At 67.3% G+C, this 48,243-nt stretch carries 39 protein-coding genes and 1 pseudogene (1 of these 40 only partly in view); 22 read left to right on the forward strand and 18 right to left on the reverse strand.

Annotated elements, in window-relative coordinates:
• Together ACMTAK_RS52415 and ACMTAK_RS52420 are read left to right on the forward strand one after the other, a co-directional pair.
• Positions 1-2,827: the 3' portion of an SGNH/GDSL hydrolase family protein gene (locus tag ACMTAK_RS52415; RefSeq protein ID WP_413812735.1), read on the forward strand. Its footprint begins 1,214 nt before the window's first position; only the last 2,827 of its 4,041 coding nucleotides appear in the window; its start codon lies beyond the left edge, outside the window; its stop codon occupies positions 2,825-2,827.
• A gap of 124 nt (positions 2,828-2,951) precedes the next feature.
• Positions 2,952-3,305, forward strand: coding sequence for a hypothetical protein (locus tag ACMTAK_RS52420; RefSeq protein WP_413812736.1), 354 nt, complete (start codon positions 2,952-2,954; stop codon positions 3,303-3,305).
• A gap of 414 nt (positions 3,306-3,719) precedes the next feature.
• Here the strand turns inward: ACMTAK_RS52420 and ACMTAK_RS52425 are convergent, their stop codons facing one another.
• The 3 genes from ACMTAK_RS52425 to ACMTAK_RS52435 form a co-directional block, all read right to left on the reverse strand.
• On the reverse strand, positions 3,720-4,352 hold the full coding sequence (locus ACMTAK_RS52425; protein ID WP_413812737.1) for a DUF2461 family protein: 633 nt from the start codon (positions 4,350-4,352) through the stop codon (positions 3,720-3,722).
• A 216-nt stretch (positions 4,353-4,568) separates the two neighbouring features.
• The gene (locus tag ACMTAK_RS52430; RefSeq protein ID WP_413812738.1) at positions 4,569-5,201 is read right to left on the reverse strand and encodes a hypothetical protein; all 633 of its coding nucleotides are present in this window, start codon (positions 5,199-5,201) and stop codon (positions 4,569-4,571) included.
• Between the two features lie 78 nt (positions 5,202-5,279).
• The gene (locus ACMTAK_RS52435; RefSeq protein WP_413812739.1) at positions 5,280-5,948 is read right to left on the reverse strand and encodes an HNH endonuclease family protein; all 669 of its coding nucleotides are present in this window, start codon (positions 5,946-5,948) and stop codon (positions 5,280-5,282) included.
• Between the two features lie 638 nt (positions 5,949-6,586).
• Between ACMTAK_RS52435 and ACMTAK_RS52440 the strand changes: the two genes are divergently transcribed.
• A complete protein-coding gene (locus ACMTAK_RS52440; protein ID WP_413813259.1) occupies positions 6,587-6,952 on the forward strand; it encodes a ribonuclease FAU-1 family protein in 366 nt (121 codons plus the stop codon).
• An 83-nt stretch (positions 6,953-7,035) separates the two neighbouring features.
• Here the strand turns inward: ACMTAK_RS52440 and ACMTAK_RS52445 are convergent, their stop codons facing one another.
• The 4 genes from ACMTAK_RS52445 to ACMTAK_RS52460 all read right to left on the reverse strand — a co-directional run bounded on the left by ACMTAK_RS52445 (position 7,036) and on the right by ACMTAK_RS52460 (position 8,928).
• Complete coding sequence (locus ACMTAK_RS52445; protein WP_413812740.1) at positions 7,036-7,299, reverse strand: DUF6207 family protein; 264 nt, start codon at positions 7,297-7,299, stop codon at positions 7,036-7,038.
• Between the two features lie 187 nt (positions 7,300-7,486).
• Positions 7,487-8,164 carry a hypothetical protein gene (locus ACMTAK_RS52450; RefSeq protein ID WP_413812741.1) on the reverse strand — a complete coding sequence of 226 codons (678 nt, stop codon included), beginning with the start codon at positions 8,162-8,164 and terminating at the stop codon, positions 7,487-7,489.
• On the reverse strand, positions 8,161-8,394 hold the full coding sequence (locus tag ACMTAK_RS52455; RefSeq protein ID WP_413812742.1) for a sigma-70 RNA polymerase sigma factor region 4 domain-containing protein: 234 nt from the start codon (positions 8,392-8,394) through the stop codon (positions 8,161-8,163). The genes ACMTAK_RS52450 and ACMTAK_RS52455 overlap by 4 nt, the downstream gene beginning before the upstream one ends.
• Positions 8,395-8,784: 390 nt before the next feature.
• Positions 8,785-8,928, reverse strand: coding sequence for a hypothetical protein (locus ACMTAK_RS52460; protein ID WP_413812743.1), 144 nt, complete (start codon positions 8,926-8,928; stop codon positions 8,785-8,787).
• An 89-nt stretch (positions 8,929-9,017) separates the two neighbouring features.
• On the opposite strand from ACMTAK_RS52460, the gene ACMTAK_RS52465 reads away from it, so the two are divergent.
• Entirely contained in the window at positions 9,018-9,938 is a 921-nt protein-coding gene (locus ACMTAK_RS52465; RefSeq protein ID WP_413812744.1) for an abortive infection family protein, read from the forward strand.
• A 41-nt stretch (positions 9,939-9,979) separates the two neighbouring features.
• Positions 9,980-10,918, forward strand: a complete 939-nt coding sequence (locus ACMTAK_RS52470; protein WP_413812745.1) for an abortive infection family protein — start codon at positions 9,980-9,982, stop codon at positions 10,916-10,918.
• A gap of 18 nt (positions 10,919-10,936) precedes the next feature.
• Here the strand turns inward: ACMTAK_RS52470 and ACMTAK_RS52475 are convergent, their stop codons facing one another.
• From ACMTAK_RS52475 to ACMTAK_RS52485, 3 genes are read right to left on the reverse strand one after another with little or no spacing between them, the layout of a single operon-like run.
• On the reverse strand, positions 10,937-13,705 hold the full coding sequence (locus ACMTAK_RS52475) for an RNaseH domain-containing protein (RefSeq protein WP_413812746.1): 2,769 nt from the start codon (positions 13,703-13,705) through the stop codon (positions 10,937-10,939).
• Positions 13,702-16,980 carry a hypothetical protein gene (locus ACMTAK_RS52480; RefSeq protein WP_413812747.1) on the reverse strand — a complete coding sequence of 1,093 codons (3,279 nt, stop codon included), beginning with the start codon at positions 16,978-16,980 and terminating at the stop codon, positions 13,702-13,704. The genes ACMTAK_RS52475 and ACMTAK_RS52480 overlap by 4 nt, the downstream gene beginning before the upstream one ends.
• Before the next feature lie 17 nt (positions 16,981-16,997).
• A complete protein-coding gene (locus tag ACMTAK_RS52485; protein WP_413812748.1) occupies positions 16,998-18,179 on the reverse strand; it encodes a restriction endonuclease-related protein in 1,182 nt (393 codons plus the stop codon).
• A 50-nt stretch (positions 18,180-18,229) separates the two neighbouring features.
• Between ACMTAK_RS52485 and ACMTAK_RS52490 the strand changes: the two genes are divergently transcribed.
• Positions 18,230-18,724 carry a putative phosphothreonine lyase domain-containing protein gene (locus ACMTAK_RS52490; protein ID WP_413812749.1) on the forward strand — a complete coding sequence of 165 codons (495 nt, stop codon included), beginning with the start codon at positions 18,230-18,232 and terminating at the stop codon, positions 18,722-18,724.
• A gap of 177 nt (positions 18,725-18,901) precedes the next feature.
• Here the strand turns inward: ACMTAK_RS52490 and ACMTAK_RS52495 are convergent, their stop codons facing one another.
• Positions 18,902-19,915, reverse strand: coding sequence for a DUF3800 domain-containing protein (locus ACMTAK_RS52495; protein WP_413812750.1), 1,014 nt, complete (start codon positions 19,913-19,915; stop codon positions 18,902-18,904).
• Positions 19,916-20,646: 731 nt separating this feature from the next.
• A complete protein-coding gene (locus tag ACMTAK_RS52500; protein ID WP_413812751.1) occupies positions 20,647-23,331 on the reverse strand; it encodes a DEAD/DEAH box helicase in 2,685 nt (894 codons plus the stop codon).
• A 448-nt stretch (positions 23,332-23,779) separates the two neighbouring features.
• Between ACMTAK_RS52500 and ACMTAK_RS52505 the strand changes: the two genes are divergently transcribed.
• From ACMTAK_RS52505 to ACMTAK_RS52515, 3 genes are all read left to right on the forward strand, one after another.
• Positions 23,780-23,986, forward strand: a complete 207-nt coding sequence (locus ACMTAK_RS52505) for a hypothetical protein (protein WP_413812752.1) — start codon at positions 23,780-23,782, stop codon at positions 23,984-23,986.
• A gap of 230 nt (positions 23,987-24,216) precedes the next feature.
• A complete protein-coding gene (locus ACMTAK_RS52510) occupies positions 24,217-24,708 on the forward strand; it encodes a hypothetical protein (RefSeq protein WP_413812753.1) in 492 nt (163 codons plus the stop codon).
• A 68-nt stretch (positions 24,709-24,776) separates the two neighbouring features.
• Positions 24,777-25,106, forward strand: a complete 330-nt coding sequence (locus tag ACMTAK_RS52515) for a hypothetical protein (RefSeq protein ID WP_413812754.1) — start codon at positions 24,777-24,779, stop codon at positions 25,104-25,106.
• 39 nt (positions 25,107-25,145) lie between these two features.
• Here the strand turns inward: ACMTAK_RS52515 and ACMTAK_RS52520 are convergent, their stop codons facing one another.
• Positions 25,146-25,727 carry an N-acetyltransferase gene (locus tag ACMTAK_RS52520; protein ID WP_386944311.1) on the reverse strand — a complete coding sequence of 194 codons (582 nt, stop codon included), beginning with the start codon at positions 25,725-25,727 and terminating at the stop codon, positions 25,146-25,148.
• The gene (locus ACMTAK_RS52525) at positions 25,724-26,992 is read right to left on the reverse strand and encodes a Tat pathway signal protein (RefSeq protein ID WP_413812755.1); all 1,269 of its coding nucleotides are present in this window, start codon (positions 26,990-26,992) and stop codon (positions 25,724-25,726) included. Before ACMTAK_RS52525 ends, ACMTAK_RS52520 begins: the two co-directional genes overlap by 4 nt.
• A 217-nt stretch (positions 26,993-27,209) precedes the next feature.
• Between ACMTAK_RS52525 and ACMTAK_RS52530 the strand changes: the two genes are divergently transcribed.
• The 12 genes from ACMTAK_RS52530 to ACMTAK_RS52585 all read left to right on the forward strand — a co-directional run bounded on the left by ACMTAK_RS52530 (position 27,210) and on the right by ACMTAK_RS52585 (position 37,027).
• On the forward strand, positions 27,210-27,731 hold the full coding sequence (locus ACMTAK_RS52530; RefSeq protein WP_413812756.1) for an ATP-binding protein: 522 nt from the start codon (positions 27,210-27,212) through the stop codon (positions 27,729-27,731).
• A complete protein-coding gene (locus ACMTAK_RS52535; RefSeq protein WP_413812757.1) occupies positions 27,728-28,147 on the forward strand; it encodes a DUF6415 family natural product biosynthesis protein in 420 nt (139 codons plus the stop codon). Before ACMTAK_RS52530 ends, ACMTAK_RS52535 begins: the two co-directional genes overlap by 4 nt.
• Positions 28,148-28,979: 832 nt before the next feature.
• Positions 28,980-29,126 (forward strand): hypothetical protein, encoded by a 147-nt coding sequence (locus tag ACMTAK_RS52540; RefSeq protein WP_413812758.1) that lies wholly within the window; start codon positions 28,980-28,982, stop codon positions 29,124-29,126.
• A gap of 704 nt (positions 29,127-29,830) precedes the next feature.
• A complete protein-coding gene (locus ACMTAK_RS52545) occupies positions 29,831-30,076 on the forward strand; it encodes a helix-turn-helix domain-containing protein (protein ID WP_221890261.1) in 246 nt (81 codons plus the stop codon).
• A 105-nt stretch (positions 30,077-30,181) separates the two neighbouring features.
• Positions 30,182-30,958, forward strand: a complete 777-nt coding sequence (locus tag ACMTAK_RS52550) for a helix-turn-helix domain-containing protein (RefSeq protein WP_413812759.1) — start codon at positions 30,182-30,184, stop codon at positions 30,956-30,958.
• Between the two features lie 225 nt (positions 30,959-31,183).
• The gene (locus tag ACMTAK_RS52555) at positions 31,184-31,612 is read left to right on the forward strand and encodes a DUF6082 family protein (RefSeq protein WP_413812760.1); all 429 of its coding nucleotides are present in this window, start codon (positions 31,184-31,186) and stop codon (positions 31,610-31,612) included.
• A gap of 170 nt (positions 31,613-31,782) precedes the next feature.
• Positions 31,783-32,808: a thymidylate synthase gene (locus ACMTAK_RS52560; RefSeq protein ID WP_413804355.1), complete on the forward strand. Its 1,026-nt coding sequence runs from the start codon at positions 31,783-31,785 to the stop codon at positions 32,806-32,808.
• A gap of 23 nt (positions 32,809-32,831) precedes the next feature.
• Positions 32,832-33,845, forward strand: coding sequence for a nucleoside-diphosphate kinase (locus ACMTAK_RS52565; RefSeq protein ID WP_413804354.1), 1,014 nt, complete (start codon positions 32,832-32,834; stop codon positions 33,843-33,845).
• A gap of 26 nt (positions 33,846-33,871) precedes the next feature.
• Positions 33,872-35,056, forward strand: coding sequence for a radical SAM protein (locus tag ACMTAK_RS52570; protein WP_413804350.1), 1,185 nt, complete (start codon positions 33,872-33,874; stop codon positions 35,054-35,056).
• Entirely contained in the window at positions 35,053-35,655 is a 603-nt protein-coding gene (locus tag ACMTAK_RS52575) for a 3'-5' exonuclease (protein WP_413804349.1), read from the forward strand. Before ACMTAK_RS52570 ends, ACMTAK_RS52575 begins: the two co-directional genes overlap by 4 nt.
• Positions 35,652-36,248, forward strand: a complete 597-nt coding sequence (locus tag ACMTAK_RS52580) for an AAA family ATPase (RefSeq protein WP_413804348.1) — start codon at positions 35,652-35,654, stop codon at positions 36,246-36,248. Before ACMTAK_RS52575 ends, ACMTAK_RS52580 begins: the two co-directional genes overlap by 4 nt.
• Entirely contained in the window at positions 36,245-37,027 is a 783-nt protein-coding gene (locus tag ACMTAK_RS52585; protein WP_413804347.1) for an aldo/keto reductase, read from the forward strand. Before ACMTAK_RS52580 ends, ACMTAK_RS52585 begins: the two co-directional genes overlap by 4 nt.
• 644 nt (positions 37,028-37,671) lie before the next feature.
• Here ACMTAK_RS52585 and ACMTAK_RS52590 read toward each other — a convergent pair.
• Positions 37,672-40,722, reverse strand: coding sequence for an AfsR/SARP family transcriptional regulator (locus ACMTAK_RS52590; RefSeq protein WP_413804346.1), 3,051 nt, complete (start codon positions 40,720-40,722; stop codon positions 37,672-37,674).
• A 397-nt stretch (positions 40,723-41,119) separates the two neighbouring features.
• On the opposite strand from ACMTAK_RS52590, the gene ACMTAK_RS52595 reads away from it, so the two are divergent.
• On the forward strand, positions 41,120-43,378 hold the full coding sequence (locus ACMTAK_RS52595) for an ATP-binding protein (protein ID WP_413804345.1): 2,259 nt from the start codon (positions 41,120-41,122) through the stop codon (positions 43,376-43,378).
• 491 nt (positions 43,379-43,869) lie between these two features.
• Here the strand turns inward: ACMTAK_RS52595 and ACMTAK_RS52600 are convergent, their stop codons facing one another.
• The 3 genes and pseudogenes from ACMTAK_RS52600 to ACMTAK_RS52610 form a co-directional block, all read right to left on the reverse strand.
• On the reverse strand, positions 43,870-45,042 hold the full coding sequence (locus ACMTAK_RS52600) for a hypothetical protein (RefSeq protein WP_413804344.1): 1,173 nt from the start codon (positions 45,040-45,042) through the stop codon (positions 43,870-43,872).
• A 627-nt stretch (positions 45,043-45,669) separates the two neighbouring features.
• On the reverse strand, positions 45,670-46,032 hold the full coding sequence (locus ACMTAK_RS52605) for a hypothetical protein (RefSeq protein WP_413804343.1): 363 nt from the start codon (positions 46,030-46,032) through the stop codon (positions 45,670-45,672).
• A gap of 1,033 nt (positions 46,033-47,065) precedes the next feature.
• A pseudogene (locus ACMTAK_RS52610) lies at positions 47,066-48,243 on the reverse strand (DUF2637 domain-containing protein); the annotation flags it as partial.

Genomic DNA, 48,243 nt, shown 5'->3' on the forward strand with positions numbered 1-48,243 from the left:
ACTGGACACCGGCAGGACCGCGGTTCTGGACGCCATCCCGGGCGACCGAATCGGCGGAGCGAAGTCGGCACGTGCAGGCAATGAAACCTCCCCCGTGCTCACAGCCGCAGCCTCCGACAGGCGACAGCGGATCGGCGGGACCGACGAGCCGGACCGCTACTGCTCCGTGCCACGCGGCAACGCGCAGAAGCAGGCGTTCCAGCCCACCCCGCGCCAGATCGAATGGGCAGTGGACCAGGCTGTCGTCGGCAAGCTCAACAAGGGAGCCACGCGCGCGGCAAACTGGAAGAACACCGGCATGGCCGCATACGCGCCGCAGACGCTGTTCCCCCTCACCACGCTCAAGGGCGGCTCGGGCGCGGACTGGCACGTTCCCGCGCAGGTGATGCTCGGCGTCACCGCGCAGGAGTCGAACATGTGGCAGGCCGCCCGCACCGTGGTTCCGGGCGTGACGGGCAACGCGCTGATCGGTAACTACTACGGCATCAAGTACTCGGCCAGCGGCGATCAGAAGGACCCATGGGCGATCAACTTCGCTGAAGCCGACTGCGGTTACGGTGTCACCCAGGTCACCGACGGCATGCGCATGCACGGCAAGGAGAAGGAACACGAGACGCCCAAGACGACCGTGCAGCAGGAGGCCGTCGCCCTGGACTACGCTGCGAACATCGCAGCCGGCGTGAACATCCTGATCGAGAAATGGAACGATACCCGCGCCGACGGACTGACCATCAACGGCGGTGACCCCAAGTACATCGAGAACTGGTTCTACGCGCTGTGGGCCTACAACGCCGGCTACTACCCCAAGTCGACGGCAGGCAGCAACTCCGGGAAATGGGGCGTGGGCTGGACGAACAACCCCGCCAACCCGCTGTGGAAGGCCAACCGCCCCCCGTTCCTGGAAGCGGGCGGCGGCAAGGACGACTACTCGCACGCCTCGCACCCCCAGGACTGGCCGTACGAGGAAAAGGTCATCGGCTGGGCCGCACGCCCGATCTCGGCCATGTTCGCTCCCGGTGACTTCCAGCCCGGATACCGGGCCGCCTGGTGGAACACCACCGAAGCGCGCACCCGGGCGAAGCCGCCGCTCGGGCAGTTCTGCAACGACTCCAACAACTGCGATCAGTTCAAAATCGGCACGGGCGCGTCCAACGACACGGGCAAGGGCCCCTGCACGTTGCCCGGTGACGTGCCCGGTGACCCGGATGCCAGCAAGGACCCGCTGTATCTGAAGTGCTGGTACCACGAGCCCGCCTCGTGGAAAGACTGCAAGAACGCGGAGTGCGGCAATCCCATCCACCGGTTCGACGACACCTACCCAGAGCAGCCGGATGCGAACTCCTATCCGCCACGCTGCAACACCGGCCTCCCTGCCGGGGCGCTGATCGTGGACGACCTGCCCAACGGCACTGTCCCGGCGGGATCATCGAGCCGATGCGGAGCGGTCTCCTCACAGGGCTCATTCGCCCTCGACTTCGCCACGGCTTCAGGCCGGATCGACATGCACCAGATCGGCGCGGGGAACGGCAACCACTTCTGGTTCGCCCACACTCGATCCAAGATCGACGACAAAGACGGCGGGCGCCTGTACGTCAAGGGCACCTGGACCCTGAACTCGTCCAAGCGCGGCTGGATGCGCGTCTACGCGCACATGCCCGACCACGGTGCCCACACCCGTCAGGCCACCTATCTGATCGGCGGTACCGACTCGACCAGCCCCTACCGGGTGCACCCCCAGCGAGTGCTGGAGAACAAGTGGGTCGACCTGGGCGTGTTCAACTTCACCGGCACCCCAACGGTGTCGCTGGACAGCGACACCCAAGACGGCACCGGGGATGAGGACATCGCCTGGGACTCCGTGGCATTCCAGCCGCTGTCGGCGAAGCCGAAGAACTTCGTCGTCGCGATGGGCGACTCATACTCCTCAGGCGAGGGCGCGACCGAGCCGGGCGGCAAGGACTACTACGCCGAGTCGGACTACTACGACAAGACAGAACCGAAGTCGAAGAACTCCTGCCACAGGTCCAAGATCGCATGGTCGCGTCAGGCGACCCTGCCGGGCTACAGCAAGTCCATCGGCGCGCTGGCCGACAGCGTGGACGCCAATATGGACTACCACTTCATCGCCTGCTCCGGCGCCCGTACCTTCAATATCCTCAACACGGGCAGGAGCAGCGAACTCGCGCAACTCAAGCAGGGCTACCTCGACCAGAACACTAGCCTGGTCACTCTGTCCGTCGGCGGCAACGACGCCCGGTTCACCGACATCATCACCGAGTGCGTCGTGTCCGGCATATGGAACTGCCAGGCAGAGTCGCTGGACAACATCGACCCGGACAACGGCGAGAAGACCGGTGGCGAAACCGGACGGCTGGACGAGTGGGCGCCGAAGTGGCTCCACGAGCAGATCCGCCCACGCATCACCGCAACCTTGAAGACGATCCACGACAAGGCCCCCAATGCCAAGATCGTCCTCATGGGCTACCCCAGGCTTCTGGAGGACAACGGCTCGTGCGTCCTCGGCATGGAGGATGTTGAGGGCAAATGGGTCAACAGCGTCGCCGACATCCTCGCCGACGAGATGAAGGGCGCAGTAGACGACGCCAACTCCCAGTACAAAGCCAAGGCGGTGCTCTCCGACCCGCGCGGAGTGTTCACCGGCAAAGCGGTCTGCGGCGATCCGGAATCGGTGCATGGCATCGTGCTCTCCGGCCAGGCGAAGGCGGACAACGACCTGCCGAAGCCGTCCATGCAGTCGTTCCACCCCAAGCCCGCGGGTGCGCGCCTGTACGCCGACTCCCTTGAGAAGACACTCAAGGACGAGTAACACCTCATCGTGCGGAAACCGTGGGGTCCTGCGTACGGTACGCAGGACCCCGCAGCCTCTGGAAAGCGTGGAATGAAACATGTCCCGAGCGGTACAGCTCCTCAAGGGAGCGGCAGTCACAGCTGTGGCGGTACTCGTATGCCACCTCATCCTCAGCGCTGGCTATGCCGCCGCACGGGCCCAGAAACGCGCAGACCCCGACGGCGGCTCATGGGGAAGCGCTGAAATCCACGCGGTCACATTCGTTGTGGCGCTATTACTCGTGATGCCGCTGCTGCTGTGGGCAGGCATGCGCATACTCGGTGAAAGGGACAACTACCTGCTGATCATAGTCGGCAGTCTGCTCTGGTTGATCGGAGCCGGATCCAACCTCAGCCACCTGAAGTACACACCAGGCGCCCACCTACCGGTGCCCCTGCTCGCGGGCATGGTGGCCGTCGGAGCCCTTTTGGCTCCCGCCTCGCGGCTCTTCCGTTGACCACAGGAAGGCCGTGTGACCGTCATGGGTGTACCCCGGCAGGCACATCAGACCCGTGGGCATGAGCAGCCAGCCGAGCTTCGTCGACACTCACCGCTTTGACCGGCGAGCACACCGACATCCTCCGCAGCCCTGATCCCGACGCCTCCATCGGCACCCGGCCCTTCATCGCCACGGTCAGGCCCAGATGATGGCGACACGGGGAGGAGAGGACAGACAGAGTTGGGACCCGACGCCGTCCACGCCAGCGCCGCGTCCGGCCGCGCTCAGCCCGGCCTGAATGCCGCGTCTGTGCGATCAGGCGTATGAGCTCGGAGACGGCCTGGGAAGAAAGGGTCCCGTACACATCCCTCTCCCGTTGGCGATGTGCGCCAGTTTCCCGGACGGTGTATGCCGACGCTGGTTCTTCTGGAGTCAGGTGGAGCTGTTCACGTGACGGATCAGCCACGTGAGCATGGCGTGGAGGTTGTCGGCGGCCGCGAGGACTTTGCCGACCACTTCAGGGGTGTGGAGCCAGTCGTCGCAGCCGAGGGGGTGGGCAGCGATCAGTGAGCGGTGGCGCAGGAGGCCCGTGAGGGGGTGGTCGGATGGATAACCCCGTGGGGGGCGCTTCATCACGTCCCCGGAGATGTGGTAGCCCTTCTCCCTCAAGTCCTCGATGATGGCCGAGAGTTCGTGGCCGCTTCCCTCGGCGGCGATGGCCTTGCGGAACTTGTCGACCTGGCCAGGGTCGGGATACCACCAAGCGCCCTGGATCCGCAGGCCGTCCAGGTCGAACCGCAGGCCGATCTCGATCTTGTGGCCGAGGCAGATCACCGCGCCCTGATGCTGCCACCACCAGGAGTTGGTGCGGTAGTGCCAGACAGAGAAGTCCTCGTACCGGGGATCGACGTCCGCCACATCGTTCAGCAGCGCGATCATCGGCTGCCGGACGAGACGTTCGCGATCCGCACGGTACTGCTCGCGCACCACGCGTGACGGCTCGCCCTGCAGATGCAGCAACACATCCATGGCTCGCTCCGGCCAGCCGGTGAACCGTCCGCTCATGCGGGCACCATAACCCACCAACCCACCCACGATCCGGCAAGGATGCAGTGCCACGGGCAAGGAGGAGCAGCTCCACACGTGTGAGAGGTGTTGCCGTGGATCAGCGGCAGCGCAGTGCAGAAGAAGGCGCCCACCAGCCCCACGCGTGCCAATCCCTCACCAGCCCCCATCGAGGCTGGTGGGCTTCTCGAGCCCTGTGCGGTCGGCCTACAGCTCTCAGGAAGAAGATGCCGCGCTGCGCTCAGCCGCATCAGCGGCCGCGTCGGGGGCAGTGGCCGAGTACAAGACGGACCTCTGCTGCTTGGTGCGGTGTGCTTGGCCCTTGGCGACGAGCGACTCGAGGGTGCTGCGCACGACCGTGGCCTTGATCTCGCGGTCCGGAAGAGCCTGAGTGAGGGCGGCAGTGACCTCGGCTGCGGAGCGCGGTTCACCGTGCTGGGTGAGGTCACCGTGGATGAGGTCCCGGAGGGTGGGCGCACCCGCTTCTCGCACCTGCTTGGTGCGGCTCCCGCCTGGCTCCGTCCCCTTCCGCTTGCCGCTGGCTGCGTCGGTCTTCTTCTTCGGCTTGCGCGTCGTCGACTGCTCCGCGGACTTCCGTGCGGCGGATGCACCATTCTCAGTGCCGCTGACGCCGGTGTTCTCCGGAACGTCACCGGCGGCTTCGTCGCCAAGGCTCTGCCGCATGCTGAGCAGCAGCGCCTGGTTGTTTTCCAGCACCAGCAGCTGCTGCTGCAGTGCCGTGATCTCGGAGCTGAGACGTTCGTGTTCGGCGGAGTTGTGTTCGAGATCGGCGGTGATCTGCGACGCGTATTGGGACTTCAGATTGGTGTTGTCGGCAGAGGTGTCCACCACAAGCTCCCTTGTCTGGGGCGTTTTCATGTTGGTGGTGGATGGTACCTCTGCGCGACGGCTATGCGGCTCCTGGTTTCAGCGGGCAGGTGTGTAGGTGATCCGGGTGTCGCGGCAGCCAGCCGTGAGATCGGAGAGCGCGGTCACTTCGCCCGGGTCCGCTGAGAGTCCCCAGCGGGACTTCACCACGGTCCACTCCTCGATGTACCGGCAGAATGCTCCCGGACCGGTGGGAAGCCACTGGTTGGGGTCCTGATCGGCTTTGGAACGGTTCTCCCGAGCACTCACTGCGGCCAGAGACCTGCTGTCGCCGAGATCGTTGGCGTAGTCCTGGCGTTCCTGCGCAGACCAGGTGGAGGCGCCGCTGTCCCAGGCTTCGGCGAGCGGCACCATGTGGTCGATGTCCAGGCCGCGGGCGCCTTGCACGTCGGTGTCGTCGTAGTACGAATGCCAGATGCCGCCGCTGATGGTGCACCGGCCGCTGACCGCTGGCGGCTCGATCGCCTCGCCGATCAACACTTCCTGGCGTGTGTTACAGCCGTCTGTGTCCGCGTCCACCCAGTGTTTGAACGCCGTGCGTTGATAGCCGGTGCGGTCTTCCGCCGCCACGGGCAGTGCGTCAATGGCTTCCAGCAGCGTGGTGGTGACCGTCTCGCTGGGTGCCGCTGACGCCGGCGCCACCGTACCGGCCAGAGCCGCGACGGCGGCAGCGAGCGTGAGAACGGTGGACCTGATGTGCAACCGCATGGACGTTGCCTCTCCTGTCTGAACAGTGCAGACCAACAACTACCGGTACCGGGCAGAGCGCCACGTACCAGACGCATCGAAGGTCACTCGAGAAAGGAGACCAGCTCGCGCACGACATACACGGCTCACCATCCGTGCTTGCCATCACACTGACCCCGCCCACAGGAGGTGAACCACGTGCGGTATTGGCGTTCCGCCCCCCTACCGTCGCGAGAGCACTCCCGGAGTCGACCAGATGCATATCACGGGCGCGGCAAGCGGCCCAGGGCACTGGATAAGCCGGAGGGGCACCTGGACAAGCCGCCCTGGCCTGTGGACGGGACAGGAAGAGGAACAGGTAATGCGGCACTTCGACTTCAATGAGACGGCCGTACGGCGTGACGTCTACCAGGGACGGGTGTGGAGCGAACAGGCCTTGCATGTCATCGGCGACACCCGCGAGGCGCTGCTGACTGCCTGCTGTCCGGGGGCCGAGGCCAGCCGGCCGTCATTGTACGCCAAGGCCCGCGCCGGTGGCGACCCCTCGGTGCGGATGGAGGCCTTCGACGCGATAGCGGCGGGGGGAGTGGGAGCTTGTGCCCGGCGTGTGACAGGACACCGAACTGCTGCTATGGAAGCCGCCAGCGGCGTGGTTCAGCATCAACGCCTTCTTCACCCGCAGCCCTTGCGGTGCGCACCGGCTGCGGAACTGGTACGTGAACTTCGAACACCCCGAAATCCGCACCGAGGTCGGGTTCGACACCTTCGACCTGGCCGTGGACCTCGTCATCGCCCCCGACCTCACGCGCTGGCGGTGGAAGGACGAAGACGAGTACGCACACGTGCGCCGCCTCGGCATCGTCACCGACGCCCAGCACCAGGCCGTCGACGCCGCCCGCGCCCAAGTCCTGGCGATGCTCGAGGAACGCCAGGGCCCGTTCGCCGACGCCGTGACGTGGACCGTCTGGCGATGGAACCTGGCCTGGCCACCGCCGCGCCTGCCCCAGCCCGGCCCCGCCCGCTGACCCACGACGCGAAGGATCTTTTTCGACCACGACGCCGTCCAGCCCGGCCAGGGCAGGCACGCTTCGCGCCCAGACCACGACCGTCACGCCGGGTCGGGGGAGCCGGGGCGTCGGATGTCGGCGTACAGGCGGGCCCGTACTCCCGGCTCACTCGCGACCCGCCGTACTGGGCCGACGCCGGAGGTCGCCCACAGCTCATCCAGCCGGGACATCACCGCCGCCGCGGTCTCCTCATCCCGGGCCGTGATGTCCAGGACGACCAAGCCGGGCTCGGACACGTGTACCTCGTCGATACTGTCCATGCCTGACGCGACACGGCTGGCGCCAGTCCGGTTCGCCAGCGGCATGCACGCCACTCGTATGAGTGACCTGTGCCGGGGCGAGGGCCTACGAGCCGGACGGCTTCGGCCGCGAGTCCCCTCGCGACCGACAGCCGCCGGCACTGTCCGCGGCACTCCGTGTGCACTGCTGTACCCATGCAGGCTGTACGGCTGGCATCCCTCGGGGCGCCAGCCGTACCAGCTGAGATGTGGTTTACCGGGTGGGGCAGCGGACGCTGCGGTCGGTGTCGGAGAAGAGCTGTTCGATGCTCTGGCGCGCCCACTCCAGCAGGGTGAGCACCATTTCTCCCGTGCTGATCAGCCGTTCGATGACACGGCTGGTCTGCGGATCGTTCGGTGCCTGTGCGGCTTGGTGCAGCGTGTCGAGGAACTGCCCGAGGCCGGTGTGGGCGGCGTGGTGGGCGGCGAGGGCCGCTTCCCGGGTGAGTTCGCGGTGGGCGAGTCCGGCCTTCAGCCGCATCAGGTGGTCGTGGCTGGCGGTGAGGAAGTCGGTGGCCAGCCCCCAGTAGGCGCGCATGGAGTGGGGGAGGAGGGCTCTGCCCACGACGGTCATGGTGCGGATGGTGGAGGTGGATTTGTCGAGCTGCCGGGGCAGGTAGCCGGGCCCAGAGATCGCCAGCCACTGCAGGAGGGAGTCCTTGCCGAACGGCAGCATCCATTCCAGCCCGGACACGTTTCCCTGACCGCTGGAGGGAGGAACTTCCTCGGCGGTGACCGATGGTGCGAAGACCGCGGCCCGGCCGGCGTCGATGTCGACCGCCTCGGCCAGTCTGCCCAGAACAGCGGCGTCGGCCGCCGCCAGCAGGGCATCGAGCTGGGCATCCTCGTCGCCGGTCTGCTGACCGGGCAGGGCCTGGTCGAGGTCGCTCACCGTCCGCTCCCGCCCGCAGGCTTCAGCAGCGCCTGCTTCAGCAATGTCCTGCCACGCTCCAGATTCTTCCGGGCCGCCTCCGGTGCGATGCCCATGACCTGGGCGATCTCCTGCGGCCGGTACCCCGCCTCGCACTGTCCCTGTGGAGCCCGATGGCTCTGCCCGAGGGTGGCTCCGTCAAGAGTACGACGACGCAGGGAAGTTGTCGTGTCCGGTGTGTCAGCTTGCATGCGAATTCCTTCCGCGGAAGTGGCGTTGGCTGGCACTGTGGGTGAGCAGCAGTGCTTACGTCGCGTCTTGAGCGGGAGGGCTTTCCTGCGGAGGGCGAAGGAGGCTTGGTGAGGGCACCTGACGGGCTGGATGAGTGGCGTTGGCGGTGGATGCTTCTCCGCCGCCCGAGGACCGAGCGGTTTTTCCTTCTGCATGCCGCGGCACGGCCTGCTGGCTTTCAGGACGTTCGCGTCTACGGCAGGGACGGAACCTCCGATGCCCGGCTCGTGTGGAAGGTGTGCCACGAGTGCAGGCGTGGCGTCATCTCGAAGATCTCACTCTCCCCCGGAAGTGCAGCGGCAAGGTCTCGGCACACTCCTGATCGACAGGGCGCTTATGGAGGGTTCCGGCTACCGGTGGACGACCAGCAGCCAGTCCCCGGACGGCCGGGCGTTCTTCCGGGCGATGTCGGCACGCACCGGCGCCGAGTTCACGGCAGGAGCCCGGACATGCGAGCACATCCTGGAGAGCCGGCCCGGACGCCACAAGCCCATCCTGGACCGACGCCTCCATCGATACGCTGCCAGAGCCGCACGGTAGAAAATGCCGGCCCGCTCTACCACCAGCGCCGTAATCTGCCTATATGGTCACCGCCGATCGCGAACTGCTCTCCCGGACTGCCCGTAACGCTGTCCGTGGACTGATGAGTGGTCTGGTGGCAGGGGCGATCGGTGAGTACTGGGAGAACGAGCACTTCGCCCCGGCCCTCGGCTTCACGTCGGGTGAGGGCGGGGTTCGCAAGCAGCTCTTCGACTCCTACGCCGCGTCCGTCGACTGGACCGATCACGACCATGTGACCCGGGCCCTGCGGGTGTTCGAGACCATGCTGCGCCGCTTGGACCGGGAGAGCCGAAGGTACGGCGGGGACGGCTTGCCTGCCGAGACGGTGGCGGAGCTGCGGGAGGCGTTCGCGCGGGACGGCTGCCGCCTGGACGACGAACTGCGCCTGCACACGGCACGCGTCGCCCACCTGGTCGTGCACGCGGACGGCCTGTCCGAGGCGTCGGGCATCCAGGCCGAATTGGAGCGGGTGCGCAGGTTCGGGGCCGAGTACCCCGATGACGCGATCGGTGCGGCCAAGCAACTCATCGAGGCGACCGCCAAGCTCGTGCTGCTCAAGCGGAATCTACCTGTCGACGAACGTCAGGACCTGCCCGTGCTGATCAAGCAGGCGCAGCAGGCCCTCAACCTCCACCCCGCGGCCGTGCCGCCGGCCGGCAACGGTGGCAGCCCGGACAACGCCGACAGCATCAAGCGCATCCTGGGCGCACTGACCTCGGCTGCCATCGGCGTCGCGGAACTGCGCAACCGGTACGGGACCGGCCACGGACGGTTGGCCGCACCCACGGGGCTGGGACCCAGGCATGCCCGGTTCGCGGTCGGCACGGCCGCCACCTGGTGCGAGCTGATGCTCGACACCCTCGCCGATCCCGAGGCCCCCTGGCGCAAGGCGGACCCCGCACCGACCTCGCCTGCGGGTAGTGCACCCGCAGCCTCGACCTGAGTCCGCGCGAACTGGAACCCTCAACGAGAAAGAGCCGCCCCGTGGCACCGCAGCAGGTCACCGTCGTCACTCGCCAGCGCCTCCTGGACCTCCTGGTCGTCGAGAAGGTCTGGTGGTGGGGCGCTCTGGACGAGGTGAGCTTCCTGGAGCGCCTGTACGACCTGGACGCCCGCGAAGGCGACGGCCACCGGCGTCTCACGGCCAGGGAAGACATCTGGCAGCACTGCATCAACAACGACGACCGGCCGCCGGAGTGGGTGTTCACCGACACTCGCTTCGGCCTCAATGGTGACTGTCCGCAGCCGCTGCTGAACTTCCTCGCCGAAATGCTGCATCCCGTGGTGCGGCGGGACTCGGCCGAGGTCCAACGCCTGGCAGAGAAGCTCAACGACATCCTCGCCAAGGACGGCTTCGAGCTCTACCCGGCCGAGTACATCAGCGGACTACCCGTCTACGCCGGCGGCCCCCGCGCATCCTTCCACGGCGCCCGGCCGGACCTGAAGTTCGAAGCACGCCCCCTGTTGACCGACCCCCGTGTCCTCCACGAACACCAAGAGCGCATCAGGGCCGGCCTGGAACGCGACCCGGCCGCAGCCATCGCCTCCTGCAAAGAACTCGTCGAAAGTCTCTGCAAGATCATCCTGGAACACCAGGGCATCGAATACTCGCCCGGAGAGGACCTGCCACCGCTGTTCAAGCGCGTCACGACCCTGCTGGGCCTGAACGCCGACGCCGTAGCGGACCACGCCAAAGCCAGCGCAACGGTGGTCAAAATCCTGCGCACCCTCACCACGACAGTGCAGGGCTTGGCCGAGCTGCGCAACCAACTCGGGCTCGGCCACGGACGCACTGCACCGAGCCCGGCACTGGCCCGTCACGCCCGGCTGGCGTTGAACAGCACGGTGACCGTGACGGAGTTCGTGCTCGACACCTGGCAGGACCGCACCGAGCGAGGAAAGCTCCCGCCCTGCTCTGCGTAACACCGTGCCCATGAGGGGTCAGTCTTCGGCTTCGGAGTCCGCGTCGACGGTGCGCCGGTATTCCCAGTGGTCCTTGTCCATCTGGATGCCGAGGTGGATGGGGGCGGGGTACCGGGTGCGGTAGTTGAAGTGCAGGGCGTGGTCGCACAGGCGGGCCGCGGCCAGGCCGTAGGTGAGTGGTGCATGACCGTCAGGCAGGTGGAGCACGCTGATTTCTGTTGCGGTGTGGCTGTACCAGGTCTCGGCCTGTTCCTCGGCCGACGTGCTGGCCCAGCGTGTGTACTTCTCGCCGGCTCGCGCGTAGCGGGAGCCCCCGGTGTACTGCTGGGGCAGGTTGCACAGGATGAAGGTGCTGGTGGTGCCCTCCATCAGGAACACGCCGGTGGCGAGCTTGCGCTCCTGGATCTCGGCCGTTGACTCGTCGGTGTGGTCGAGGCGTTCGACGAGCGCGGGCGAGGCGACGTGTTCGCTGCCGGCGGTGACGCGCAGGACGGCCCGTGGGCGTTGGCCGGCGGGGAGGGTGAAGCCGGGAAGCGCGGGGCGCTCGTCCAGCGTGCCGTCGCCTTCGGGAATGCGGCCCAGGTGACGGTTGGCCAGGAGCGGCCAGATGCTGCGGGCCTGGTCGCCAGAAACGTAGACGATGTAGCCGGTGGCGGTGCCGGCGTGGTCGCCGAGGTCGAACAGGGCGCGGTCGATGGAGCGGGGAAGCTGAGCGTCGCGGCGGCGGCCGTCGGGCAGGCGGCGAGCGCGGTGCAGGGTGTTGGCGGTGGCGTAGTCGAGCCAGGTGCCGCCGGGAGAGTCCTCGTCACGCAGGTATGCCAGGGTCTGCCACAGACCTCCGTCCCGGGGCACGAGCGCGACGAGTGTCCACATCAGGCGGGGCGGTTCGGTAGCGGGTCCGCGGCGCTGGCCGCGCTGCTCGCGCAGGTGCAGGCCGACGTGGACGAGAGGTTCCTTGAGGCCGTTCGGGCCGTAGGCCAGGGCGTCGGTGAGACGGGGGTGGACCAGGCCAGCGGTGCGGTGGAGGTCGGCGACGGCCATGTGGCCGCGGTGGTCGCCGGCAAGCTCGCTGCCCAACTGGTCGAGGGCGGTAGTGATGTCGCGGGCCTTCTTGCGGGGGTTGCGGCGTCCGGGCTTGTGTGGGGTGAGGAACTGGGTGAGGACGCCCAGGCGGGCGAGTTCGCGGACCGCGTGGGGCTTTGCGTCCAGGTCGTAGGGATTGGCGACGGTGGCGTCGGGCTTGCGGGAGGCGCGGCGCTGGCGGGTCCAGGCTTTCGCGTCGTACTCGGTTTCGCACAGGGCCAGCAGCCGGATGCCTTCGGAGGCGTCCAGTCCGTGGAGCTGGCGGGCCAGGGCGGGACGCTGCCCGTGGTGGTCACCGTGGAGCAGCAGGTCGTCCGCAAGCTGCAGGTAGGCCTCGACGTGGTCGTTCAACGCCACGGTCGTGTTCTCCGGCATGCCGGCGGCGGCGAGGTCCGGGCGGTTGAAGTGATAGGCGAGCAGTCGCTGCATGCGGGTGGGCTCGCTTTGGTGGCGGTACAGGACGAGGAAGCGCAGGCGCTGACGGCCGGCGGCGGCGATGATTTGTCCCAGGCGGGGGTCGTCGAGCAGGAGGCTGTCGCGGCCGTCGGTGGTGGTGCGGCGGCTGCTGAACGGCCGCCCTGCGATCTGGTGGGCGTGAACCAGGGGTTGTCCGAGGGTGTTCCTGGCCCAGCGGGCGAGTTCACGGCGGGCGTGCATGCCGTCGCCCTTGCCGATGGAGAAGGTGCTGGCGAAGGGGATGAGGGCGCGCAGGGCGCCTGGCGTGCCGGTGAGGTCGCAGGCGCTGGGGCTGAGGAATTCGGTCTCGTCGGCTGTGCGGGGGAAGACGTTCTCGCCGTGCAGGCGGGTCCAGGCGTCCAGGGCCAGGCGGGTGGTGTGGTCCAGGTGTGTGTGCTCGCCCCTGCCGCCCAGTTCCAGTTTGATCAGGGGGCCGTTGGGGTCGCGGGGGGCGAACCAGGCGGTGCGGGCGCTTTTGAGGGTGTTGCTCAGGCGTGAGACGCGGGGCTGGACGGTGGCGACCGGAGAGCGCAGGCCGGGGTGGGAATTCACAGCCACCTCCAGGCGCAGGGTGGCGTGGTGGATCCGGGTCTTCCACGCCGCATCCTCTTCCCCGGCGCTCTCACCGTCGCCGTCGCCGTAGGCGGCGCCCCAGCTGTTCTTCCACAGCAGCTCGGGATCCCACACCTGCAGGCATCCGGCCAGATCGGCGCGGAAGCGGACGGTTTGGCCGTCGATCTCCCAGGAGCGGGTAGCCAACCGGCTTGCGACCGCCCAGGAAGCGGCCCTCCAGGCCCAGCCGGGGGCGTCGATGCAGGCCCCGTTGCCGGTGAACTGTTCCCACAGCGGGGTCTTCTCGGGGGTGGTGCCGGCGATGAGGTCGGCGATCTGGCTCTGGTAGGCGAAGGAGAACCGGTCGGCATCGGTCTGCAGCAGCGCCTGCTCCCACAAGACGATCGCGGCGTGCAGGTCGTCGCGGTCCAGTGGGCGGCTGGTGGCCAGGAACTTCGGCGGGTCGGTCTTGCTCGTGGGGTACAGCGACGCGCAGGTGTATCCGGTGGCGCGCAGCACCGTCAGCAGGCCCGAGTAGGGAAGGTTGGCCTTCGACCCGGTGACGCCGTGGTACTCCCGCCGCAGGGCCGGCCACACGTCGCCGATCTTGTCGGGCAGGGGGTAGAGGAACGTCGTGCCGAGGAGTTTCTCGTCGGTGTGGCAGGCCAGCAAGGACAGCCGGGTCTGGGTGCTCATCGTGGGCTTTCGCTTTCGGCCGGGGTGGTGCGGGGGAGGGGGACTCGGACCAGGTGGGGCTGCTCGGAGGAGTGGGCCAGGTCGAGCCACGCGGTGAGGGTCGAGCCGTAGGCGCGGCGCAGCGCGTACTGCTCCTGCTCGGTCAGCTCGTTGTAGTAGGCGCGCAGCAGGGAGGGGTAGTCCGTGCCGAGGCGTGTGGCGAAGAAGGCGTTGTCGACCAGGAACAGCTGCACGGGCGTGCCGCCGCGGCGGGCACGCCCGGCGAGCTGGATCATGACGACCAGGATCCCGGCGAGGATCTCGGTCTTCAGGAACCGCGGGAGGCGGGAGAACATCGGGCTGGAGCGCAGGAGCCAGTTCAAGCGGTCGTGAGCGGCGCGGCTCTGCACGGCGAGCATGCGGGCGGGGTCGGGGCCGGGGCAGGCCGCGGCGGTGCCGGCCGCGCCGATGCTCGCATACATCGCCTCGGGGGTGTGCAGGTCGGCGGCCGGGCGGGTGGCGACCCACACCGAGGACAGAGCGGAGCGGTCGGTGCCGGGAACGAGGATGTTCAGGGCGCGGGCGACCAGGCGCAGCGGCGCGCACACGACCTTGACGTGGGGGTGGGTGTAGGGCAGGTCTTCGAGCTGGTCGACGGTGATCATGACCACGCTGATAGGCGGGGCCACGCCCCCCGGCGGCCCGGTCTTGGGGATGACCACGGCGATCCACGACGGGTCAGGGATCGCGGAGGCGATGCCGGCGGCGAGAAGCATGGACTGGCTGTAGGCGTTGGTGACCACCATCGCGCGGGCCCGGTCGTGTTCGTGGATCTCCAGGTCCCGCAAGTGTTCGGACAGGCGGTCTCGCCACAGCTGGGCGCCCAGTTCCAGGAGCCGGGCGGGTTTGCTGGACTCCTCCTGCCCGCCGACGGCGATGGGGTTCCAGATGTCAGTGGTGGCCGAGACGTTGCCTGGCCGGGCGGTGACCGCGCCGGGGGCCGCGTCGGTCATCACGTAGGCGGGCTGGGTGTGCAGGTGCTCTTTGGCGGCGCGTGGGAAGAACGCGGTCGCGGATAGGGCCAGGACGCTGCGCTCCACCCCTGCGGTGGCCAGAGCGATGGTCCCGCCGAGCTGGACTGTGCTGGTGTGCGGGTCGCCGCCCAGGGTCTGCACGGACAGCCGGCCACCGCCGCGCTGATTCTTCTCGACCTTGAATCCGAACAACTGGTAGCCCAGCGGCCCGTACGGGAGGGCGGGGTTGTGGCTGAAGGTGCCCAGGGCGCGGGCCAGTTCCCGGCCGGCCGTCATCTGCTCCCCGGCTCCCAGACCGGCCAGGACGGCCTTGAGATGAACCAGGGACTTGTGCAGGCAGCCGAGCCAGGAGCGCACCAGCAGGGCGTTGGTGATCTCGCGGCGCTGGCCCGAGGGGATCCTCAGTCGTCCCAGTTCCTTGTCGATCTGCGTCTTCACCCGGGGCAGGGCGTCGTGGCTGGCGTCGCGGCTGACGGCTTTCGCGAGCAGCTCGGCCAGTTGGGCGTAGCGCGGCGGCGGCGAGGCCTTCTTGTCGCGGTCGGGGAAGATCGCGCGGAATTCCTTGTGGACGTCCGGGCCGACCGGTTTGGTGACATCCACGTGCAGGAGCTTGTCGAGCAGCCATCGGTCCCACAGCCCGGGCACGTGCCAGTCGGAGCTGGGACGGTCGTCGTCCTGGCCGACGGTCTCCAGCCACAGCTCGTCGTCCAGGACGTAGTTCAGGAACTGATCGCCCAGACCGCGGGCCTTGAACAGGGCGTTGACCAGGCGCCGGTCGCTGGCGGCGTCCAGGGCCTCGCGCTGGCGGTCGACCTCTGTGAGCAGGGAGGTTCCGCCCCAGGCCCGGCCGGACAGGGTGAAGATGTCCGAGCCCAGGTCGCACCAGCTGCTCTGCAGGTGGTCGACCTCGTCGATCAGCAGCACCGTGCACAGGCGCAGCACGAATTCCAGGACGCTGATGCGGCGCAGCACGCCTTTGTCGGTCTCCACCGGCACCGGCAGGGAGCCGCGCAGCAGGTTGTGGTGGTTGGTGACGACGATGTCCGCGTCCATGGCCGCGCGGATCAGGGCGTACTTGCCGCAGATGCCCAGCCGGGGGCAGGCGTGGCCGGGGCCCGGCTCCTCCTGGACGGGCGCGACGCCGGCCGGCTGCAGCGACAAGCACGGCTCGGCGCTGCGCCGCACCGGGGGGCCGTCGATCAGCCATGCGGACACCTCGCACCCGTAGGCCAGTTCCTCGAAGCGGTGCTCGCGGCCCTGGGCCAGGGCACGCTCGGCCTGCTCCGCCAGGCGGTAGCCGGAGACAAGGGGCACGATCTTCAGGGTGGGGTTGGCGGCGGCAAGGTCGGCGGCGGTCTGCCGCACGAGGTCGTCGTCCTGGCTCAGGCGCTTGACCCGCGTGTGCTGGGCGAGTTCGTCGTCGGCCTCGCGCATGCGCTCGGTGTTGCTCAGGCTCTCGTGGATCTGGCCGACGACCACCGCGACCGGACCCTTGCCCCGGCGGACCAGCAGCGGAGCGGCCGCATTCAGCAGGACGCTCTTTCCGACACCTGTGGGTGCGTTGAGGACGGTGACCTTGCCCGCGGGTAGCCGCAGCTTCGCGACCCTGCGGTCATCGGTATCCAGCAGCCGGTCGAAGAAGCGGGCCATCAGGCCGGGCTTCCAGCCGTTGCAGTCGTTCGCAGCCGCCTGCCGCCGCGTCAGCCGCAAGACCTGGCGGCGAGAGAGCGTCACCTCACGGCGCCAGGGGGCGGTGCGCAGCCGCAGCGGGGCGACACCGGCCTCCCCTTCCCCGTCCGGGACGGTCACGACCGAAAGGTCGCGGCTACCGAAGGCCCACTTCCCTGCGGTGGCCACCGGCTGCGGTCCACGGTTGCCGTAGTACAGCTCCTCGGCCTCGCCCAGCAGCCCCTTCGCCAGCACCAGCGGCTCCTGCGCGTGCGCCACGACCAGATAGGTCGCCTCGCGCGGCTCGACATCCTCCGGCAGCCGGTACAAGCCCTCCGGCGAGGACGCGTAGGAGCGCGCCAGCCCGTAGAACGCGCTGCGGCCGGCGACATCCCCGGGCCGCACATGCCAGTAGCCGCCGATCAGCTCCCGCACCCGGCGCGGCACCTGAGGCCAGCGCTCCCACACATCGGTGCGGGCAGCGGCGAAGACGTGCGCCTGGTCCAGCGGGACGACCCGCTGCCCCTGCGCGTTGCGGAACCCGAAATACTCGTCGGCCAGCGCCAGCGGGAACGCCACCGCCAGCATCCGCATCTGCCACTCCTCCGGCCTCACCGCCCACCCCCACATGCCTGCTTGATGCGCGCAATTAGGCGGCTGACCGTGGTCACCTTGATCCGTCGCCCGTTCAGCCGCTCCTGGAGGTAGTGCCGCTCATGGTCCTGGTGGTCGGGCAGCACGATGGTCAGCGCGTATGGCTTCGGCTCGCGTTCGAGCAGCGCGCAAGCCAGAGCCTCGACCGACTCCCACGCTTTGGCGTCCACGCGCAGGTTCCTCGCGCGCTGGCCCGGCGGCGCGACTGTGATCCGCAGGTCGTACTCGTCGGGGCGCAGCTCGCCCGGCCACATCTGCACCTGCACGTTATCCAGTTTCTGCAGCTTGTCGCGGAGCTCGATTTCGAGCAGGGTCGGCAGTACCCCGTAGCGCCACACCGGGCGGCTGAGCGCCAGATGCTCCGTGCTGGCCGGAAGGCCGACCACCGCGCCGGCTTCCTTGCCCGTGCCGATCAGGAGCGGCGCCGCGCCCGCTGTGGCCGGCTCCAGGCCCAGGCGGTAGTGCACCCCGCGCGTCCGGTGGGCCTCGCACCGCACCTCGACGTCGCCGCCGCGGCGAACGACCCGCATCGGCCACCGGCACTTCGGGCACGGGTACCACCAGCCGTCCAGATGGCACCACGGCCAGTCGCTGACCGGCTCGAAGAAGTCGAACCGCATCCACAACTGGTCCCAGGCCCGGCGCAGCGCTCGCACCGGCCCGGCGGGGCTCTCCGCCAGCAGGGCCCGCGCGCGCCGGTACTCCTGCGGCTCCAGGCGCCGCAAGACCTCGTACAGGCGCCGTTCTTCCTGCTCGGCCCTCACCCGCGCCCAAGGCCAGTGCCGCTCCAGCGCCGCCTGCGGCACCAGATGCTCCCGGCACAGGTCCTGCAGCGCATCGCGGACCAGGCCGTCCTCCTCGAACAGGCGCACCGCCCCGAGGCCGTCGGCCAGTGCACTTGTGGTGGGCAGAAGTGGGTCGAGCGGACCGCGCAGCGCACGACGGAACTCGCCCATTCCCCACTGCGCGGCGTCGGTGGCAGGGTGCGCGGCGCGCAGCACGGCCAGGCAGTCCATCAGCATCGCCGCCCGCCGCGCGGGCTGCAGCTGCGGGTCGGCCTCTGCCGCAGCTGCGATGCAGCACGCGGTTAGGGCCTGTTCCCGCCGAAGCTGCAGGTCGTCGCATTCCTTGAGCGCCACGCACACAAGATCACCCACCGCAGAGGGTTTCGGCCGCATAGGGTGCGTATATGCATAAACGTGCCACCCGAATGGGGCCCCACGGCCACCCGCCCGCCCCCTCGACGGCTACCAGCACCCCCTGGCTATGGGCCGCCGCCCCCGGCACCGTCTTCCCTCTCCGCGAGACGCCCGCTACCCCGCACGGGAAATGGCTCTGGTTCCTACCCGTCCGCGCCCTGGACGCAGGCTGGCGCCTCGTCAAACAAGCCGTCGAAAACGGGAAACTCGGCCCCGGAGCCAAAGTCGCCACCCTCGGCAGCCCCTTTGACGGCGACCCCACCCGCCGACCGGTGATCATCTACACCGCCGACTGGACCGACGAAGCCGACGTCCACCGCGTGCTGGTCGCCCTGCGCACCCTCGGCATCAACGACGCCCTGGCGTACAAGACCGACGAAGCCACCGAACTCGGCGAGTACGGCGATCTGACCAGCCTGTACATCAGCCCCGTGGGAACCACCAAGGTCGTACGCCGCACCCCGCGGTACGCAGCGCCAGCCTGATCATTCGGGTCCGATCCGGCCGTAGAAGCGGCAGGGCTGCGGAAGACGCCACGAGATCAGGGCCACGTTTCTGCGGCGGTTGCGCGGATTGGCCTGCCCTTCTCCGCTGAGGGCGCTGATGCTGCGCGCGGTGAGATCCGGGCCGATGACATCAGCCGACTGTGCCGACAGGGTGGGTTACGCCGGAAGCCGTGGTGTGGCGATGGACTCGCGATCGGGCCAGATACCCCCGGCAACCCACGGCGCGACGATGGGCTCCAGCCGCTTGGCATACGGATCTGGCCGTTCGGTGACCAAGCTGCTTGCCCACTGGCGTGCCGCCCCGGCTATCCAGTCCGCGATCTGGAGCTGGGGCGCCGTAGTGCTGCCGGAAAACGTGATGGCCGTAACCGAAGAGGAGGCCATCATCTGTCCGGGACGCGCCAAGTCAGGTACCTCATGCAGGTTCTCCACACGCGAGGCGTGGCGGGCGATCGTCTTGGAGTCGTCGTGCACGAGATGGAAGACGCCGATGCGTTGTCCCATATCCTGGCAGAGGCTGACCAGGCACGGTATCGCCGGATCCAGCACGTCCTCGACTTCGCCGTTGGCGATCGAGGCGACGATGTCTTCGGCCTCTGCGCGGGTGAACTCCAGAGGGGCAAATGTGTCGAGGAAGTCGGGCTTCACGGTCATGAGGTAGGCGGTGATGGCCGCGAACAGGTCGTCTACGCTGGCGCGACTTCGCCGCCGGATGGCGTCGACGAAGGTCTGCAAGAGATGCTCGTAGGCGGACGCGTCGCCGACGACCGGACCGGCCATGTGGAACAGATTGGCCAGCGCCACGGCCGATCCGTCAGCGTACATGTTGTATCCGCTCGAACGCCAGAACCGCTCCACCACCAGTGCGTCAACGACTTTGGTGGTCGCCATGAACCGCTTGTGCGCCACGTAGGTGCGGACGTGCTCGTCTGCGAGCGCGGAGAACGCCGTGACCAGTGCTTCGCGGCCTGCGTCCGCCTTGGACAACGAGGTGTACTTCGGTTCTCCCTGGCCGGCGGGTAGCCGCGTACGGACGCTGTCGACGATCTGCTTAGCGCGGGCGTCGCTGACGTGCACCGCCGCTACGCAGAACACCGGTTGAGTATCGTCGAGAAGGTTCTCACCGGTGCTGTTGGACTCATCCGCGTACACCGTAGGGGCTGGGGTCATGAGCGCAGCATCCCCGTCCGATGACGTACCCGTCGAGATATTCGGCAGAGTCGCTGCCGGACGATTGGCGCGTGATCATCTGCGAGCCCCATTGGGCGCTGTCGGCGGCGGCCCAACTGCGGAGCGCCCCGCACTACCACTGGCGGATCCTGGCTGTTCTGCGACGCAGACCGCCCCGGCACCCCGCCGTTGCCATCGTCTTCACCAGCGCCGGCCGCAAGGCCCTGGCCGCTCGCGTCAACCCTCATCGCTCGTACCGCTGGCGTCTCCACACGGCTTGCCTACACCGAAGGCATCCGCGAGCACGTTGAAGCCGCACAACAACGCCAGCAGCCCACCACCCCTCACCCGCCGGCACCCGCAGCACCACCGCCATCCTGCGCATAGAACTCAAGCTCGCCAGGCAGGAGATCCGGACCCTGAGGGAAGACAGAGACCGGATGCGGCAGGCCATCCAGCATCAGCTCGGACAACAACTCGACGCCCTTGACACAGGGCACCCGACCGAGCGCATCGACGAACTACCCGGACCAATCAACGACTCGAAGACAGCCTCCAGCAGGCCGCTGACGAGAACCACCAACTCCACGCCCTCGTGGGAACCCTGGAAACAGACCTGGCGGCAGCACGCATCAGCCTCCGGCGAATGATCCGAGAGGAGAACACGAACCGCTGAAGGCGCCCCCAAGCGTTCGCTGCTACCGACACGGCCAATCCAGGAGCCGCTGCTGCTAGGCCCATACCACGCCCAGTTCGGTCAGAGCGGCGCGTTGCGGCTCGGTGAGCTTGGCCCGCCTGGATTGTGTGTTGCTCATAAACACCCCTAGCCGGACCTTCACTGCGGTGTCGTGGCCGTCGACCGTGACCTCTTCTACGTGGCCCCGGGGGACGCGGTGATGTCCTTCGCGGGCGATGTACTGCGCGAGGGCCGCTACACCTCGCTGGAAAGCCGCTGACAGCTTCCCCGCTGCCTTCCCACCGCTCGTGGCCTCGGGGCCAGGGCGTTCCGCTGGCGTCACGCCCAGCGCGGACAGCCGCCGCTGCTGCTCTTCCGACAGCTGTGCCCAGAAACGTGCCTGCCGCTGGAGCCACCGCCCGAGGTCGTCGCCTTCGAAGAGCACGCCGGGCTGGATTTCGGGCAGGAAACCGCGGGGTTCGTCGGCGGCGAGGTCGGCGAGGACGCGGTAGTGGCGTTGCCAGTCCAGCGGCCAGGGGCAGTTCCAGTCGGGGTCGATCGCGGTGAGCTGTGCGGCGCGGACCGCGGCACGCCCGCGATCCTTGCCGAGGCCGCGCTTCCTGCGGAGGTTGGCTATGTGCTGCCCGACGGGGATCAAGCCAGCCCCTGTTCCCACGCTCGCCCCTTCGCCCCACAGAGCGTCCTGCCTCGGGGCCAGATGCCCGTGCGCACGGCGGTAGGACCGCAGGGCGGCGAGCTTGGTCTCCCAGGCTTCTTCGCCCGGCTCCCAGACCATCCCGGCCTCCGGCGCGTCCAGCAGCGTCTTGCGCCGTATCTCCAGTTCCCCGGCCCGCAGCGCCTTCCGCTGCTGGTGCACCCACCTCCCCAGCGGAAAGTCCTTCGTGACGCCGACCTCGACCTCCGTGTCGTAGGGGACGGCATACAGGCCGGTGATCCCGTTCTCGGCCCGCCAGCGGAGCAGGGCCTGGTAGCCCTCCAGCCACACCAGCGACTGCGGGCGGAAGACCCGGGTGCGCAGGAACGCGGCGATGGTCGCCGCGTCGCGCGGGCTGGAGAAGTGCAGCAGCGCGGACTCGGCAGCACCCTCGCTGCCCTCCTCATCCTCCCGGCCTTCACCGCCACCCTGGCTGCCGGCCCCGACGACCCGGCCCTGTGCGTCGCGCTGGATGTGCACGCGCCACTCCTGGCGGCTGCGGGTGAGGGCACGGGAGGCGAGCTGTTCGACCAACTGCTCCGAGTGCGAGCGCAGGCCCTGGAGCACCGCGACCAGGGGGCGGAAGGAGGCACTGGAGACCATGTCACCGGGGTCCTCGCCGGGCTCGAGGAAGACCGGCACGATGATCCGCGCGACCTTGGTGGAGCCATCCGGGTTCGGCCGGAGCGCGCGGCCGATGTTCTGGACGATCTCGACTTGGGAGCCACGGGTGTCGGCGAAGCAGACGGCCTCCACACCCCGTGTGCCGACGATATCGACCCCTTGACCGAGCACGCGAACGCTGGCAAGGAAAGCACGGTGGACGCGCTTGCCGTCGGTGTCGATGCCGTTTGCGAACTGGCGGATGGCCTCGCGCCGCTCGGCCACCAAGTGGTCGCCGCACAGCCACGCCGACCATACCCGGTCCGGGGGTACGTGACGGCCTGCCTCCAGCTCATAGAACTCCGCGTCGATCGACGACTCCGGCAGCCTCTCGGCCTCGGACAGGGCCTGGGCGGATGTCTCGGTGGCGTACAGCTCGGCCGCCGTCTCCCGCAGTTTCTCCGCGAACGCGGCCGTCTCCTCCACCCGCTGGTGGAACGTCATCACGGTCTTCAGGTTCCACCTCGCCGCGTGCTCCAGGAGCGCGGCCTGCAGCAGCGCCAGCCGGCGCCCGCGCAGCGCCTCCTCCGACAGTCCCAGAACCGGCTCGGGGTCGCGGATCTCCAGGACATCGATCTCGAAGCCGGCGAGGATGTTCCGCTCGACCGCTTCCGCCAGCCCGAGCTCGAAAATCCATTCGCCGTACGTGCCGTCCGGGTCAGAGATCATCGACACGATCTCCAGCTCCTGGCCGTCCTTGCCCTTCTGCGGCCGGGGGGAGGCGAGGATGCGCGGGGTGGCGGTCATGTAGAGGCGGAAGTCAGCAGGGATGCGTGCGTTGTCGTGGATCGCCGCCCAGGGGCGGGCGGCGTCCCCGGCGGTCATGTGCGCTTCGTCCACCACCGCCAGGTCGAACGGCGCCATCCGCTGCCTGTACAGCCGTTCTCCGCCCGCCAGAGCGGCTTCCAGTGGCCCGCGGACGCGTTTCTGGCCCGTGGGGTCTTCCGGGTCCTCCCGGTCCACGAGAGAGGCGTAGGTGGCGAACACCACCACCGGCCCCGTCCCAGCCCACATCGCCAGCCGGATCGGATTCGTGGTCGCCCGAACCTCCAGACGCTCCAGGACCTCGTCTTTCTCCAGCGAACACACCGCGACCATGGGCCCGCGGTGGCCGACCCGGCGCCATGCCTGGGCGGACTGCACGAGCAGGTCGATGGTGTCCGCCATCACCAGGATCCGGCCGCCGGGGAAGTACTCCAGCGCGGCGACCGCGGCCGTGTAGGTCTTCCCGGACCCGGTGGCCGACACCACGGTGGCACGAGCACCGCACCCCGGGACAGATGATCTTGCAGGGAACCCGACCCACTGTCGAATCCGGGATTTCGTCTCCACCTGATGCTTCCGAAGCCGGATGCCTGACATATGAAGAATGTCCCCTCGCTGACTGCTCGCCGCATACCGCTCGGAACGCACGAGCACCGCCGGTCCCCATAACCAGCGGCACTCGCGGATGCGTTTTGGCTCACGCATTGCTGTCACATTACAGCGCGCGCAGTGCGTCACACTTCTGTCCGTCATCCGTCGTTGATGTGCTAAAGAATTGGGTTCACATGAACTCTTCTGATCGAACAACCTCTCTGACTGGCGGAACAATCATGCGGCGATCATCCTGCAGCAGCCGGTACTCCGCTCTGGCTAGTTGAGTGTTCCCCGGCAGCGGGACGCCGTCTCGGGCGATCTCCGATCAGAAACAGACCCTCCTGGAAGCCTCGCTCGGCTCGGACCAGGACCGGCTGATCGAGCTGCGGGACGACGGCGTCGAGCGGCACGTGGAGGCGAGCCAGTCACGCTGGAGACGGCAGCCGGTGACGTGCTGGCCGTCGGGAAGTTCTCGCTGGTGCAGGAGAACGGGCTAACGTTGGAGGTCGACTGGAACGTCCCCGCGCCGAACATGCCGATCGCGCAACGGCCGTATTGGGACCCGGAATCGGACCCGATCGCGGACGAGCTGCGGTGGAACCAGCACCTGGACGACGTCGGCGCGCCAGAACCGGAACTGGTGGTCACCAGCCGGTAGGCGTTTCTCCTATCTGGCGGCGAACAACGCCTACCGGGCGGCGTACTACGCCGGCGTGAACCCGTCGACGACACTGACGGCGAGGCTCACTCCGCAGCAGATCAACGTGGTGCGCGGCAACACTCGCTGCCGCCGATCACCTTCTACAAGGCGCAGGTGCGGGTGGACGGCAAGCCACGCAAGGTGCTGCCGGAAGATCTGTGGTGCCTGATCCCACCGGACCGGGAGAAGTGGGCGCAGACCCGATCGGTGTGACGGCCGAGGCGCTGGTGCTCTCGCGTGGCACGAACCCGGAGATCTTCCGCGAGGACACGCCGGGCATCATCATCACTCGCGGGCTCCAGGACGACCCCGTGCAGATGCACACCGGGCGCGGCGGTCGGCATGCCGGTCATGCACACCCCGGACGCGCACATCGTGGCGAAGGTCCTGTGATGCCGGTGCCTCGACTGAAAGCCGCCGTGTACGTGCAGGACCCGGCCACGCGCGAGGAGCTGATCCTCCTGCCCGGCGAGGAGCCCGAACCGCGCCTCGCCGCCCTGGTGACCCACCCCGATGCGTGGGAAGTTCCGCCCGAGGGGCACGGGTCGCTGCCGATCGCGGTCGGCGAGCCGGACCCGACCACAGAGAAGACGGTCGACCCGGAGCCGGAGGACGTAGGCGGAGGCAGTTCGAAGAAGTCGTCGCCACGCCGCTCGCGATCCGCTTCGGCGTCTCCGTGACCTACGGCCCGCCGCCGGGAACGCCTCGGTGGCGGGCCGTTCCCGTACAGATGAGAAAGGGCAGGCTGGTGGATGAGTTCCAGCGGTCGTGGCTGCTGGCACAGCTCGGACCGGACACGGACCCGGCCGACCTGGAGCGCCGGTTCTTCCGGCTGCGGTCGGCTCGTGCGGTGGCACTGGAGGTGCTGGGGGAGCGGCGAGCGAAGCTGCTTGGCGACCCGCTGAAGGTCACCGTTGATGGTGTCGTGACCATGGATCTGCAAGAGAACTTGCGCGGCATCGAGCGGCAGATCGACGGCGTACGTCAGGCTTCGGCTCCTGATGACCCTCGGGAAGAGGGTGAGGAGAAGAACACCCTGGTGACGTCAGCCATGGTGCCGTCGCGCCGCTACAGGTAATGGCTGGCTGCGGCAGCTCAGGCAGGTCTGACGAATGGGTCATGTCTCGGTCGGGACACTGAGCGGATCGCGGACCATGGTCGCGAACACGGGGGAGTTGGAGAAAGGCTGTTGCTCGCCGATGTCCTGATATCCCCAGGACTCGTATACCGCCTTCAGCCGTCCGTCGGAGCGAGTGGGATCGACCAAGAGCGTCGCGCGCTTCTCCATGCGCTCGGCGAGAAGCGTCTCGTGTAGCACGCGGGAAGTGCCTGCCCCCGCTGTGCCCCGCCACATCTTGCGGACGAGGATCTCGTTGACGGCGAATGTGCGGCTGCCGGTCTCCTGCGTGAAGTCCTCTGGCGCGGGCTGCCGCATGCTGGACCACCACAGTGAATCAGGGCCGAGCGGCACGCCGAAGACGTAGCCGACTGGCTCCTCTCCGTTGTAGCCGATAACGGCCTCCCATCCATCTCGGGAGGCGTATCTGGTCAGACGCTCATCAAACAGGTCCACAGCGTTGAAGGGATCTTCCATGAGCCCGACCTCGGTACGAACCTCCACGTGGATGTCAAGAAACAGTTGCCGGTATGTCTCGACCTCGCTGGTACGGACGAGCGTCAGGGCAGCAGCTTCAGTCATGCGACCACCGTTCGGTAGTGGGCCTGCCAGTCGCGGGCCTCGGAGTTATGGGGATCGAGGGTGGTGACCTGCTGGGAGAATCGGTCCAGGAGCTTGCGGACGCGGGCGTGCCTCACCAGTTCGTCGGAGATGTCCTGCACTGTGGCTACAGCCTGTTCGGGCTCGTTCTGGCCGAGTTGCGCGACAGCAAGGTGCGCGCGCACCAGGGCACTATTGCGTTTCAGGTCCGGCCGCAAGTACGCGAGGCTGCGGTGAGCATGTTTTTCAGCGTCAGGCCAATGTCGTAGGTGGACATGCGCAAGCATCGCGAGATGATCGAGTTCAGCTTGGTCATAGAACTCGATCCAGGTGGGACGGTGCCTGTGCGGGTCGGCGCGGTCAAGTGCCTTCTGCGCCAAGTCCAGGTAGCGCATGGTGTTCCTGGCGTCCCCGAGCTCGGCGTGGTTCACCGCGAGACGGGCCAGGGCTAGCGAGGCAAACAGCGGGTCGCGCCGTGTGATGGCAGATGCCTGGGCCCTTTGGGCCGCTGCCAAGGCATCGGTGGGGCGCTTGAGGTGCTGGAAAAGGATCGAGCCATGGTTCCATACCCGGAACTGGGTGCCCTGGTCGCCGGACAGACCAGCGAGGCGTATGGTCCGGTCCAGATGAATCTGGGCGGAGTCCAGACGGCGTCCGTCGATGGCGGCCCACATGGCGCTGTTGGAGAAGGCTGCGCCGAGGATATACAGCTCGGAGCGAATGCGCGTCGACGCGGAGTGCTCCTGCTGGAGGGAGATGACCTCGTCGGTGAGGTCAGCGGCGCGCTGCTCTAGTCCCGGGGTGCCGCCGTATTGGTTCTCTGCACTGGTCCAAGCTGCGAGTTCCGCCTTCAACTTCTCCACGTCGTTGGAGCTGAGGCGATGACGGCGCGGTTCACCAGCGGGCGATTTGGGCAACGAGACGCCTGCTGCAGTGGCGGCGGCAAGGAAGGCGCGGCGATACACGGGGTCCTCTTCCGGAGCAGGGCTTTGGGGGTTCTTGCCCCTCGGGGTGAACCCTAACTCCGGCGCGGTGTGACCTGTGATCGTCTGGAGCGCCATTCGCAGCTTGCTGTGTGGCCATCGAACTTGGCCGTTCAGCAGCTTGAAGACGTGTCGTTTGCTGACAGTGCCGTATGTCCCCGTCAGCGTGCCGATGGCGTCATTGACGAGGTCGGCAAGCTCCTCCGCGCTCAACTTGTGCGCATGCATCCACGCCGCGAGCTGTTCGTTCCGTGTCTCCGGCATAACCCTACGTTAGGGCGCGCGCCTGCACCCCGGGTAAAGAGATAGTCAAAATGGCACTGCTCTGCCGAGCAGTATCTGTGCAACTTGGCATCAACAAACGGGCATTCGTAGCGGTTACCTGGGTGCGTGGACGCCGGGAAGGCCGCGTCGAGTGATGAACTGCGGCCCCCTCCGGCGTTCGGCGGCATATCCGTCCGACTCACGAGGAGCTGGCTTGATGAGGCCCACAGCCGTCAACGCCTTCACCAAGCGGGAGAGGCAGGACTGCTCCTCGCTCAACACCCCGGAGATGTTGGACAACGGCGATGCGATGAGGGTCCGCTTCGAAATCGCCAAGCGTGGCGCACGCGACCAGCTACCTGAGGCTGACGCCCGCCGCGTCAAGCAGATGCGGTACCTAGCCAAAGCCTGCCTGGAGCACTGGGGGCTGGCTGACATGTCGGATGACGTGGTCCTGGCTGCCTCCGAGCTGGTCACGAACGCGATCCTGCACAGCCACGGGACGGAGATCACCCTCTTGATCAGCCTCCAGGATGACGACCTATTGCGTATCTCTGTCCACGACGAGACGCCATGGCTGCCCGTCATCCGGCTTGTCGATGGCGACGCTGAGAGTGGCCGTGGACTCCAGCTCGTCGAGTGGATGACGATCGCACATGGCGGCGCGTGGGGAACCAGCGACGGAGGCGCAACTACTTGGTGCACCTTTTCCACCGCCGCCGAGAGGGGGCGCTGGTGAGCAGCAAGGTGATCGTAGTGTGCGGGGTTGGGAGGCTATCGGGGCCCGAGCCCAAAGCCTCCACTCTGTTGCGTGTCCTGCACGGATTGCGGGATTGGGACCCGCTTGATGGGCGCCAGGTTCTTGAGGATTTGGCCAACGTCTTGGACAACCAGGCGCCTGCAGAGCATGAGCTCGATGAGCTTGACAGGCGCCTACGTGTCACCGTGCGGCAACTCGCAAACATCGCGCTGGCGACGGACCAGCGACACCAGCAGGTTGTGGAGTTGATCGAGCGGGCCAACCTCCTGTGCTCCCAAGCGCGCCCCCGTGGTTACTGGAAGGCAGTCGGCCAGCTCCGTCGGCTGGGGTGGGTAACCAGCGGGCTCCTGGAGCACCTGCCCAAGGTCGCCGCCCAGATCGAAAGTGCCGCCTGATGAGCGCAGAAGTTCGTCAATGCCGTTTTCCTGACCGCGCCTTGCTGAGCGCGTCAACTGGACCACCACCACGTCTGGTGGGGGCCGGCCGCCGCCCCTGCTCCAACTGCCAGGAAGGGAGGGGCGGCGGCAAAACCAGGCGTGACACGAACTCACTACTCCCTCTTCGGCACCTACTTCCCGTTCCCCCGCGGAGTCACAAGGCCGCCGAAGAGGGGCTCTACTCGCAAAGCACATTCTGAAAGGATTGAACATGCGTCGGGACCAGCACCTTTCCTCTGTTGGCGGGATGCTGCCGGACTGCTCCAGTGCTGTCCTTCGGCGTCCACGACCGCGTCAGTACTTCGCGGGCACCGTGCGCGTGCCGTATATCGCTCCCTGGACGGGAGAAAACGCGCCACCGGCCACGATCACGACGCGACTCGGCCGCGGCGGAATGGGGATCGGCTACGCGGACGAATACGGCATTGCTGAGCGAAGGCGGGGCGCGCTGTGGATCCGGGTGCCGGTCAAGCCTGGGGCTGGTGCACCACTGCTCGACCGTGTGCACGCCTTGCGTCAGCGGCAGGCGATGAATTTCATGCTGTGTCAGTGCTGCGGCCGACCCACTGATGACCGACGCGATGGACGGCGTCTCTTCCTGCTGCACGCAGGGACCGGCAGGCCGATCACAGATGGAGAGAGGACCACCGCGCCACCTGTATGCGAAGGCTGCGCGGTCGAGGCATGGGGCCCTCCCTCGGCGCGGAGGGGGTGTGTAGCGGTGTTGGTGGAGGAGGCTGCGGCCTGGGGTGTGGCTGGTGTTGGGTACGCACCCGCGACCCTCAGGCCGGTGCCCGGCGAGCACGGCGAGCGGTTCACGTTCGTGGCCTACGACGACCCGCGGCTTCGTTGGACACTCGCCTGCCGCGAAGTCGTCGCGCTCCACGGCTGCACGGTCGTGGACCTTGACGGCCTGACAGAACGCACCGTCGCCTGAGCCGTCCAGGTCCATCCCCCGTTCCATCGCACCAATACGCATCGAAACGAGAAAGGGTCATTGTGGTCAGCCAACCGCCACGCCGTCTGAAGCTCTCTGCCCGTGAGCGGGAAGCCCTCCAGCTCATAGCGGGCGGTATGACTCCGGCAGAAGCGGCCACGGAAATGGGGGTGTGTACAGCTAGGGTGACCGACTGCCTGCGGTACGCCTCAGCGAAGCTCTGCTCACCCGAGCGGCCGGGTGCCGTACATCGGGCCTACCTGCTGGAAGAAATCCCCCCGCCCGAGCACACAAACGACGGTGTGAACCTCGTGCTGAGTATGGGGCAGCTCGATGTTCTCCGCGATTTGGCGGGAGGCCAGGATCCGGGATGGATCGCTGCGAACGGCGGAGTGTCCGCGGACATCGTGCGTAGGGATGTGCGTGAGCTAATGGCACTGATGGACGCCAGAACCACGGTGCATCTTATTCGCCGTGGCTGGGAGCTCGGCCTGCTTGGACCGGCACGGGATGAAGTGTCCAGGCTCGCGCCTGTCCGGAGTCCTGGGTGAAATCCGGACAGGACTAGTGCGCGCAGCTACTCACAGGTAGTTCGCCCTCGACTCTTAGAGACTCGACTCAGCCGCTCATCCATCACCATCGTAGCCGGAGCTTCTTCGGCGACCGTCATTAAGTATGAGACAGCGTCTTTTAGGAATTCAGCCATGACTGCCAAGTTGGAAGGCATCCCTCGTGTGCCGCGAGGGAAGAGGCTTCTCGGGAATGACCGTGAACGCGTCCGCGAGATCGTTAGCGTCGTCTATAAAAGCAACCCCAACGTGAGTATTCGGGATATAAGTGAGGCTACGGGACGCTCATTCGGGTTTATTCACGAGCTACTCATCGAAGCAGGCGTAGAGCTGCGCTCACGCGGCGGATCATACGCTTTGCGAAAAGGCGCTGGAGATTGAGAAAGTCGGCAAACCGAGAGCAATGCGGTCATGAGACCGAGGGCACTCCGCGCGCTCGAATGGCTGGCCTGTCGAGGGGAGATGGTGACGATTACTGCTCCGAGTATGGTGCAGAGCCGAGTCGGTGTGCTCAACAAGGCTTGTGCGATTCTCGCTGTGCTGGAAGAGGGGCCGACGTGTCTGGGGACTGTGGTTTCAGAAACCGGCCTGAAGCGTTCCACGGCGCACCGACTGGTTCTCGCTATGGAGGAGCTGGGCCTGGTCAAAGTCGACCCGCAGGGGCAGTTCATCGTCGGTCCGAGGCTGATCCGTCTGGCAATGGCGGCGCAACGGGCGATCGCTGACCTTGAACTGCGGCAGGAACTCGGCGCACTGCGGGCCACAACCGGCGTACGGTCCGTCCGTCTTGAACAGCGTTGCGGCGATCAGCGGATCTGTATCGCCGAGGACCAGCGACTCAAGTCGGCGGCCAGTGGACGTAATCCAGCCAGGGCGGTGGCGATGGGGGAAGACCCCGTCTCACGGGTCTTCCTCGCATGGCGGGGGCTCGGCCAGGGCCATGCAGTGTGGAGCGATGCCGCTGCGTGCTCCGGGACACGGTGTCGCGGCTGGGTGCAGGGTGTTGCCGACGGGTGCCTGGTTCTGGCGGTGGCGGTGGGAGGCGGCGATGGGGACTTGCCCGCTGTCCTGTCGCTGTCCAGTCCCTTGCAGCGGACACGCCGCGAAGCCTCGTACGGCCGCGAGGTGATCACGGTCGCGATGGAGGCTGCCGCCCGCATCTCTAACCGTCTCCGTGCCATGGAGGCGACCGGTCTGGTCAAGGGGCTGGAGGAGCGCGCCCGGCGAGTCGGACCACAGTCCGTTACGGACGAACCGGTGTGACACCCAAAAGGCAAGGTGACGGCCAACACTCCGCGGGCACCGACAGATAGGTTGCCCCGGCCAGCCATGGCTGGCCGGGGCAACCGGCAGAAGCCCTCTCGCGGCAAATGCACCGAGCACCAGCAGCTCACTCACCTCGCCAAATTCCTATCTCGCTCCCATAGGGAGACCCCGAATGGGCTGCGGGGGCAGTTTTCCGCTACCAGTCACTACGAAAGGTGTGGGATGAAGACCTCATACGTCGTTCTCACCGCTGCCGCTGTTGGTATTGCGCGTCTTGTGCAGTCCGAGAGGCAGAACCGGCAGCGGCTCGCCCTTCATGCCGAGGAGATACACCAGGAGCTGATCTCCGATGCGCTGTCCGATCCCGAGCTGCGGGTGATGTGGACAGCCCCCGGCGAGCTACCCGACGAGGAGTACAGGGAGATCCTGCACTGCAATCGGCTGATCAGCCTCCTGTCGGTCAAATTCCGGGCCGGGCTGCTCGATGGGGCTTCCTTGAGGGTCCAAGCGCGGTGGGTGATGGCACGCCAAGCCGGCCGGACGTATTGGGCGACGCTCGGGGGCTTCCGCGAGGAGGAGGCGGCGGACCGTGTCGACCGCGCCTTCAACGCGATCTTGACCGACGAGCATTGCGGCCATGGTGGCCGTTGACGCGGTAGCCACCTGACCGAATGCCCCGTGCTGCCGCGAACCGGTACGGCCGGGCTGGGCGCTCGGTCCGTGGCAGCCCTCGGCGGCCGCTTCTTGGTGAGGCGAGAGGCGGCCGGGCTCAGCGTCCCTGCCGGCCGGCCACGGCCGCGACTGCACATCCCAGGAGAATCATGCTCACACCTCTCAGTCTCTCCGGTCTCGAGGAGGCGTACCTGTCCTTATTGAGGCTGGTATTCGAGGACCACGATCACCACATCTCTGCCCGTGGAAACGACGCCCATGAGGTGATCGGCGCGAGCTTCCGGTTGTCGGAGCCGCGCCGGCGACTGCCGTTCCTGGCAGCGCGTAAGGTGAACCCGGTCTTTCACTTCGCCGAAGCGCTCTGGTACCTGGCTGGCCGCAGGGACCTGGAGATGATCGGCTACTACGCGCCGTCCATGCGCTCCAGTTCCCGGGACGGCATCCATCTGGGTGGTTCCGCGTACGGTCACACGATCTTCAACCCGGCCGACGGCGACAGGCTGTCGCCCTTTGACCGTGTCCTGGAGCTGCTCCGCGGCGAGCGGGACAGTAAGCGGGGTTACATTCCCGTCTTCGCCGCTGACGAGCTCGCGGTCAGTGACAACCCGGATATGGCGTGCCTGGCCGGGCTGCACTTGATGGTGCGGGACGAGCGACTGCACATGGTCTGCTACATGCGGGCCAACGATCTCGACTGTGGTCTGCTCTCGGACGTCTTCAGTTTCACCATGCTGCAGGAGTTCGCGGCCGTCCAGCTCGGTCTTGAGCTGGGCTCCTACACCCACTTCATCGGCTCGGCCCACATCTGCGACCGCAACGCCGACCGTGTCCACCGAGTCCTTCTGGAAGCCGTCACCCGGTCCGCGCCGATCCAGTTCCCGTTCCCGGCGATGCCATCGAGCACCACCGAAGCGACTGTGGCGCGCGTCCTTGAGCACGAGGAGGCGCTGCGCACGAACAAGGCCCACTACAGTGCGGCACATATCGAGGCATCAGGTCTCGATCCATACTGGCAGCAGGCTCTGGCGCTGTTCGAGGTCTATCGGCAGATCCAGCACGACCACGCGGACACGGTGAACCCCGAGGTGCTCAATGCTCTGGATCCGGGCCTGCGGTGGCTCGTCGGCCACCGCTGGTCGGCCTGCGCTGCCGCCGTGGACGGGGGTGAGGTGTGAGCCGGAAGCCACGGAGCGGCGCCGTGGTCGACGGCATCGACTTCGACTGCTGGGCGGTCATCCTGTGCAAGCCGGACTGCGTAGAACGCGGCCTGGTCCCGCGCGTGCTCGACATGATCCGCGCCTCTGGCGTCACCGCCACGGACCTCATGGACCTTGTGGCGCAGCCATGGCAGGCCCACGTCGTGTACCGCGATCTGCTCGCAGACGCCGAGCGTGCCCCCCGTGATCTGCCGACCTACCTCGACGAGGCGTTCGCCCACCGCCTGGTGTCCGTGGCACTCGCCCACGGTGAGCCCGGTATCCACGCCCGGCTGCGGCAACTCGTCGGGCGCACCGACCCCGCGATGGCCGTGGCCGGGACGATCCGCGGCGACCTCGGAAACGACAGTCTGGCCGCGGCGCTCGCCGAGCGGCGCCTGGTCCGCAACCTAGTGCATACCAGTGACGATCCGTGCGCCGCGCGCCGCGACTTCGCCACCTGGTACAGGGACGGCCACCGCCCCGCCGATCCCGACTTCGAGCGGTGCTCGGTCATCCTGTGCAAGCCCGACGCGGTCGAGCGCGGCCTGGTGGACGCCGTCCTGGACCGGATCGGCGCAGCCCAGGTCGCGGTGTCGGGTCGGCTTGACCTGACCGTCCAGGCGTGGCAGGCGCACGTCCACTACTGGGACCTGCTGGTGGACGCCGACTGGTTCCCGGGCCGCGACATCCCCGCCTGCCTGGACGCGGAGTACGCCAACCGCCTCGTCACGGTGGCACTGGCCCACGGAGAGCCGGGCGTGCACCACCGCCTTCGTCAGCTCTTGGGGCACTTCGACCCCACTCGGGCCGCGCCCGGCACCATTCGCGGTGACCTCGGGGAGGACAGTCTGAGCGTCGCGCTCGCCGAGCGGCGCCTGGTCCGCAACCTCGTGCACACCAGTGACGACCCGGACGCCGCGCGCCGCGACTTCGGCACCTGGTACGGCGCCCATCGCCGCGCCCTGCTTTCCTCACTGAGCCCCCCGCGCCAGCACAGGTCTGTCGACACCTGACGCCATTCCCTCGAACTGGAGGCATCATGAGCGAGCCGTACCAGCAGCGCCCCTTACCGATCCTCCCCGCGGAAAAGATCGGGGGGCTGAAGCCCGCCCTGGCGGACGTGATCGAGTACCGCAAGTCCGGGCTCTCGCTGAACTGGATCATCGGCTGCCCGCTGGACTGCGGATACTGCATCCGGCACACCTTCGACAACTTCGAGATGAAGGTCCCCCGCCGACTGATGAGCGACGAGGCGGCGGTCACCGCGCTCGTGGAGCATCCGTACTTCCGGCCGCACACCACGCCTCTCCAGCTCCTGAACCGAGCGACCGACCCCATGCTGCCGGCCGTCAAGCCGCACCTGTTCACCGTGCTGCGGCACCTGGACGATCGGGGCCTGACCAACCATGTCCTGGTCATCACCCGCTGGCGCGTTGGCGCGGAGGACTGCGCGGTCCTCAACAGCTTCGAGAACCTGCGCCTGACCGTGCTGGTCACCCATTCGGGCATCGACCACGAGGCCATCGAGCCGATGGACTCTCAGATCGCCGCCGAGAGCCTGCGCACCCTCTACGAGCACGCCGAACGGTACCGCGCCGTCCTGTACTGGCGGCCGATCGTCCCCGGTCTCAACGACTCCGACGCCCATCTGGAGCGGGCGCGCGAGCTGTCCCGGCACGCGCACGCCACTGTCTTCACCGGCCTGTTTTACCGCCAGGAGATCGCCGCCTACTACCAGGCGCACGGGCTGCCCGTGCCGTACGAGGACACCGCCCGGCGCAAGATCCTCCCCGAGGCGGCCGAGCGGCGGGTGCTCGATGCCTTCCGCACCCCCGCCGACGTCTCCGCCCCCTGGGGTGCGCTGTTCCGTAAGACGAGCTGTGGCGTGGCCTACGCCCATGGAGAGGCCGACTACAACGGCCACTACGGCATCTGGGAACTATGCGATATCTGCCCGCAGAAGCAGGTCGCGTTGTGCGACTCGGCCTGGCGCAAGCCTGACTTCACGGATGTCACTGAAAGCGCCCGAGCCCTTGGCGCGACGGGGCCCGTTGAGATCACTGACCGGGCCATCATCGTCGAGGGTCTGGACGAGCCGCCGCGCTACTACCTCCAGCACGGCTACGGCTACCAGTGCCACGACCGCGAGAAGCCTCACCACTACCGCCAGCACGGCCGTGCCCCCATCGGCTGGCCGGCGGAGAACGGAACACCCGCACCATGAACTTCGCCACCTGGCCCGCCCTGTTCGTCGTGGACGTCGAAGGCAACGGTGCCAACCCGCCCGACCTGGTCGAGGTGGCCGCCCTACCCGTGCGCGACGGCGAGCCGGACACCAGCACAGCCGGAGCGTGGCTCATCCGCCCACCCCGGCCCGTCACCCCCCGCGCCGCCAGCATCCACCGGCTGACCAACGGACTTCTGGCGCAATCCCCTACGTGGAGGGAGATCGCCGAGCAGGTCCACGGGCTCCTGGGCAAGGCATGGATCTGCGCCCACAACGCACACACGGACTACCGAGTGCTCAAGGCGCACCTGCCGAACTGGGAACCGGCCGGAGTGCTCGACACACTCCGCCTGGCCAAGGCCACGTACAAGGAGCTGCCCGGCTACAGCCTTGACGCCCTGATCAAACACACCGCGCCGGACCTCACGGCCGCTCCCGCCCAGCGACACCGTGCCACCTACGACGCCTACGCCACGGCACAGCTCCTCATCAGCATGGCCCGCCACTACGACAGCTGGGACCAGCTCGTCGCCGCGGCCGTGCCGCCCGGCCTGCCAGGCGCCCCGGAACCAGAAAAGGACCCCACTCTGTGGTGACCCACCAACCACCCATCCGCATCGGCGTGCTCGGCACCCACTCCACCGGCAAGACGACCCTGCTCAAGCGGATCCAGATGGAATTGCGCGGCCACGGGCTCACGGTGGCCCGCACCGGCCGACTCGCCAAACGCGCCGCGGCCATCGGCCTGCCGAAAATGCAGCACCACACCGCTGCCTCCACCGAGTGGATCATCACGCAGGGCATCGCCGACGACATCGCCGCCGCAGCACAAGGCGCCGCCGTCGTCCTTGTCGACCGCGCCTCCTTCGACGCCCTCGCGTACTACCACGCGGCCCTTGAGCACCGCAGCGAGCACGCTCACCGGCTGGAGAGGGAACGCCTGCGGCTCCTTGCCTCGACGCAGGCACCGAAGTACGACCTCCTCCTGGCGACCGTGCTGGACCCGGACGCACCCGTCGACCAGAGCCACGACTACGACCACCGCTACCGCCTCCTGGTCGACCGCCACGTCCACGGCCTTTTGGCAGACGACGGGAACCCGCACCAGCGCGTCACCAGCGACCACGAAAGTCAGACCCGCGCCATCGAACGCGCCCTTCAGCTCTGCCTCCAGGAGGCCGCGATATGACCATCACGCTGCCCGCAGGCACCATCACCATCGCCGGGAAGACCGTCTCCCGGCTCGGCTTCGGCACGATGCGCCTGACCGGCCCCGGCATCTGGGGCGACCCAGCCGATCGCGCCACCGCGCTCACCGTGCTCCGCCAAGCCGTCCACACCTACGGCATCACCCACATCGACACCGCAGACGCCTACGGTCCCCACACCGTCGAACACCTCATCCGCGATGCCTTACACCCGTACCCCGAGCGCGTACTGATCGCGACCAAAGTGGGCCTGGCCCGTCCCGCCCCGGACACCTGGGTCCCGCATGGCCACCCCGTCTACCTGCGCGCATGCGTCGAGGCGAGCCTACGGCGACTGGGCATGGACCGGCTCGAACTCTGCTACCTCCACCGCATCGACCCCGACGTGCCCCTCCCGGACCAGATCGGCACACTCCAAGCCCTGAAAGACGAGGGCAAGATCGGGCACATCGGCCTGTCGAAGGTCACACCCGAGCAGATCCGCACAGTCACCAATGACATCACCGTCGCCGCCGTGCAGAACGTCCTCAACATGAGCGGGGACCGGCACGACACCGCACTCGAACTCTGCCGCGACCTCTCCATCCCTTATGTGCCGTACCGGCCCCTCGACGCTGGCACTCTCGCACGGCAGAGGCATATCGACGAAGGTCTCAACTGGCTGCTTCGCCTCGGGAACCACGTCGCACCCATCCCCGGCACCAGCTCTCCGGAACACCTCCGCCAACTCGTCACCGTCGTGACGGGCGGGCAGTTATGACGCGAACACCCACGCCGGCCACCGCGAATCCGGCTGACCGCCAGTGGCACATGCGGAAGGTAGCTCCCCACGAGAACTGGCGGCCACCGCTGGTAAGAGCGTCTTTGCTCGTGCCCGTCGAGACCAGCCACTTACTCGTCGCCAGGCTGCGCGATGACCTGCTCGTGCCGTGCGGCCCTGCTCACAGCGGGCAGGCACCGGAGCAGGCCGCCTCAAATGTCCTCCTGGGAGCGCCGAGCGGTATACCTGTCCTTCGGTGGGTCCGTTGACTGGGTTCAGATGCAGCGCTTGAGGGCGTGCCGGAGATGGGGCGTCCGGCACGCCGGGGTTAGGCGGTGGCCGAAGTCGAGGGGCCCAAGGCGACGATGTATGGGATGCATACAAGGGCCGCAAGGATGATCATCAGGGTCGCTCGACGAAAGCCGGTCGGTGGCACGTGCACCTCTCCTCGGATCCATGGATGGATATGCCACAGGCTGGATGCGGCAGCCTGTGGCTGCACTTGGCCCACCTAGTTGATCATGGAATGAGGGTCTCCCGCAAATCACACGATAGGTTGTGCATCAACTGCCCTTTTTTGCCTCACAGGTATCCTGGCCAGCATGTTCGGGCGGCGGTGACGGCTGACACCCCGTGCGGGGCGCTTACGTTCCGTCGGAGAGGCTGTGCCTTTGTCGTGTGCTGGCCAGTGCCGCGAGGGTTTCGGTCTCTTCGGACGGGGCGTTGAGTTGCTGGCTGAGAGCGAGGCTGGCTGTCAGGTGGGCGCGGGCCTGGGTGAGTCGTCCGGTGGAGTGTTCGGCTTCGCCTAGTGCCCGGAGGGCCTGGCATTCCTCGAGGGCTGCGTGAATCGTGCGGGCTATGGTGAGTGCGGCGGTGTGGTGGGGGAGGGCTTGCTCGCTGTGGCCGGTGGCGTGGAGGGCGCGCCCGAGGCCGTTGCGGGCGATGGCCTCACTGCGGCGGTCGCCGATGCTGCAAAGCACGGGCAGGGCACTGTTGTATAACTCAAGGGCTTCGTGCGGCTTGCCGTGTGCGCGCAGGGTGTCCGCCAGGTTCATCTGGAGCATGGCGTGCTGGCTTGTGCTGCCCAGGCTTTGTGCGATCTTGATCGATTGACGGTAGGCGCTGATGGCGTTGTCCAGACGGCCAGCTTCCTTGTATAGCTCAGCGAGGTTGTTGAGCGCGATGAATTGACCTCGCCGATCGTCGACATCACGGAATCGGGCCAGGCCTTCGAGGAAGAATTTGAGTGCGTCCTTGTGCCGCTCGAGGCGGAGACTGAGCATGCCCAGAAGATTGAAGCTCCTGCCCTGCTGAAGCCGGTCGGTCTTTTGTAACCGGATGTGCAGAGCGCGCTGCTGTTGGTGAAACGCTTCCGTGTGCCGGGCGGTGTGCCAGAAGGAGATGGATAGCTGGTGGAGGGCTTCGGCTTCGAGGTCTTCGTCGTGCGCTTTCCGGGCCAGCTCCAGGGCTTTTTGGGCGCTGTGGATCGCCTCTTGGTAGCTGCCGGCGTTGGCACAGATACCGCTGAGGTCGATCAAGGCCCGGCCGTGCGCCTGTTGATCGCTGGTGTTCTGCCAGTGGGCAACCGTTGCTCTCAGGATTGGAACTGCTGTACGCAGATAGCCCTCGCTGCCCAGAAAGCCGGCCAGCGTGTGGGCCAGCAGGGCGAGTTGGTGCGATGAGCCGTGGGTGCGGGTGTACTCCAAGGCGGCCAGGAGGTTCGGCCCCTCGGTGGTGAACCACTGGTGAGGGTCGGCCGCATGCCGTGCTGGTGCGGTAGGGGGATCGGGCAGGGGGATGCGCAGGCGGTGAGGGTAGGCGCGGCGGTCTGCCTGGTCGGCGCTGTGCAGATAGTGGTCGAGGAGGCGCTGGAGAGCGTGCTGGTTGTCGGCCTGCGCATCGCCCCCGGCCAGGGTGGAGGCATATTCGCGCAGGAGGTCATGGAGCCGGTAACGATGCGGAGCGGGCTCCGAGATCAAATTGGCGGAGAGGAAATCCTCTAAGGCGCGCTCCGTCTCTCCGAGTGAGAGGTTGGTAAGCGCCGCGGTGGCTTCGGGGCTGAACTCGGTGCCAATGTGTAGACCGATGCGGCGGAAAACCATTTGCTGTGCAGGGGGGAGCGTACGGTAGGAGATGTCGAACGCTTGTGCCATCGCGTAATGACTGTCTCGGAGTTCAGGCAGCCGTCCACTCGCGAGGCTGAAGCGCCCCACGAAGTCGGAAATGCTCCAGGAAGGACGGGCGAGTAGGCGTCTGGTGGTAATGGCCAGAGCGAGGGGGAGGTCTCCGCACAGTCGGGCCAGCGTGGCTGCTTCCGCCGTACTGGGGACTCGCTCTTCCCCCAGTATGCGTTGGAGCAGTGCGACGGAATCCGCGCGGGTCAGCGCGCCCAGTGCGACATGGCGGGCACCAGGGAGACTTGTCAGCTGCTGGCGGCTGGTGACGATGATTGCGGCGGCAGAGTCACCGGGCAGTATGGGGGTGATCTGCTCGGCGTCGGCGGCATCGTCCAGAAGGGCTATGAAGCGGCGGCTGCGGGCTGTGGTGCGCCACAGCGCGACCAGTCCGGGGAGGTCTTGGGGGAGCGTGGCTGAAGGCGCGCTGAGGAGACGTAGGAGTTTTTCGAGCGCTTCGGCGGAAGTCAGGGGAGGCTGGAAGGGAGCGTGGCCGCGCAAGTCTACGAACAGTTGTCCGTCGGGGAAATGATCGCGCATCTGATGTGCGGCATGAATAGCCAGAGCGGTCTTTCCGGAGCCGGGCATTCCGGTGACTGCGGCTGCGGTCACCGGCCCCGTGCTCGTCCCTGTCGTGTTGGTCAATGCGCCGATCAGCTGGTCCATTTCAGCCTGCCGCCCTACCCAGGGCACGTCGGGAGGAAGGGTGTCGGGGGCGGGCGCGAGGGTGCTGCCGTGGGAAGTGGTTGTGCGGGGCAGCAATGCGGTGACTGGTGTGCGGGCCAGGACGCCGCGGTGGATGTGCACGAACTCCTCGCTTGGGTCGGTGCCTGACTCCCGCAGCAGGTGAAGCCGTGTGCGTTGCAGTAAGCGTGCCGCGGCATCGGTTCGGCCGCTTCCGTGGAGCGCGAGGGCAAGCCGCCCGATGAGGGCTTCGTCTGTCGGGTTTCGCTCAGCAAGGGGTTGCAGGCCGACGACAGCTTCAGCGTAGTGTTCGAGCCTCAGCGCGATGTCGGCGCGTAGCAGCGCGGTGGCCAGATTCCTTTCTTCGACGAGGCTGCGCAGGTGAGCGGCCCAGGCGCCGGGCAAGCCGGCCAGAGGCTCCCCGCCCCATAATCGAACGGCTTCCTGTAATGCGTCCAGCGCTTCACGATTGCTGCCGCTGTCGGCCAGCCAGCGGCCCTGGTCGAGCAGGGTGAGATAGCGGCGCAGGTCCACGGTGTCCGGGTCCACCTGAAGCCTGTAGGTGTGCGTGCGACTGATCACGGCGGGAGCATGCGGACCGGCGAGCGCGGACAGCGCCTTGCGGATGCGGGAGATGTGCGCATACAGGGCTTCACGCGGTTTGGCCGGGGGATGCTCGTCCCAGACCCGGTGGACGAGCGTGTCCATGCTTACTGCCCTATCGGCGTCCCATGCCAGTGCGGCAAGAGTCAGTCCCTCCTTGGGCGTTCCGGCCGGGCTGTGATCTTCTCCTGCTCGCAATCCGACTGCGCCCAGCAGCTGTATGCGAAGGTCCACCAGCGACCTCCCGCTGATAGGGCACTTCTCCCATGTGAGAATGACACGGAGTGATGGTCATGGCCATGACTGGATAACGGGAGGTCCGAAATTGCCCTGATGGTGAACGGCTGAGCGGGGCTTCACTCGCAGGGAAAGCAGTGACCGGGGAGTGGCTGTATGTGAACTCCGCTGCGTGCAGCCTGACCGGCATGATGGGTAGGCCAGGTCGAGGGGGAGACGCGTGAGGGAAACAGAGTTCGCCACGGAGCTGTTATCGGCCATGATTTCTAGCAGGCCTCTGCACAGTTCACCAGCGGGACGAGCCCTGCGTACCCTCGTGAGTGCAAGGTCCGATCCTCGCGGGACGCTTGTCCGGCAGTGGGAGGAAGCCTCCCGTGCCGAAGACCCCCTCCCCATGCTCCTGCAACTGTCGAGCTCCCTGGCTCGGTACGCGGCCACCGACCCCACGTGGCAAGCCGATTTGGAGATCTGGCTGCGACAACATCACTTATCACCGACGGAGGAGACGCACAACAGCATCGGCGGATCCGCCCACCTGCACGGTCCGACCCTCCAGGCAGGCGCGATCCACGGAGGCGTGCACTTCCACCACACCGGCCATCCCGCCTCCCAGCCCGCGCAAGTGGTGCCCCGGCAACTGCGCTCGGTCCCCGCACATTTCACCAACCGCCGTAAGGAACTGAGCGCCTTGCACGGCATCGCCGGATCCCGGCAGAAGACGGGAGCACCGGCACTGGCGGTAATCTGCGGCCCGGGCGGGGTGGGGAAGACCGCGCTGGCGTTGCGCTGGCTGCACGAGGTGGCGGACCAGTATCCCGACGGCCAGCTGTACGCTGACCTGGCAGCAGACTCCTTTGGGGAACCGGTGCTGACCGGCTCGATCTTGGGGGGATTCCTGCGAGCTATGGGCATCCCAGGGCAGCAGATACCGGCCGAAGCCGACGAGGCTGCCGGTCTGTTCCGCTCCACCACCGCTGGCCGGCGCATCGCCATCCTGATGGACAACGCTGTCTCCGCCGCCCAGGTGAGAGCGTTGCTGCCTTCCGCACCGCTGAGCACGGTGGTGGTGACCAGCCGGTGGCGCCTGGGCGGCCTGACCATGGACGGCGCCACCTATCTCCCCCTGGCCCCCATGCGCGGGAAAGCAGGCAGAGAACTGCTGAAGCGAACCATCGGGGAACAACGGGTCGCAGCAGAAGCGGACGCGGCAGCGGGCCTGGTGTGCTTATGCGCAGGACTGCCCATCGCGTTATCCATCGCAGGCGCCCGCCTGGTGATGCGCCCTGAATGGCCCATCGCCCGAGTCGTACGGGAGCTGTCGGACGAACAGCGCAGGCTGAAGGCGCTGTCGGTGGAGGAAGCAACGGTCATGAGCGTCTTCGACCTCTCCTACGACGGGCTGCCCCCCAACGCGGCCCGCGTCTACAGACTGCTGGGCCTTCACCCGGGTCCGGACATCTCCCTCGAAGCGGCCGCCGCAGCAGTGCACCTGCCGGTCGACGACACCGCCGCATTGATGGAAAGCCTCGTCGATGCGAGCATCTTGGAGACTGGCGAAGACGACCGGTACCGCTTTCACGACCTGATCCGCCTCCACGCCCGGCAGCGCGCCGAGGTTGAGGACAGCAGCAGCGACCGTAGCGAGGTCATCCATCGGCTCCTGGAGTTCTACGTCTCCTTCACCACAGCCGCCGACCGGCTCGTGACGCCACTGGACTGGCACTTGCGTCCCGCCCATCCGCTCCAGGACAGGCCGTCCGCCTTTGCAACGCGCCGCGAGGCGCTCGAGGCGCTGGAGAGAGAACTGCCGAACCTGATGGCGGTGATGCGAGCCGGCTACGAGCACGGGTGCGACACCCTGGTATGGCAGCTGGCCGAGGCCATGTGGTCAATGTTTCTCCACCGCAAGCACTTCCCGGACTGGATGGCCGCCTATCAACTCGGCATCGAGGCCACGACCCGCTGCGCCGACCCCGCCGCCCGGTCCCGCATGCACCATCACCTGGGTTTCGCCTTCCACAACCTCAGCCGGGCCGAAGAGGCTCTCCAGCAGGGCTTCGCCTCGCTCACGGCGGCGCGCGAAGCAGGACACGAACTTGCTCAAGCAGAAGCCCTCGGGCTGGTAGGGATGGCATACCGTTCCCAGGGGCGCTTCGATGAGGCCATCGAGGCGCAGCAACAAGCGATCGCACTCGACTACAGGGCTGGCCGGGTGCGGTCAGAAGCCCTCGGCCGGCGCAGGCTCGGCCAAGCCCTATGTGCCGCAGGAAGGATCGAGGAAGCGATTGACCAACTCACCCAGGGCCGCAACCTGGCTGCCTCGCTGCCTGACAACCTTGTCAAAGCAATGACCACAGTCTGGCTCGCGGACGCACTCACCCGCGCCGGCCGCCCTAGGGAAGCGGTTTCGATGGCACAGGAAGCCTGGTCAACTCTCGCCGAATCCGGCTCCAGCCAGTACCGGGCTCAAGCCCTGATGGTGTGGGGTGAAGCCGCCGAAGAACTGCAGGACCTGGTGACCGCCCGTGACCGTCTCCGACAATCACGGGCTTTCTACCTGGAGGCCGGTGTGCCGAATCTGGACCGCATCAACGACGCGCTCAACAGGGTCCAAGCACAGCTCGACGACGGCTTTGGCCACTCACCCCCGTGACGGAGTCCGGACCGCCAACCGGAGAGGTCGGACGAGCTGAGCTAGCCGGTACCCGGCAGTCAGCCAAGGATGAACGCACACCCCGCACATTGGCACGCGCTCGGGCTCGTGGTGTACGAGAACCCGTTCCGCGCGCGTGCGGAACACCGTCCCGGATCCGTGCGCCGGCACCGTGACAAGAGCGCATCCGGGAGCGTCGGCTAACCGGGCCTCGGCCACCGCGACAGCGCAACTGGCCGTCGCCCGGGGAAAGCCGGTCACCACATCGGCAATCTGCCTCCACCGTGGCGCAGCTCCTTCAGCGACCACCAGAAACCGGTCAGCGACCATACACAGGCACTCATGCCGCGACTTCATGCCCGCGCTCCAGACCCACACTCCGACACCCGCGTCACCCCGGCTGTGCTGCCGACAGCAGCTGACCCCCAAGCCCCTGGCGTCACAGTGGACCATCAGATGAGCGATGAGCGCGTGTTGGCACTTCATGTCATTCATGCCCCCTCCGCAAGGTCGATGCGCTCATCGCTGCCGATGGGAGTGGGCAGAGGCACCGGAGCGACGGTGAGCGTCCGGTCCGGCTCGGGCAGATCCAGCAAGCGGTACATGGTGCGCCTCAGGATCTGTGCGGCCTGCCCCGGTCGGGAGGTGATCATCCCGGCTACGTACCTCTGCTGGATCCGAGAGCGCCTGTGCATGGCCGCACGCAGCTGTCCTGAAAGAGGCCTGTCCAGCCGCAGCCGAACAGCTTCGCGACCCACCATCTCCGCCAGACTGCCCAGGCGTAGAAAACACTCCTGCACCGGAGGCGCCAGCACTACCGGAGCACCGATCGCCGCACCGTAACTGGTCACCGACCCGTGATCCCCGATGACCACATCAGCGGCAACCAACGCGGCCCGCCACCCCTCCTGCGGCGGTAACAACAACAAACCCGCACGCAGACAGTCCACCAACCACGCCCGCACCTGCCAGGCTCCGTGAACCCCCCAGATGTTGGGATGCAAGACCGCCGCCACCCGATACTTCTCCGGCGGCAACTCGACCAGCAGCCGGTCCAGCAGATCCGGATGACTTCCCCAGGCAGACTCCGGCTGCCAAGTCGATGTCACCACCACCAGCCTCTGGCCCGCACGCACGTCCAAGGCCTGCCGATAGTGCTCACGCAGCGGCACACTTGCTACCAACCGATCGAAACACACATCACCCGTCACCACCGCCACCGGTAGCGCCTCAGGGCACGACTCACGCAGCACCGCGAGCTCATCGTCATGAGTGAGTGACAGCGCGGTCGGCAGCAGCCGTCCACGATGCATCAGTGTTCCGCGATCCAGACCGTGCGTCGGAAGCGCCTGCAAACCGGCACTTCGTGCACGCAGCCGGGACGGCATCACACCAGCTCCATGCGGCAGCAGCATCACCTTCCCGTGCAACTGCTCCACTGCGACCTCACTGGCAGCCAGCACCAGATCGAACTCACACTGAACGGCCTGCTGCCACGGCAGAAGAAAGCCCCCCTGCGCCCGCACGAACTCTTCCGCGCCATGGCACACCGCGCCATTCGACACGGGTGCGACGGTGAACATCACACAAACACGGTGATCCGCTCCCAACAGCGCGAGAACGTCCATCAGCCGAATACCGGCAACCATAAACGGCACGACCACCAGAACGGTTCGGCACCCCGTACGAAGCACTCGGCTGTGCGCGCCTAAGCCAACAGGACCATTCAGCCATAAAGCCCCTGACATCACAGACCACCGCCCACACCATGAGTGGACGTAATGTCCCCGAATACAGGGGACGGGGCGTCAACCAGGCGGTGCACACGCGCCACCGCGGACAGGAGAACCAACGCGCCCCCGCGCCCCCGCGTGGATATCCACTGGCTTCGGCCGTCCGATGCAGACCTTGAACGCCTGCGCATTGCAAACACGACATCCCCCTGAGCGTCGACTACCTCTCGAGGGGAGTTCCCGCACCTGTCCGCCAGATTGCTTGCATAGGCCTTGCGGAAACCTTGCCGCCGATATGGCATGCCGCTGAGCGGCTTGTTGGCGCTCGCATCTCACATGCCGTTGTCGGGTTGATCACATGGCGTACGGCGACCCTAGCGCGAGTTCGTCCAGGTTTTTGTTGCTCTCTTCGAGATGCGCATACGGGAGAACGGAATCTCCCCGCCGCGCTGGTGTCCGTTCCCCCGACCTCTGGAAGCGTGCTGTGGAGGCGTTGGTGAACGAGGAGTCCATTGCGTAGCTGGCCCGCTGCGGCTTCTTCGGCGTCCGGTGGGGTGTTCATGTGCAGTGTGTCGCTTGTCGAGCGTTCGCGAGCAGTTCCTCGCGGGCGGCGGGTTCGGACATTGGGGGTCGGGTGGACCACTGGCCGCGTAGTTCCTGCACGATGCGGGTGACTTCCTCGGCCTGGGCGAGCAGCCTGTCGTTGAGTGTCTCGACAGCGCCGCCGGTGTCGGGTCCGGTGACGAGGACTGGGCCGTAGAGGAGGTAGGGCAGGTTCAGCCCACGCCAGGCACAGGCGAGTGCCCAGGCTGCTGGGTTCACCGGTAGCCGCCTCCCGGCTCCGTTGCCGTGGACGTGCAGGAGTGCTTGCCGGTGGTAGACGGCCCGGTCCGTGGTGCCTCCGATCAGGCTGCGGATCATGTGGTGTTGCGTGGCCTGATCTGTTGGGAGGGCGAGGCGTAAGGAGGTGGCGTCGGGGTTGATGCGTAGTGCGCGCACGTTCGCCGGGTACCGGTCAGGCTGCATCGGGTCTGTGTCAGTTTGGTGTCGCTTGTGCTGGTCAGCGCCACGCCAAGGACCGGCGGGAGTGGGAGCCTGATGAGCCTTCCCTGGATGCTGGGCATCATCTCGCCCTGTCTGGTCGGTCACAGCACCTCCGGGTGGAATGGGGTGTGCGCGGAGGATTCCGTGCTGGATTGATCTTCTGTATCTCGCACCTGGCCTGATGCGTGAGGGAGCTGCATGACGGCACCGGTCAGCCGGAGGAGCGCAGCCGGCGCCGTTTTTGGAAGTCGGGGAGGAGGTGCTCCAGATCGGTGAGTTCCCATGGCAGGCCGCCGTTGTTGCGCTTGATGCCGCGGTCGGCGAGTAGTTTCTTCAGTTCTTCTGCGGTCGGCTCGTGGCCGTGGCTGTCGGCGTGTTCGGCCCAGGTCTCGTAGCAGGGGTATGAAGCGATGTAGCGGCGCAGGGTGCTGGGGCTGATGGCTTTGCCGTTCCTGCCGGTCACTCCACCGTCATAGAGCCACTGGGCGAGCTGGTCTCCGTTGGGCGGTGCACCGTGCTTTTCGCGGTAGGCGCGCCAGGCGGCGTAGTAGCGGTCCGCCACAGTCTCCACAATGGGAGGTTGTTCGCTGGCTTTCTGTTCGGGTTCGAGCGTCTTCAGCGGCTGGCCGGGAGCCACATCGGTCCCCTGCTCCTCCAGAGGTGGCGCAGGCGGCTCAGTATCCGTCTCGATCTGAGGAGCGGAGGCGTCGCCGCTCGTGTGATGCCCGGCAGGCAGCGCGTCGGTTGCCGGATCTTGCCGGCGAGGCTGCGATAACTCCGGGTCCGCCCGGCCCGGCTTCTCCTCATAGCCGGTGCGTGGTTCCCCGCGCTGTTCCGGTATGGCCATGCGGTGGTCATGGCCGTTCATGCCGTGCCAGTCGCTCCGAGAGCGGTTGGCACCGACTGGCTGGCGTTGTTTGAAGTCCTCGACGTAACCGGCCAGCTCGCTGTTGCTGAGGTCGGTCACGCCGTAGGTCTCCCGCAGCCGCTGCCCGAACTGGTATGCGGAGGGGTACTTGCTGTGGTCGGCGAGGAACTGGCGGAAGGTCGCGTAGTAGACCTCCTCGCGCGGCACGTCGTCCGGCAGCTGGTTCAGCCGCTGCTCCGGCTGCGGCTCCTCGTACGCGTACCGCTCGGGCTCGCGCTGCTCCGGTACGTAGACGCCCTGATGGTTCCCCACGCCCTCACCGCCGAGCGGCCGCACCCGGCCGCCGGGCCTGACCGGCACGGTCAGTTGGGGCTGCGGGGGCTGCTGCGTCTGGGGCTGCTGGGGGTGCTGCTGCGGGCCCGGGTCCGCCGCGGCCCCCGGCGCGCCGTACGGGCCCGGCTGGGCCTCCAGGGAGGCGTTTTTGGGCCCCGTCTCGTCCGCCGTGTCCTTCGCGCCCGGGTAGAGCGCGGCTGCTGGCATCAGGGATGGCTCCAGCCCGGCCGCCGCGAGCCCCGCCGGTGCGGTGTCGGTCAGTGGTACCCCGTAGCGTGCCAGTCGCAGCGGCATCAGGGATTCCACGGGTGCCTTGCGGCGCCAGGACCGCCCGTAGTGGGCTCGCAGCCGGGCCTGGTAGATGAGCCGGTCTTGCTCCCGTCTGATGACTTCTTCGTAGCTGCGCAGTTCCCACAGTTTCATCCGGCGCCACAGCCGGAAGGTGGGCACCGGTGCGAGCAGCCAGCGGGTGATGCGGACCGACTCCATGTGCCGGTCGGCGGTGATGTCGGCGATCCGGCCGACCGCGTGGCGGGCGGCCTCGACGGAGACGACGAACAGGATCGGGATCACGGCGTGCATGCCGACGCCGACCGGGTCCGGCCAGGCGACCGCGCCGTTGAAGGCGATGGTGGCCGCGGTCAGCAGCCAGGCGGTCTGGCGCAGCAGCGGGAAGGGGATGCGGATCCAGGTGAGCAGCAGGTCCAGCGCGAGCAGGGCCACGATTCCGGCGTCGATGCCGATCGGGAAGAGGCTGGCGAACGTGCCGAAGCCCTTGTCGAGGGCGAGATCGCGCACCGCGGCGTAGGAACCGGCGAAGCCGATTCCGGCGATCACCACCGCCCCGGTGACGACCACCCCGGCCAGAACACGGTGGCCCCGGCTGA

Source organism: Streptomyces lacaronensis (assembly GCF_047337785.1).
In the GTDB taxonomy this organism is placed as follows: domain Bacteria; phylum Actinomycetota; class Actinomycetes; order Streptomycetales; family Streptomycetaceae; genus Streptomyces; species Streptomyces lycopersici.

Bases quoted from the DNA above. Each gene is read 5' to 3' on its own strand.
- ACMTAK_RS52425 (WP_413812737.1), bottom strand. From the start codon at position 4,352: ATGAGCGGACGGTTCACCGGCTGGCCGGAGCGAGCCATGGATGTGTTG.
- ACMTAK_RS52435 (WP_413812739.1), bottom strand. From the start codon at position 5,948: ATGCGGTTGCACATCAGGTCCACCGTTCTCACGCTCGCTGCCGCCGTC.
- ACMTAK_RS52445 (WP_413812740.1), bottom strand. From the start codon at position 7,299: ATGCCGCTGGCGAACCGGACTGGCGCCAGCCGTGTCGCGTCAGGCATG.
- ACMTAK_RS52455 (WP_413812742.1), bottom strand. From the start codon at position 8,394: ATGCAAGCTGACACACCGGACACGACAACTTCCCTGCGTCGTCGTACT.
- ACMTAK_RS52460 (WP_413812743.1), bottom strand. From the start codon at position 8,928: ATGGGCTTGTGGCGTCCGGGCCGGCTCTCCAGGATGTGCTCGCATGTC.
- ACMTAK_RS52465 (WP_413812744.1), top strand. From the start codon at position 9,018: ATGGTCACCGCCGATCGCGAACTGCTCTCCCGGACTGCCCGTAACGCT.
- ACMTAK_RS52475 (WP_413812746.1), bottom strand. From the start codon at position 13,705: ATGAGCACCCAGACCCGGCTGTCCTTGCTGGCCTGCCACACCGACGAG.
- ACMTAK_RS52480 (WP_413812747.1), bottom strand. From the start codon at position 16,980: ATGCGGATGCTGGCGGTGGCGTTCCCGCTGGCGCTGGCCGACGAGTAT.
- ACMTAK_RS52490 (WP_413812749.1), top strand. From the start codon at position 18,230: ATGCATAAACGTGCCACCCGAATGGGGCCCCACGGCCACCCGCCCGCC.
- ACMTAK_RS52495 (WP_413812750.1), bottom strand. From the start codon at position 19,915: ATGACCCCAGCCCCTACGGTGTACGCGGATGAGTCCAACAGCACCGGT.
- ACMTAK_RS52500 (WP_413812751.1), bottom strand. From the start codon at position 23,331: ATGTCAGGCATCCGGCTTCGGAAGCATCAGGTGGAGACGAAATCCCGG.
- ACMTAK_RS52520 (WP_386944311.1), bottom strand. From the start codon at position 25,727: ATGACTGAAGCTGCTGCCCTGACGCTCGTCCGTACCAGCGAGGTCGAG.
- ACMTAK_RS52525 (WP_413812755.1), bottom strand. From the start codon at position 26,992: ATGCCGGAGACACGGAACGAACAGCTCGCGGCGTGGATGCATGCGCAC.
- ACMTAK_RS52530 (WP_413812756.1), top strand. From the start codon at position 27,210: ATGAGGCCCACAGCCGTCAACGCCTTCACCAAGCGGGAGAGGCAGGAC.
- ACMTAK_RS52545 (WP_221890261.1), top strand. From the start codon at position 29,831: ATGACTGCCAAGTTGGAAGGCATCCCTCGTGTGCCGCGAGGGAAGAGG.
- ACMTAK_RS52550 (WP_413812759.1), top strand. From the start codon at position 30,182: ATGGTGCAGAGCCGAGTCGGTGTGCTCAACAAGGCTTGTGCGATTCTC.
- ACMTAK_RS52555 (WP_413812760.1), top strand. From the start codon at position 31,184: ATGAAGACCTCATACGTCGTTCTCACCGCTGCCGCTGTTGGTATTGCG.
- ACMTAK_RS52560 (WP_413804355.1), top strand. From the start codon at position 31,783: ATGCTCACACCTCTCAGTCTCTCCGGTCTCGAGGAGGCGTACCTGTCC.
- ACMTAK_RS52570 (WP_413804350.1), top strand. From the start codon at position 33,872: ATGAGCGAGCCGTACCAGCAGCGCCCCTTACCGATCCTCCCCGCGGAA.
- ACMTAK_RS52575 (WP_413804349.1), top strand. From the start codon at position 35,053: ATGAACTTCGCCACCTGGCCCGCCCTGTTCGTCGTGGACGTCGAAGGC.
- ACMTAK_RS52585 (WP_413804347.1), top strand. From the start codon at position 36,245: ATGACCATCACGCTGCCCGCAGGCACCATCACCATCGCCGGGAAGACC.
- ACMTAK_RS52595 (WP_413804345.1), top strand. From the start codon at position 41,120: ATGCTCCTGCAACTGTCGAGCTCCCTGGCTCGGTACGCGGCCACCGAC.
- ACMTAK_RS52605 (WP_413804343.1), bottom strand. From the start codon at position 46,032: ATGATCCGCAGCCTGATCGGAGGCACCACGGACCGGGCCGTCTACCAC.